The organism is uncultured Algibacter sp., assembly GCF_947487605.1.
Classification (GTDB): Bacteria; Bacteroidota; Bacteroidia; order Flavobacteriales; family Flavobacteriaceae; genus Algibacter_D.
Genome location: NZ_CANKXK010000005.1, coordinates 115,343 through 173,013 on the forward strand (window position 1 = coordinate 115,343; position 57,671 = coordinate 173,013).

Below are 57,671 nucleotides of genomic sequence, written 5' to 3' on the forward strand. Positions count from 1 at the left end.
TCATTCATATCATCTATACTTGGCAACCAATTACTGGTGTATTTCCCTTGACCTTGTGTCCATATTTGTAGCTTCTCGATACAATTCTGATCACTATCAGAATCACTCGAAGTGACAAAATCGTTGTCCCAGTCAATAAAATACATGGCTTTGGTTGGAGTTGTTTTATAAACTACATCGAGTTTGTGGATAGTGTTGGATTTAAACGGATGTTTTACAATCAATTGTTTTCCATTGTATAAACTATCGGAATACCCACCATCTAAAATATATTTTATGCTTTGAAAATTATTGGCATCTAAAAAAATGGAATCTATGTCTTTTAGAATTTCAAATTCATAAATTACATGTCCCTCAATGTCTTTACTAGCAGTATCAATACTTAATATATCAACTTTAGCAGTCTTAAAATTTACATATTCTGCCTGCTGTGAAACTCCAAGAAAATGTATTAAAAAAAAGAAAATGAGGCATATTCTAATCATATAACTAATATAACAAACTTTAGGGCAAAATGTCAAACTCATTTCATTTGCTTTTGGTGCATAAATTCACTATTTTGCACCAAAACATAAGATTATGGGAGCCGTTAGAAAATCAATCACCTTTACAGAAGAGCAAGACAAATGGATTAAGTTTCAAATAATTAAAGGTGATTTCACCAATGATAGTGAATATATTAGAGCCTTAGTTAGAAAAGACCAAGCCGAAAACGCTAGAATTCTTGAACTAAAAAAAGCCATTGAAGACGGTTTAAATAGTGGTATTAGTAATAAAACTGTTACAGATATTATAACTGATGTTGAAGCCACAATGAAAGCCAATGGCGAATTATAAACTTTCTGGAAAAGCAGAAGCCGACCTAATAGGCATTTATACCTATAGTATTAGAAATTTTGGACTTAAACAATCTCGAACTTACCTTAAAGACCTCGAATCTTTTTTTAATGAATTAGCAACAAGACCAGAATTAGAACGAGATGCCTCTCTTTTTGCTCATGGTTTAAAATTTTACAATTACCAATCTCATGTTATTTTTTACCAGTTTATTGACACTAATCATATTTTAATAGTGAGAGTATTGGGCAAGCATATGGATTTTATTCAGCATTTATAAGTATGCTATGCATATCGAACACATGTGAGACATCTCATTATCAAAAGCTTTCTTATGTGACCTCTCACATACGTTCAAGGTGACCAAAAAAAAGAAGCCATTTAAAATTAATTAAATGACTTCTCTCAATTCTCCCTAAAAATTGATTAATAGCGCGTTCGTATGTTTTATCTAGGTAACAATTATTTTTATTTCCCAAGCCATTTGCATTTCTTTTATCGCTGTCAAACCTTCTTTGGAACATTCTGCCAAAACAGTCGCTAGTACTTTAATCTTAGTATAACCTGCTCTTGCTTTTTGAGTTATTTTAGCAATCACCAATTTATCTATGTTATTTGGCATAATTTTAATTTATATTGACCAAAACTTATCAACAATCATTAGCAATATGGGTGCGATTATAGCCGCAAATATAGCCGACAAACTTTTTGTATCGAATGGCCATGTATTCTGACCTGCTATTGAATTTTCTAATGCCCTCAACTCATTCAGTTTTGTGAAATTACTTGAGCTTGGGTCTATCTCTATATCATTTAATTTATTTCTAATTTTATTTTGCACAATTGCAAGTTGGTTTTCAATATCATAACTCATAAAACCATGAACATTTAAAAGAGGCCAATAAATATATATGATTATTGCTATTGCAAACGATGCATACCACAAAACAATTGGCAACTCCCATGACCAATCTCCTATTAGTTTAGCAACAACGCCTAAGAAAAATGGAATGATTGCTAAAACGGAAGTTTTAAGATGAATACTCCCTATTTTATGGATAGATCTTTTTTGGTCAATATTCATTAAATTCTTTTTTGGATTGGTTGTGAGTTGATTCAAAAACATAGCAAAATACATCATGCTATATATAGCTGCACCTGCAAATAACATATAAAGGAATTCAAAACCGGCAAAGAGAAACTTCGCTTCTTGTGTTTCAAATGGTGTTCCTACAATATAATCTCCCGCCGAAGCGATAATTCCTGCCAAAAAACCAGCAACTAAAACGCGCTTGTTATTGAACATTTTTGCATTATAACTATAAAATTTATCTTCGGCTTTCCTTTTATTTAAAGAAGATACTTTTATAAAATAATCAAGTTTGTCATTAATGACATTGTAAATCCATATTAAACAAGACCATGAAATTATCATTTGAATGGTAAATGCCAAGAACGATAGCAGATAAATTTTGTCCTCATTTAATCTGTACCAAGAAAACTGAATGATGGCAAAAAAAGTGATACATATAACAAATACACTTATATAATATGGCAAAGGTAATTTTTCAACAAGTATCAACTGAAAGGGTTTTTTTAACCTTAAATTATCTACCAAACGCACACTTCTTTTGGTATTATCCTTTATATTCTTTTTTCTTACTTTATCTTGCCATTCTAAACAATATCTGCATTTTGCAGCTTTTTTAGGGATGTCGCTAAGGCAATATTTACATTCAACTGTTTCCATATTACAATATTAAACGATATGACTTAAGGACATTTTTATAACGTTTTTATTAATCAGCATTTGGTTGTTCAAGTTTAAGTCTAAGCTAAATGGTTTATGCAAAAAGTGCCCCAACTTTTTATGTTCAATAATTACAATATTCTCGCATATCTTAAAGTTGCTCAACATTTGTTTTTTGCACCTATTTTTCGAGATTAAAAGCCAATCTAATCTTCCAAATTGCAACACAATTCTTTTTGCATTCAAGATGTCACTAATCTGCTTTTCTAATTTTAGATTCAAAATTTCTTTTATCTCAAAAATACACCTGTAATTATAGATGTATTTAAAGAATGTCTTATGGTTATTTAAAACCAACCCGAAGTATTGTGGTTTGTTATGTAGGTTGATTTGAAAATTGAATTTTCTTTTGAAAGTTAACAGCTTTAAAAGGTAAGATGGTTTATTTATCAAAATATTCATAATCCTCATTGCTTTACTTTCACTTAGTTTGATAAATCGTTTGATAAAAAATTTTGGAAATACATTGGCAAACGAATCGCAAGGCGAATACAGAAACAGCTTTGTTACTTTTTTAGCTTCTTTTGGTATCTGACCAAAACCCATAGCCATTATATCTGATGATATATCAATACTCTTCAACCTTGATTGCATCAACTTTTCTTCAACTTTTGTGTTCATGTTACATAAAAATGAAACAATAGCCAAAGCACCAGCACTATGTCCTGCTAGATGAATTTCAGAAATATAGCTTTGATCAATTCTATTAATAAATTCCTTTAAATTATCAACCATATTTCCAATAGTCCACTCTCCCTTTGACCCTTGCTCAGGTAAATCCAAAATATAGATTGACTTGTAGTTATTAGAAAATGATTTGGAGAAATCAATGTAGTTCTCTTTGTATGCGCCTAATCCAGGTAAAAAGATTAAAACTTTATTAATTGATTTTACACCTAATATCTCCAAATAAGAAATAGTGTTATTCATCTGTAAAAGTTAGCGTAATTTTTCTCTGCAAGCAGGACATCTTAATGTGCCTCCAAACAAACCCGTTCTTTTTGCACAATTTTTACAATAACACAATCCACAATTTGTACAAGTACCAACTCTTGTTCTATTGTCACAATTATGACATGTTCCTTTATGACTCATAATCTTTAGGTTTTTATTTAATTTTCCAACATACTGACATATTTACTATTGCAATTAGGGCATTTGCTTAAACTATAAACTCTTCTCCTTCTCTACATTTTTTACAACTTGCATATTCACAATTGCGATATTGAGGTATTGGAGATTTTCTGCTACCAAGACAGCCTGGGCCACTTCACTAATAATATGCCACTCATATATTATATCTTCATTAGTTTTTTAATACATACTCTACCTGCTTCATCTGCTATTTTAACAAAATATACACCTCCCAAAAAATTTGAAATATCAATTTCATTAATGCCGTTAACTAATTCTCCTTTTTTAACTTTTTTACCCTGTAAATCAAAAATTGAGTAGAATGCATTAATATCAACTGACATAGACAAAATATCTTTAATTGGATTTGGAAATATGTTAACATAATCCATTTTTATAAAATTATCCTTTGATAGTGAATTTGTGTTAAAGGCGTATGGTATACTCCATTTACCCTCATTTCCACCACAAAGTCCTCTAATCCATAATTTATAGTCAAATTTATCGTCATGTAATGAGGTTGTTGAACCATAATTAATATTTGATAAGGTTGAACCTGAATCAATAGGAGTGAAATTTGAATCAGGATGCGAATTAGCATACATTATCTTCCATTCATACCCATTGTCGACATCACTTACAGTGCTCCAGTTGAAGTCAGCTGATGAGGAGGTAATATTATTTATATTATGAATTAGTGGTGGATGACAAAAAGAATTATTAAATATCAATTTCCACGAAAATAATTTGTTGAAATCATAAAAATAGCTACCATCATCACATATTTTTAATTTCCAATCTCCATTAGCATTAACACCATAAAAATCTCTCAAGTTTCCTTCAGGGAGATAATTACCAGAATAAGGTGCAACCGCAGAAGGCTCATATAAGTGGGCAGACGCATCTTCTGTAAAATGAGTAGACAAATAAAATCTAGAATTAATAGAATTAATCTTTGAAGCTAATAGAACGGAGGTGCCATCGGGAGCAACTAAAGTAATTTCTAACCCCTCTAAACCACGCCTTTCTAATTTATTGATAACTAATTCTTCAAAAAAAATGCTGGCGCCATCTAAAACACCTACATTATTAACATTAACAACGTATTCATTCGTATTATTGCAGCTATTGAAAGAAATAAGTCCTGTTACTCCTTCAAAAACTATTAAAGAATCTGATTGAGTAGTAAAACTAATGAAATCAGTACAGGTAGTGGATAAACCAGCTACATTATAGGAAACAACTTTAACATAGTATTTAGTATTATAATCAAGAGTTGGAGAATAAGAGGTAGAATTTCCAATATCCAAATTGCTTACTAATTCTTCTCCATCTGGTGTTAAACCAATTGAAATCAGAAATCCTGAGGATTCATTGTTAGAAACATTCCATTTGATGTGAGGAGTAATACTAACATCTTCTTCGTTATCGATAGGGTTCTCAATCATTAAACTACAGCTAGGAATATCTGAAACTGATTGAGAAGTTATCTTGGAATTTTTTAAACAAAATCCTTTTGATATTGTATTTGCATAATTATTGAACGAATATCGATACTTAAAATTCAATAATTGATTTTCACTAAAATTATTAATATTCAACTTTAAAGAAAACTTTCCTAAATTCTCACAATTCAAATAATCGTCAAAGTTGACAAACATAAAATCTAAAAACTCTAATGAATTCCAAGATAAATTATCTGCATCCCAATATTCAATACTCAACCATATAACCCTTGAGGTAATATCACCCGAAATTATTATCATTCTCTCATTTGAATTATATGCATTTCTTAAATCAATAGGTGGGGATTCAGCATAAATTATATCCCATGTCGTAGAATATTCGAATGTAAAAGACATATCAATATCAGGACTGTTCAATAAATTGTTTGGATTAAAATTTCCCGAAATAGTCCAATTTGGATTGGGCCAATTTGCAGATCTGTCTAACACTTGAGAAAATGAATTTGTAAGAATTAAAGCAAAACCAAAAAAAAGCCATGAAGTATATTCTTTCATTATGAGTTGACTAGTAAAAAAATTAATAATTCGTACACACCCTACAGTTTGATAACTTTCTTCAAAAATTTATAATATTATTGAATAGATGCTTAGTTTTCTTAAAAATACTTTCAAGATGTTAACTTTGAACACTCAATTTTGAGTATTCTCACCACCCTTTTTAACCATTTGGATAAGCTGCTAATTATTGAGATGAAATACAGGGGTTTTGTGGGTTTCGAAAGGATATTTCAAGAAAATTCAATTATTTAAGAAAATTGGCGATTATAAATAGGCAGGTTGCTACGTCTCTTTGCTATTTCAACAGGCTCAATGCAACGCCTCGCAATGACGGTCTAGACAATATTAGCCTTAGCAGCAAAACGAATCAACTCCGCAGAATTTTTACAATTTGTTTTTTCAAGAATAGAACGCCTATAAGTGTCTACTGTATGCCTACTTATAAATAGTTTTTCGGCAATGGCTTTACTGTTCAAACCTTCTGCAATGCCACGAATAATATCTAATTCTCTTTTGCTCAAATTAAAATGATCTGTTACTTTAAAACGCTGTATGGTTTCTTTTAACTCGTCTATACTAACAGGTTTTAGTAAATAATCAAACACATTTTTTTTAATAGCAGGAATGGCATAATGGTCGTAAGCCGTAAAAAAGATAATTTTTGTTGGGCTACCTTGCTTTTTAAGTTCATCTGCCATTTCCAAACCAGAAATATCGGGCATTTCAATATCTAAGAAAGCAATGTCAGGTTGGTGTTTTAAAATGTATTCCAAACCTTTTTTGGCATTGGTTGTTTGTTTTACAATATGTATTTCGGGGAAATTAGCCAATAATAGTTTCATCCGGTTAAGGGACCGAGATTCATTATCTATCATTATTATTTTAATCTCCTTATCTTTCAAAATGTGTATTGTTTTATAGTATTCTAATAACTTTAAAAATCTATTCGCTTCTTATACTCAATATTGAGTATTTAATTACCCAAAAGCAAGTATTTTACCCAGATTTTGTGATTAAAACTTCAACTCTCAATCCAGACACCCCTTTAGACACGTCGTTTAAATCTTGCAGCTTATGGATTATTTTTCTATTGTATAGTGTACCATACAATTCAAAAATGCGTTCCATAATCAATAAACCATTACCTGTGGAATTTACCTTTTTTTTCTTTGCAGGCCGCAAACCCGCTCCATTATCTTCAACAAGAAGTACTAGGCCTTGTTCTTCTTTTTTAATTTCAATTTTAAGCAGACCGTTATTTGGGTTTAATGCCAGCCCATGTTTAATAGCGTTCTCCACATAGGTAAACAACACATGTTTAGGGACTTTAAAGTTTAAATCGACATTGTCATCCACTTTCAATTCATACTTAAAACTATTGTTAAATCTAATTTGTTGGAGCTTAATAAAGTTTTCGGTATAGTTTAGTTCATCTTTTAATATAGTGGTTATTTTATCGGAACTCTGAAGCGTTTGCCGCATAAAATCGGAAAATCGACAAATAAAGGTATCTGCCTCAATTTTATTATCTGCCAAAGTCATCTCGCTAATGGTATTAATGGCATTAAATACAAAATGGGGATCTACCTGATTTTTTATGGTCTTTATTTGTAATTCGGCAATTTCCTTTTCTATGGCCCGCTTTTTTTCCAGCCTTAACTTCTGGCCCTTTAGCACCAGCCATATTAACCCCAAAACCAATAAATAGATGCCAAAATACATTACATAACGCAAGGGATACCATGGATTATTCTGATAAGAGAAAATTAGATTCTGATTTTCCTGTTGAATATAGAATGAACCTTGACTCCCTTTTTTAATATATCCTCTACTTAAAAATTCTTCACCCTCATCTGCGATTTTAAAATCTGTAGCATGTTTAAAATCTGGACTGTAAATTGTGGCGTTTTTATAATCAGAATGTTGCAAAAACCATTCTTTGTTGCCATCATTGTTTAAGTCGCAATAATACAAACCGAAACCGCTTTTATTAATCTGAAATCTTTGGGTTTCATTTAAATTAAAATCGAATAGCATTACTGTCCCTGTATTGTATTCCGGCAGCAAAATCTTATTATCTAGGGTTTTGCAGAACATATTATAAAAGCCTTCAGGTAATTCCTTTTCTTTTAGGATGACACCTTGATTATTTAAAACCATCAATTTCGATGGTTCTACATTACTCTGCCTTGACTTAAAAAAAGCAATCAAATTTTTATTGTTTATTCCAGGCATTACAGATACTGCCCCTAATGCCTTAAACTCAATAGGATTGAACATAAAACTCATGTCATCGTCTAATACCTTTAACCAGGTACTATAGTCCGATCGTTTTGAATATATGCTATCAATAGTATTTGCTGCAGCACTAGTATTGATCAATATTTCATTTTTACTATCACCATCTATATCTAAAACATGAGAAAATGACGCTGGATTAGTTAAGTGAGGTGATTTATAAATCTTGTCATTTTCAAAATCATACATATATATACTTCTTGGATTAGCTGCAAATCCTGCTGAGATACTAAAAATTATTTCTTTCCAATCGGAATGAATCTCATAAAAAGAATTTGTCCTGATTGAGCCAAAACCATAGTCATCTTTTTCCGGAATTTGAATGGTATCTACATAAAGTCGTTGTCTATTAATCCCATGGTTTTTAAGAGGTTCAAATATTCCAAGAAAAATAGAATCTTGAGACACTGTAAGTGTATAAATTTCGGAATATCCATTTTGGTCGATGTCCTGAAACCATATTCTTTGGTATTTATTTGGAAACTTTGTGTCGTAATTAAATTGGTCTATCTGATCTCCATTGGAATTAAAAATCACATAACTTGCATTTCCGAATTTATTTAATTGTGTTTCAATTTTTTCGGAGTAGCCATCATCATCCAAATCATGGTAGTATACAATATTGCCAATATTAACACGCTCTGTACTTACCTTTTTAACTTCATATTTATTAAAGGTATTAGGCAAACAAAACACGATATCCAATGTAATGCATAAAGCAATAACAAAAGGATTTAGCATTATGCTAATAAGCTTGCCTTTCAAATTGGAGAGGGTTGGTTAGTTGTGTTTGATTTAAGTAGGAAATATATAAAATTTTAACATTTTAAGTACAATTTAATTTTTGATTTTTTAAAGGACGAACTAAGGATTACATATAAATCTTTTAAATTCGCTTCCATGAATACCAACCTGCAAACTCCAATTGATTATCTAAAGGGTGTTGGCCCTAATCGTGCCGACTTACTACGTAAGGAGTTGGGTATTCACACCTATCAGGATTTGCTTAATCTTTTTCCAAATCGCTATTTAGACCGCACCAAATATTACAAAATAAACCAATTACAGCGCAGCAGTGCTGAGGTTCAAATAATTGGAAAAATAATTAGTTTAAAGGAGGTCTCTCAAAAACGTGGCAAACGATTAGTTGCCTCATTTCAAGATGAAACAGGCATTATGGAATTGGTTTGGTTTCGAGGTCAGAAATGGATACGCGAAGGGACAAAAGTAAATACGCCTTACGTTGTTTTCGGAAAAACGAATTGGTTTAATGGTAAATTTAATATGCCACATCCCGAAATGGAATTGCTTTCTGAACATAAAAAAAGTGTTCGATCTGCGATGCAACCCATTTACCCTTCAACCGAAAAACTAAGTAACAAGGGCATTACCAATAGAGTTATTAATAAAATAATGCAGCAATTGTTTCTTGAAACCAAAGGACGGTTTGTTGAAACATTATCAAATGATATTCTCAACGAGTTAAAATTAATAAGTAAAAGTGAAGCCATCTTTAATATTCATTTTCCTAAAAGCCAAGAATTACTTGCAAAAGCTCAATATCGCTTAAAATTTGAAGAGTTTTTTTATATCCAACTGCAATTAATTCTTAAAAACCTTATTAATAAAACAAAAATTAAAGGATTTCCTTTTAAACATGTTGGAGCTTATTTCAATACTTTTTTCAATGAACATTTACCATTTGAATTAACAAATGCGCAAAAACGTGTTTTGAAAGAAATTAGAGCCGATTTAGGTAGTAACGCCCAAATGAATCGCCTTTTGCAGGGTGATGTAGGTTCAGGCAAAACTATAGTGGCTTTCATGTCAATTTTAATTGCTATTGATAATGACTTTCAAGCTTGCCTAATGGCTCCAACTGAAATTTTAGCAACCCAGCACTATAATGGCTTGTTAGAGTGGTGTGAACAAGCTAATATCTCAATAAAACTATTAACTGGTTCCACTAAAACATCCAAAAGAAAAGAGATTCATGAAACACTCGAAAATGGTGAATTGAAAATTCTTATTGGGACACATGCCTTACTTGAAGATAAAGTGAAATTTAAAAACTTAGGACTTGCTGTTATTGACGAGCAACATCGATTTGGAGTTGCACAAAGAAGCAAGCTTTGGAAAAAAGGCAGCCCTTCTGAGGAGGTTGGAGGGGCTTCTTTAATACCTCCACACGTTTTAGTCATGTCTGCCACTCCTATTCCACGCACACTAGCTATGTCTGTTTATGGCGATTTAGATATTTCTATAATTGATGAGTTGCCGCCTGGGAGAAAACAAATTAAAACAGTACACCGCTACGATAAAAATAGACTAAACGTTTTCAAATTTATTAGAGATGAAATTACAAAAGGACGCCAAGTATATATAGTATATCCATTAATACAAGAAAGCGAAGCATTAGATTATAAGGACCTAATGGATGGTTATGAGAGTATTTCCAGAGATTTTCCTTTACCTGATTATCAAATTTCTATCGTACATGGTAAAATGAAACCAGCAGACAAAGATTTTGAAATGCAGCGTTTTATTAAAGGTGAAACGCAAATAATGGTCGCCACAACGGTTATAGAAGTTGGTGTGAATGTCCCTAATGCTTCAGTGATGATTATTGAAAGCGCAGAACGTTTTGGTTTATCGCAACTACACCAACTACGAGGACGCGTGGGTCGTGGAGCCGAACAGAGTTATTGCATCTTAATGACTAGTCATAAATTAACTAACGATAGTAAAACCCGATTAGAAACTATGGTTCGCACTAACGACGGTTTTGAAATAGCCGAAGTAGATTTAAAGCTACGTGGTCCTGGAGATATTATGGGAACACAACAAAGTGGTGTTTTAAACCTAAGAATTGCTGATATAATAAAAGATAAAGACATACTGCAAAACGCGCGTTTTTATGCTAAGAAAGTATTGAATAACGACCCTACATTAGCAAAAGAAGAAAACAAACCTATTCTACATACCTACAAATCCATGGGAAAGTACCAAAATATTTGGAATTATATAAGCTAAAAAAAGCCCAACCAAATTAATGATTGAGCTTTTAAAACTGTTTGTAGTTTGATTGATGATTCTTTTGTTTAATTTATATCTTCTCCTTTTTTAAGTTTTTCCATATTTGCTTGAACGCGTCCTTTAGCACCTTCGTTTGGTGCATTAGCCAATGCTTTTTCAACATGTTTAAGAGCCTCTTTATATTTACCTAAAGCAGAATACCCCCTAGCTAAACCATAATGAACTGGCCATGTATCCTTATTTTTTTTAGCATTCATTTCAAAAACCTCAAGTGCTTTATCCTTTTTTCCTTGACCGATTAATGTTCGTCCATATTGATGAATTTGAAAAACTGTTGCTAAATTAATTGCTTCATCCATGGTTGTAGAAGCTTCTTCTTCTTTTCCAAGTTTTGATAAAATTTGAGACTTAATCTGAAGATTATTAAACGTTTTTTGGCTAAAGAACTGCCCAGAAATAGCACCATTTATCCAACTTAAAGCTTCTTTTAAATCACCGCCATTATTTAACGCATAATTAGCTGCTTGCTCCCAATTTTGACGTTGAAAACCATTCTGCCCTGTAAAATCCTTTCTAATATTTGCCAAAACTATCTTGGGTACATCAACCTCAATTTTAAAAGGAAATTGTTTCTTTTCCCAATTTAATGAGGCTATTGTAGAATTAGCATCAACGCTATCAAAGCTATATGTGAGTAACTCCGTATGTGGAATTTCTTTAGTTGAAATATCTACACGCAAGGCATCATTACTTGGTTCATAAAAATAACTCCCCCAAGCTTTGTAATCTTTAGAAAAAATAAGCGTAGCTGTATTGTTTTCGTTAACCACAATATGAAAACCATATTTACCAGCTTTCAAAGGTTTACCTTCAACAGTTACATCATCCGTAAACTTAATAATGGTATTTTCATCTGCTCCTGCACGCCATGGAGATTCTTTCGCTGTCCCAAATCCTAGGTTATTCATACCGTAAGGCACTAAATTTCCCCAAATTTCTCTATCATTAACACTTGGTCTAGAATACTTTATATATATATCTGTAATCCCTACTCGTTGAGAGACAGTTGCTTGCTGACTACCCCGAGGTGTGTTTAATTGCGCATAGGTGTTAACACTAAATATAAATGTTAAACAAAAAAATAAATTGGTGAGTTTGTTGATTTTCATCTCTTGATTGTTTTTAGTTTGATTGTGAAGTTAGATACAATTAAGAATGGTAGTTGTTAGAATTTTGTTAAAGAGAATAGCAAAACTGTTAATTAACTATTCTTTAAGAAATTAGAATTTTCATTTTTCTTTACTAAAAAAAATCTCAAGTCTATTTTTAACCTGAGATTTTAAAACTTACACACTTTATGAGATAATGCCATTTTTAAAAACAAAAAAAGTGGCACTATCACAATAGCACCACCCTTAAATTAAAATATATTTAATTCTTTTATTATTCTTCTTTATATATTTTAGATAGTTTCTCTTTTTCCTTTTTTATACGTTCTTTTCCTTTCTTTATAGTTTCGTCTAGTTCGGCAAGTTTTTCTTCAGCTTTCGAGATTTTAGCTTCTTTTTCAGCAACTTCTTCATCGTCCAATTCACCTTTTTCTTTAGCCTTAGCTAAGCGCTGTTTGGCCGATTCAATTCGTTCGTGACTTCTCTTTACAAGAGCATCTTTCTTTTCTAATCTTTCTTCAGCTTCAGCCATTTTTTCTTTAGCCTCAGCTGCTCTTGCCTGACCAAATTCACGTCCAGTTAAATTGCCTTTATTTTTTCCGTAGGCATTTCCTTGTCCGTTATTCTCTTTAACTTCTTTGTGCTTTTTAATATGTTCTTGATTATCATCGTCATCATACGCTTCTTCTAGCTCTTTTATTTTTTCCTTTTCTTCTTTTTTTAGTTGCTTTCTCTCTTCCTTTGCTTCCTGTTTAGATTGCTTTATTTCTTCTCTTAAAGCCTCGCGCTCTTCAACAGTGGCATTCTTCATTTTTTCTTTCAATTCCTGAACCTCTTCTTTTTTCTGCTTACCAACTTCTTTTAATTCTTTATCTGCATGTTCTTTTACCTTCTTCTTTTCAACTTTTTCTTTTACCTTATTAGATTGACCTTGTGCAAAAACTGTTTGATTAGCTGCAAATACCAATAATGCAGCCATAACCATAATATATTTTATTTTTCTCATTTTAAATTAATTTAAATACTATCTAATTCTTTTAATGCAGCTTCTAATTCTTGAGAACTCTTCTCAACATCTGCCGCTAATTCTTTAACTTCAGTTTCTACAGCCTCTATTTCTTGTAAAGCTGCTTTAGTTTCTTTTTCCTCCTTTTTAGTATCTCTACATGAGATAAAACCAATTAAAAGAAGTACTAATAATAGTTTAACCATTGATTTCATAAATATGCATTTTATTATTTTAAGGAGAATAATATACAATTTATATGCCAATGTTTGAATGCTTCTAGCAATCTTTTATCTTTGCTAGCTTAAATAGAAAATGATTTATGAAGATTTCATATAACTGGTTAAAACAATTTATAAAAATTGATTGGACTCCAGAGCAAACAGGAGAATTACTAACAGACTTAGGTCTTGAAGTTGAGGGTATTGAAGCCTACCAATCTATAAAAGGAGGCTTAGAAGGTGTGGTTGTGGGTAAAGTATTAACCTGTATTAAACATCCAAATGCTGACAAACTTAAAATAACCACCGTAGATGTTGGTACCGACGAACCTTTACAAATCGTATGTGGTGCACCAAATGTTGATGCTGGCCAAAAAGTATCTGTTGCAACTATTGGAACAATATTATATACTGAAGAAGGAGAAGCTTGGAAAATTAAAAAAGGAAAAATTCGTGGTGAAGAGAGCCACGGAATGATTTGCGCAGAAGATGAATTGGGTCTTGGTAAATCGCATGATGGAATCATGGTTCTAGATGATAAAATAAAAATAGGTGCTCTGGCTGCAGATGTTTTTAAAATTGAGAACGATGCTGTATTTGAAATTGGACTTACGCCAAACAGAGCAGACGCTATGAGTCACTACGGTGTAGCAAGAGACTTAAAAGCTGGATTGATTCAAAAAGAAATAAATTTAGAACTTATTACGCCATCTGCCAGTGCATTTCATACAGATAATCGTACACTAAAAATTGATATCGATGTTAAAAATAAAGATTTAGCACCGCGATATTGTGGTGTTACAATTTCTGGAATTAAAGTCGAAGATTCTCCTAGCTGGTTGCAAAACAGACTAAGAGCTATTGGACTAAATCCAATAAACAATATTGTTGATTCGACAAATTATGTATTACATGAATTAGGACAACCTCTACATGCTTTTGATGCTGTTAAAATTTCTGGAAACAAAATTGAAGTCAAAACTTTAAAGACTGGTACAAAGTTTACAACGCTCGATGGTATTGAAAGAGAATTACATGAAGATGATTTAATGATTTGTGATGCAAAAAAACCTATGTGCATTGCAGGTGTTTTTGGAGGTATTGAATCTGGTGTTACAGAAAACACTACCTGTATTTTCTTAGAAAGTGCTTATTTTAATCCTGTTAGTATTCGTAAAACAGCTAAGCGTCATGGACTAAACACAGATGCCTCTTTTAGGTTTGAGCGTGGTATAGATCCTAATATTACAGAATATGCTTTAAAAAGAGCAGCCTTGTTAATTCAAGAACTAGCTGGTGGTGAAATAACAAGTGATTTATTGGATATTTACCCTAATAAAATTAAAGATTTCGAAGTTAGATTAAGCTTTGATAATGCAAAAAAACTCATCGGGGAAGAAATTCCAAAAGAAATAATAAAACGTATTCTTACTTCTTTGGATATAAAAGTTAATAACGTAACCGAAACTGGACTTGGCCTTACAGTACCTTCTTATCGTAACGATGTGCAACGTGAAGCCGACGTAATTGAAGAAATACTACGCGTTTATGGCTATAACAATATTAAGACATCAGAAAAGCTTAATGCCTCAATTTCTAATGCCTCAAGATTTGAAGATCATAAAATTCAAAACGTTGTTAGTAATCAATTAGCATCTCAAGGTTTTTTTGAGATACTTTCTAATTCTCTTACAACAGCAAATTATATAGCGTTAAGTGAGCAACTTAAAGACGATCATAACATTTCTATGCTCAACCCTCTTAGTGGAGATTTATCTGTATTAAGGCAGTCTTTGTTGTTTTCTGGATTAGAAGCAGTATCCTATAATATTAATAGAAAAAGACAAGACTTAAAGTTATTTGAGTATGGAAAAACCTATCATGGCTATGGAGACAAAAGAGATGAGATAAAACACCTAACACTATTTATAACTGGTAATAGGTATACTGAACAATGGCATACACAAAATGAGAAAAGTGATTTTTTCTATTTAAAAGGAATTATTGTTTCAATTTTAGAACGTTTAGGAATAAATCGCTATAATGAATCACCTAATAACAATGATTTATTTAGTGAAGGAATATCCTTTAGTTTAGGAAAAATTAAGTTACTGGAATTTGGGTTAATCTCTAAATTGGTATTAAAACATTTTGACATATCTCAAGAAGTTATTTATGCCGATTTTAATTGGGATAACATTTTAGAAATTGTTAAGCGCAATAAAATAACATTTAAATCGATTCCTAAATATCCCGAAGTACGTCGTGATTTCGCCTTATTATTAGATGATAACGTTAGTTTTGAAGCTATCCATAAAATTGCTAAGCAGAGCGAAAAACAATTATTGAAGTCTGTTAATCTATTTGATGTTTATCAAGGAAAGAATTTACCAAAGGGTAAAAAGAGTTATGCTGTTAGTTTTACATTGCAAGACGAAAACAAAACACTTACTGATAAGCAAATAGATAAAATTATGAGTAAACTACAAAGCAATTTTGAAAAACAACTTAATGCTGAATTGAGATAGATGTTTTGGTGAAGTATATATTGATTTTAGTTTTTATTTTTATTGGTTATTCTCGAGCCAACGGGCAAGAGCTTCCTGCCAATATAAATAGTGATAGCTCAAATACTTGGCAGCATTTGAAATATGATTTCAATACAACTTGGAAAAGTGTTAAATATTCTATTACTAGACCCTTAGATTGGAAAGGAAAAGATTATGCCAAACTTGGGACTATTGTGGTTGGAACTATGGCATTGTCTCTAACCGATGAAGGGTTTAATGATTTTGCAACAAGGCAAAATGATGATTTCCCAAAAGTCGTGCGGGATTTTGGCTGGTATTTTGGTAGTCCACAAAACTATTTCATGGCTAATGCGGGACTTTACGGATTTGGGCTTTTTACTAACAATCAAAAAGTAAGACGTACAAGTGTGTTAATAATATCATCATCAATTACAACAGGACTTATTCAAAGTTTAACTAAATCTACAATAGGAAGAGCACGCCCAACACAAAACTTGGGGGCACATGAATTTAATTTACTTTCATCACAAGGTGGCTTTCATTCATTCCCATCTGGTCATACTATTTTATCAGTCACAATGGCTCACTCAATTGCTAAACAATTTGATAATGTTTGGACTAAAACTGGTATATATACAGTTGGAGCTATCCCTCCTATTTCTAGGCTTATTGCTGGAGCACATTGGCTCACAGATGTTATATTTAGTGCCGCCCTAAGTATTATTGTTGTAGATAGTATTGACAACTTTTTATACAAAAAAGAAACCTACGGACTAAGAAAACCTAAGTCCACTAAAGTTTCTTGGAACCTTTCATTAAGTCCAAATAAAATTGGTGTTGTAGGGACTTTTTAAGGCTATCTTTTTACTAAAGCCACAATACGCAAAGGACCACCACTCCCTCCTTTTATTTTCATTGGCAATGCTATAATGGCGAAATCTTTAGTTGGTAACATTTCTAAATTTGTGAGGTTCTCAAAAGCTGGAATATTTTCTCCTAAAAGAATAACGTGGCTTTTAAAATCTGTTGATTGTCCATAATCAATACTTGGTGTGTCAAGGCCAATGGCATTAATTTTTCTGTTTTTAATTAGCCATGATGCAGCCTCTGGATCTAATCCTGGAAAGTGCAAATCTTTTATGGCTTCTGGACCACGCATTTCTGTGCCTAAATATTTTAGTTTGTTTGGATAATAACGAGAAAATCCTGTTTCTAGCAAAATAATACATCCTTCTGGTATTTGCATATTTTCGGATGCTTCCCAGTTTTTAAAATCGTCTATACTTACTAAATATTCAGGATTATTTAAAGCTTTTTTCGATATATCAATTTTTATAGCTTGTCCAATTAAATTCTCAATAGGTATTTTATCTACTGTTTGACCTTGCTTCGCAAAATGAATAGGCGCATCTATGTGTGTGCCTCCATGTTCGGCAGTAGTGAAATTATTTGCTGCATAAAAGAACCCCTTGTCTGTATTGCCATGTGCAACAGTATCAAGATGAAATTCTTTTGCTGTAACCCAATATATTGTTTCATCAGAAAAATCGTGAGTTAAATCAATTATTTGGCTATACTCTAAAATATTTAAATTTGAAGTTAAAGGAACTTCTTTTATAGCTACTTTTTCTTTACAAGATGTAATATGCAAGATACATATCGATAAAAATACTGCAGTTTTTTTCATAATTAATAAATTTTTAAAATATAAGCTAAAAAGAAGTTTTTCACTTCTTCTAATTTAATGATTTTATCCATTAGTAGTCAATATCAACTCAATAAAACTTTTAATAATCCTTAATATTTTGTATCTTTAAGATGAACCTAAAATCCTTTTAGTCATGACAGATTCTAATTATATTAAAGTTTTTACGGGTAATCTTGTAATAAGTGAGCACATAAAGCAAAGCTTAGAAGAAATAGGAATTAGTGCTGTAATAAAAGTACAAAACGAATCTAACCTCAATCCAATTTTTGGAGGTCATTTACTTAAAGAAGTTTATGTACACAAGGATGAACTCGACAGAGCTGTTAAAGTTGTGCAAGGTATTACTGCCGAGTTAGAGTCTTAGAGCAAAAAAAATCCCGATATCTCAGGATTTTTAATTTTATCTATACGCTAACAGCATACATCTTGTCTCGTAGCTCTTTAATTTTCTTATCCTGCATATATTCATCAAAAGTTGTATAACGATCTATTACACCATTTGGTGTTAACTCCACAACTCGGTTTGCTACAGTTTGTGCAAACTCATGATCGTGCGTTGTAAATAAAACAGTCCCTTTGAAATTTTTAAGTGAATTATTAAATGCTGTAATACTTTCTAAATCAAGATGGTTGGTTGGTTCATCTAGTTGAAGTACGTTCGCTCTCATCATCATCATTCGAGATAGCATACATCTTACTTTTTCTCCTCCAGACAAAACAGATGATTTTTTAAAAGCTTCTTCACCACTAAATATCATTTTACCTAAAAATCCTCGAATATTGACTTCTTCACGCTCTTCCTCTGTAGTTGCCCATTGGCGTAACCAATCTATTAAAGTAAGTTCATTATTAAAAAACTCACTATTATCTAATGGTAAATAAGACTGTGTTGTAGTTACTCCCCAAGCAAATTTACCTGAATCTGCTTTTTCCTTATTATTTAAAATTTGATAAAATGCTGTGGTAGCTCTTGAATCTCTGGAAAAAACAACAACTTTGTCTCCTTTAGCTAAATTTAAGTCTATATCTTTAAATAAAATTTCATCATCTGCTGAAGCTGTAAGTTTTTCTACATTCAATATTTGATCCCCTGCTTCTCTATCACGTTCAAAAATAATAGCAGGATAACGACGACTTGTTCTTCTAATATCTGCGATATTAAGTTTTTCAATCATCTTTTTTCTACTAGTTGCTTGTTTACTTTTTGCAACGTTAGCTGAAAATCGTCTAATAAATTCCTCTAATTCTTTTTTCTTTTCTTCTGCTTTCTTATTCTGTTGTGCATGTTGTCGTGCTGCTAACTGCGACGACTCGTACCAAAATGTATAATTACCCGAAAAGTGATTAATTTTTCCAAAATCAATATCAGAAATATGCGTACAAACAGCATCTAAAAAGTGTCTATCGTGAGAAACAACAATAACACAGTTATCATAATTAGCCAAGAAGTTCTCTAACCAAGCAATTGTTTCATAATCTAGGTCATTGGTAGGTTCATCCATTATAAGTACATCTGGATTTCCAAAAAGCGCTTGTGCTAATAAAACACGCACTTTTTGCTTACCATCTAAATCTGCCATAAGTGTATAATGAAACTCTTCCTTTATGCCTAAATTCGATAGCATTGCCGCCGCATCACTATCGGCATTCCAGCCATTCATTTCTTCAAACTCTACTTGTAGCTCTCCAATTTTTTCAGCGTTCTCATCAGAATAATCTGCATATAAAGCATCTATTTCTGTTTTAATTTTAAATAATGGCTTATTACCCATTAAAACGGTTTCTAATACAGTATGCTCATCATATAAATTATGATTTTGCTCTAAAACAGACATACGCTTTCCTGCTTCTAACGAAACATGCCCTGAAGTAGGATCTTGCTTTCCAGATAATATCTTTAAAAATGTAGATTTTCCAGAACCATTGGCACCAATAATTCCATAGCAGTTACCATTATTAAAGGCCGTATTTACCTCATCAAACAATACACGTTTTCCAAATTGAACTGATAGATTAGAAACTGATAGCATAACTTTTATTAAAATTTTTGCAAAAGTAGAAAAATCAATCTGTTAGACGAAATGTAACTTAGATATTTTTAAACTTTAATGAATTAATGAGAATCTAGCTATAATAACATTTAACAGCGTATTAACAGGTCTTTTTAAATACAAGGCATATTTTTGTTTAGAATTTAGGGTGTCTCGCCCTAAACTATGAAAAAGGGATTTATGAAATTATATATTGGTATACTATTAATTGCTGTTACTTTAATTGGTTGTAAAAAAGACAACAATTCTAGTCAAGATAATTATGCATATATAGGAGGGCAAATTATTAATCCGAAAAACAACTTTGTTGTTATAACTAAGTCTGAAACTACCTTAGATACTATTATTTTAGATGGTAATAATAGATTTTTATTTAAAATAAACGATTTAGAACAAGGTTTATACACGTTTCGACATGGTGATGAATTTCAAATGGTGCTCTTAGAAGTTAATGATAGCATAATTTTTAGATTAAATACATTAGATTTTGATGAGTCGCTTGTGTATACGGGTAAAGGAGATAAAAAGAATAACTACTTTATTAATGAGTTCTTGCAAAATGAAAAAAAGGAAAAGGAAATTTTTAAACTTTGCCAGCTAAATCCAGAAGATTATGAAAAAGAAATTAAATTACTAAAAGCGCAAAAACTTGAGTATTTAGACCGATTTAAAACCAAACATGAAACAACCTCTTTATTTGATAAAGTAGCACAAGCAAATATTAACTATAATTATTATTTCAATAAAGAAATTTATCCCTTTGTTCATTACGGAAAAAACAAAGCTGAAATTTTAGAATCCTTACCCGATGATTTTTATGCCTACCGACAAAATGTTAACTACAATGACGACTTTTTAAAAGATTATTTTAATTATCAATCTTTCTTGAAATCTAATTTTAATAATTTAGCCCTTAAAGAACATCTAGGACATGCTAAGAATGGGCATTTTAATGGAAAATCTGTTTGTTATACTTTAGATAAACTAAAGATTATTGATAGTCTAATAGATAATGTTTCTATTAAGAATGATTTGCTTTACCACTATACCATTAACTTTTTAACCAAAAATAAAAGTGAAGAATGTAGTGATGCTGTTTTAAAATCGTTTTTAGCAAAAAGCGATAGTAAAAAGAATAATGGTCAAATAAAACATTATGCGTCTTCAATATACAGATTAAAAAAAGGCAACAAATTACCTGAAATTTCTGTGATTGATTGTTACAATAAAGAGCAAAATATAAATGCAATTATAAATTCTACAACGGTATTATGTTTTTGGTCTCATTCTATATATGGTCATTTTAAAGACACACACAAAAAATTAAAGGAACTACAAGTTAAATATCCAGAAGTTACCTTTATTACTATTAACATTGATGATTATGACTTAGAAATGATAACAAAAACATTGAAGCGCAATCATTTGTCTTTTGATAATAAATATCAATTTAAAGACAACAAAAAAGCAAAAGAGTCTTTAGCAATATATCCAATGACTAAGGCTATTATTATAGACAAGCACAAAAAAATAGTTGATAGTAATACCAACATATTTTATTCAGATTTTGAACAACAACTGTTAGGGTTATTAAATAAATAATACCCTATATAAAAACAAAAAAGCCTTTGTTGAAATTCAACAAAGGCTTTTTTGTATGTATAAAATCTTAATTACCCTTTTTGTAATCTGCTAAAAACTTAGCTAACCCAATATCTGTTAATGGATGTTTAAGCAATCCTTCAATTGAACTAAGAGGGCCTGTCATAACATCGGCTCCTAATTTAGCACAATCTATAACATGCATGGTATGACGTACAGAAGCCGCTAGTATTTCTGTATCGAAGGCATAGTTATCATAAATATGTCTAATCTCTGCAATTAAGTTTAAACCATCGGTAGAAATATCATCAAGACGCCCAATAAATGGAGAAACGTAGGTTGCTCCTGCCTTAGCTGCTAATAAGGCTTGTCCTGCTGAAAAAACAAGTGTTACGTTTGTTTTTATTCCTTTTTCTGAAAAATATTTACAAGCCTTAACACCATCTTTTATCATTGGTAGTTTAACAACTATTTGGTCATGCAATTCGGCTAGAGCTTCTCCTTCTCTAATCATGCCCTCAAAATCTGTTGCAATAACCTCTGCACTAACATCGCCATCTACTATATTACAAATAGCAACGTAGTGTTTCAAAATATTATCATGACCCGTAATACCTTCTTTAGCCATTAAGGACGGATTGGTTGTTACACCATCTAAAACTCCAAGGTCTTGAGCTTCTTTTATCTGGTCTAGATTCGCTGTATCTATAAAAAATTTCATTCTAAAAATAGTTTAGGTTATTTTAATTAATAGGCGAATTTACAATAATAAGCTAGTTAGCTTAATAAATTCTATAAAAATATATTAACAACTTAAAATAAGTTAGTTAACTACAAGTCTGTACCTTTCTATTGTAGTGTCTTCACATAAACCATCACAATCATTTAGTCTATTTTCACACTCATCATAATAATCGTTTGCCTGTTCTACACTTAGGCGAATGGTAAAATTATAAACCCCAGATTCTTGAGCTCGTCCTTCAATTATTACGCTTCTATAATCTACAATAAATTCTAGTCCGCGAGGCAATTCGCCATCAATCGAAAAATAATAGTAATACCTATCATCGTGTGGTTCATTGTTAATATCGGCTCGAATTTCTTCAAAATAATAATTATTTACTTGTGCTGTACCAAGTCTATTATCTTCTAACTGTGGATGTCTATTAACTACACATTCCAAAATATCTTGACAACTTGAAAGAATAAAAAAGGAAAGTATTACTGCTGCTGATAAAGATCGTTTCATGATTTGATGAATTTAGAAACAGTAACATCAAATAACGTACCAATAAACAACTAGAGATTGTAGTGGTTCATCAAGAGTCTTTCGTAAACCTTATCTGGAAGTATTCTTTTAAGAACAATAGAAAATTTTTGCATAAACTCCCCAACTTTATAATGCCCTTTAGGTTTTTTGGTGTTTATAATTTTGAATATTTGTTGAGCCATCAAATTAGGGTTACTACCACTATCTACATGATTGTTCATTAATTTTAACGTATTTCCATAAGATTCTTTATAAGGAGAATCTTCTAAAAGAGGCGCATGATAACGTCCAGATGCGATATTGGTTGCGAAATCACCTGGAGCCACATTAACCATATCTATGTTAAAACCTTTTAACTCCATTCTAAAAGCTTCGGTTAAAAGCTCTAAAGCACCTTTACTAGCACTATAAATGCCTCGATATGGTAAGCCCATATAACCAGCTATAGAAGTGATATTAATAATTAAACCTGCTTTTTGATTACGCATATAAGGAAGTGCCGTTTTAATAGCATTAATTGGCCCAAAAAAGTTTGTCTCAAAATTTGCTTTGATCTCTATTTCTGGAGTTTCTTCAATAGGACCTGTTATGCCTGCTCCTGCATTATTTATTAAAACATCTAGTTTGCCTTCTTTTTCTATAATACTGGTAATTGCTTTTTCAATTGTACTAATATCTTTAACATCAAGCTCTATAATTGGGAAAACACTATCTTTATAATTTGCAGGATTTCTACTGGTGCCATATACGGTATAACCCTTTTTGGTTAGATATTCGCCTGTAGATTTACCAATCCCAGATGAACCACCAGTAATTAAAACAACTTTCGACATAATAATTGAAACTATAAAATCAAAACACCAAAATACAATTTAAAATAATTTGAACTATAATTAGCATCATAAATTAATGTGATTTCCACCTTCATGGAAATGTGCAATAAACTAAAAAATCTTGATTAGCTAAAGCTTTCAAGATTTAATTTTATTGTACAAAAAAAGGCAAGCTACCTACATCACACTGCTACAACCGTATACCTTTGCTGCGTTCCCGCCCTGGAGGATTCAACAGGAGCTAGTTGTGTAGGACTTGCCGGCTGCAAAGATACAACCTTTTAAAATTTTCACAATGATTTTTTATACTGATTTTAAATAAATATCTTGCTCAAAATTTAAGTTTAAAATGAACATATTTAAAGCTCTTATAATCATATTTTTAGCTGGACTCGTAATTTCATGTGGTTCTAACTCTGGTCAAAAAAAAAGTGATTTCTCTATTAAAACCAATGCTGAAAAAGGAAATATTTCTATTTCTGAAACTTTAAACATTTCACTAATAAACAAGAAGAATCATCTTGTTGATTCTGTTACTTATACTATTGAAGACAATACTATAGCTGAATCTAATAACTTGTCAAATTTTAAATTAGGAAAACATACTATTGAGGCTACGGTATATTTTAATAATGAAAAACAAGTGGCAACTAGTCAAATAACCATTTTAAATAATGAGGTTCCTAAAATATACACTTATAAAATTATAAATGAATATCCTCACGATATAACTTCATACACGCAAGGTATTGAGTTTTTTAATGATAATCTTTACGAAAGCACTGGACAATATAAAGAGTCTAAGCTTCGCCAAATAAACTATAAAACGGGAGAGGTTATAAAAAATATTGATTTGGCTGATGAATACTTTGGTGAAGGACTTACTATATTGAATGATAAAATATATCAACTTACTTGGAAAGAAGGTACAGGCTTTGTTTACGATGTAAATACATTTGATAAACTAAGCAGTTTTAGATATGGTAACAGTAAGGAAGGTTGGGGTCTATGCAACAACGAGAATATAATTTATAAAAGCGATGGGACTGAAAAAATATGGTTACTAAATCCTGAAACATTAATAGAAGAAGACAACATTCAGGTTTACACGAATAAAGGAAAGATAATTGGCATTAATGAAATGGAGTGGGTTAATGGAAGTATTTATGCTAATCGGTATCAAAAAGATGGTGTAGCCATTATTAATCCTAAAAACGGTGCTGTTATTGGAGTAATAGATTTTAAACCATTAAAGGCTAAAGTGACTCAGCATGACAATTTAGATGTACTAAATGGTATAGCTTATAATCCAACAACAAAAACTTTATTTGTTACTGGTAAGCGTTGGGATAAGCTTTTTGAAGTTGAAATTGTAGAGAAATAGATTTAATACCTAACTCGCGTCTTAGTACATGGACAGTTACTAATTGCACGTAAAAAGTTTAATCCAATAGTAACAACGTGCGTTCCTGAGTTATACGCAGATAATTCGTTAGTTGTTATTTGATAAGCATATCCAAAATAAACAATAGACTTATTAAACCCTACCATAGGTCCTATGTTAAGTGGCTTTAAAAATTGATCGTTTAGGAAACGGTAAGAAATACCAGCCCAAAAATAATCGTCGTTTCTACCAAATTTTCTCATTTTAAAATTTAAATCGGTACTCGAACGCTTATCGCTACTAAAGTATTGATAGAACATAGATGGTTCGAACTCAATACCATTCTTTTTAGTCTCACCAAAGGTAATACCAGAATATACTTGATAATTCATAAGTAAATTAGGTTCTGCTACTCTAATTTCACTAACTTTTTTTTCAAGAATATTATTGGCGTTTAAACTAAAGAAGAATGCTTTATATCTGTATAGTGCTCCAATATCAAAATTTGTATTCGAAGTTCTCCTATCATCTGTTACAAACGGATCAATAATTGGGTTTTCGTAAGATGTATTAAAATTATGTATGTCAATCTTAAAGTTATTTACATTGAGTGAAATACCTAATGACAGATATTGTTCTGAGCTAACATCTAAAATTAAATGATGTGCAAACGAAAATTTTGCACCTGATTGAATGGTGTTTCCGTTTCTATCGTTATAAAAAGAAAAACCTAAACCAGAACGGTCGCCTAATCTTATATCTGCATAAACCGATTGATTATCTGGAGCACCTTTTATACCCACCCATTGCGTTAATCCGTTCGCTCTAATTTTTAAATTATCCCCTATTCCAGCATACGTTGGAGAAACCACGAAATTATTATCTGCTAAGTATTGCGTAAATACAGGCAAATTTAACTCCTGACCATAGTTGTAGGAAGCAACTATAAGTAGCAGGTATATGATTGGTTTTCTTAGGTTCATAATTTTAATGTTTGAGGCATTCATTAATAATTTAGCGGTATAAGGTAAAATGTCCTACAAAATCTCGTCTATCTTTTTCATCGTTTAATTTCACAACATACCAATAATCTCCAGTAGGTAGTTCTCGTCCATTATATTTACCGTCCCACTTCTCTCCTACTCGTAGCGTTACTATTTTACGACCATATCTATCAAAAATATCGAAGGTTAAATCTCGATATTGATCGGTACAACCTGGGCCCCAACCATCTTGATTACCATCACCATTAGGTGTGAAATAATTAGTAATACATACATCTACATATTCAAAATACTTAGTAGCTATAGCTACACAACCATTAGAATCGGTAACGGTTACTGTGTAGTCTCCAGATTCATAAATTAAAAAGGTATTCGTGCTTCCATAAGATTCTCCGTTTAAGGTATATTCATAATCTCCCGTTCCTCCTGATGCCACAGCAACAATTTCATTTATAGCTCCATCTTCTAATACTAATTGTAAAGGCGTGTAATCTGCTATATCAAATGGTTGTGTTTGTTGAATACAACCATTGGTGTGTCTCACATCTATGTAATGCCCTATTCCTGCAGGAACATTTATAAAAACATTACTTGCTTGATAAGGTCCTCCGTTTAAAGAATAATCGAATTGTGAAAGGTCTGTATTACTAGCATCAACCGTTACGGTAACTAAACTATTAGAGATATTATTTGTACAACTATATTCTACTGTTACTTCAGGGTTAATTATTATAGATTCTGGGAATGTAATATTCCATTCAGATTCACAATCTAAAGCATCACGTACATAAACAATATGGTCGCCACCAATTAATCCTATAAAGTCAAACTGGGTTTGAGTTGCTGTTCCAGTAGTGTAAGTGCCATTTATATCATCTAAACTGACACTGTAAGGTAAATTACCTCCAGAAATATCGATACTAAATTCACCATTCATATCACCATCACAAACTTCAGGTAAAATAGAATTTGGAACTATAATGATTGATACTGGAATTGGGTCAATCAAAGTTTCAGTAAAGGTTACATAACAACCTAATTCGTCTTGAACGATTATATCATAAGTTCCTGGAGCAAGGTTATCAAATATTGGATCGTCAAAGAATTGGTCTAAACGAGGTGAAATTGCATATTTAATAATACCCGTTCCTCCTGTTGCAGTTATTTCAATAATACCATCATCACCTCCAGCACAGGTTACAGGAGTAACGGTGTGGGTTTCACTTAAAGGTGTTGAAGGTTCTGTTATTGTTACTTGTGACGAAACCTCCAAACAATCACCACTTTCTACTTGTACTTGATAGGTTCCAATAGGAAGATCTGTAAAAACTCCTGGACTATTTTGTGTTGCCCCAGTTAAATCATTTCCAGCACCATCTTGTAATGTGTAAATGTAATTACCTAGACCTCCTTCAGCTTCAGCTACAATAACACCCGTAGTATCTCCAGCACAGTTTATGCTTGCATTTGTTGTGTCTAAGGTAACCATTAAAGCTGGAAGCGGATCGATAGTTATTTCATTTGAAACTACAGCAACACAACCGTTAGCATCTCGCACATAATATTGATAAGTTCCTGCCGGCACAAAGAAAATAGCCTGCGTTGTAAACGATCCTAAAACCGTAGCAAAGTTTGGAATACTACTATATTCATAAATACCTGTACCTCCTGTTGCACTCAAGGTAAGCGTCGCATCGTTATTACAAGTTAGCGACGTGTCTTTAACTAAAGAGGCTATTATTTCGGTTGGTGCCGAAATTGTAATATCTGAGGTTGTAAATACACAGTTAAAACCATCTATTACTGTTACATTATAAGTTCCCGCACCTAAACCAGTAAATATATTTGATATCTGTGGTCCAGAAGAACTAATTGTTGGCGTTAATGTATTAAGTGTATAAGTGTAATTACTTCCTTGTCCGCCTGTAACATTACTAACAGTTATTGTTGCATTGGTATCCCCAAAACAAGTAAGCAAAGTTGGAGTTGCAGCAATTGTTGCATTAATTGGTGGTGGATTATTTAATGACACATTTGTACTAGAAACACAGCCTTGGCTATCTCTAACACTTACCGTGTAAATACCTGCAGTTAAATCTGTAAAGCTAGACGTAGTACTATAAGGTGTAATAATTGCACCACTTGTTATTTCTAATTGATATTCATAAGCTCCTGGCCAACCTCCTGTTGCACTCGCTGAAATTGATCCGTCGTTATTTCCACTTACACATGTAATTTCTGTATGTGTTTCTGAAATTGTTAACGGAGCAGTTGGAGCTGTAATGGTAAAGTTTTCACTTATTGTACAAAATGGAATATTTAATAAAGTTCCTGTTAATATATAAGTTCCTGAAGCTAAACCAGACACAGTTACTGGCCCTGCATTCGCAGTGCTTCCAGTTGTGACTGTAGTACCTGTTGCATCAACTATAGTATAATTGAATGCACCAGATTCATCTGAAGGTGTTGGAACTCTGTCTATAAAAGTGATATTAACACTACCATCTGCAGCATTAAAACAAGTAACATCGTTAAGCACATCTACATTAAATTCAAATGTATTTGGGTCATTAACATAATGAGTTGTTTGCAGACTACATCCAGTATCTAAATTAATAACAGTAATAATATAATTACCTATTGGTAACCCTGTAAAGATACCTGTAGTATTCGTTTGGCTATAAACACCTCCTATTACTGAACCTGCTATATCTTCAACTGTATATTGTATATTAGTAGGCACTCCATAAATACTGTTAACAGTTACTGAAATATCTTCATCTGTTGTACATGTAATTGGGTTATCTACATTAACATCTATAGTATCTATATCTGCGTAAGGTGCAATTGTTGCAGAAGTGTTTCCTAAACAACTATTATTATCATAAACATTAATTGTGTAAGTGCCTCCTAAAAAGTCTGATTCTGTATAAACATTACTAGATCCAAACTGAACCGTTACACCACCTCTAATAAATTCGTAGTTTAAATAAGTACCAGAACCACCACTTACAACACTTACAGTAATAGTTGCATAGTTTGGTGTATTATTAGTTGAAGCACAAGCATATTCTACAACGGTAGGCGTTGGAACTGCTATAGGTGTTGCTTCAAATACTTGAATATTTTGTGTGCTAAAACAATTTCTACCAGATGTTACTCGTACTGTATAAATCCCTGTTGCTAAGCCTGTAAACACATTAGATGTTTGAGGCGCAACCACTATAGGTGCTATAATTTCATATGTGTACGGCGGATTATCATTTGATGCTAATAAATTAACTGTAATCGTACCATCGCTTCCTCCGTTACAAGTTACATTGGTTACATCTGCAGAAAAAGTAACTGGTGTAGCTGCATCTAGTGTAATATTTGCATCACTTGTACATAAGGTAGTCGTATCTGTAATTCTCAATGTATATACTCCTGAAGCTAATCCAGAAAAGATATTTGATGCTTGAGGGGCAACTACTATTGGTGCAGTAATTTCATAAGTATACACTCCTGAACCACCAAAACCTGTAACCGTAATTTCACCATCGTTGTTGGGACATGTTGGTAAAGCTGTTACTACTGGCGTTAAATTTAATGGTGGATAGATAACAATTGTATCTGTTGAAGTACATCCATTTCCATCTTGTATGGTAACGGTATACGTACCGTCTGATGATACTATAAATGTAGGACTAGATTGGAAATTCACACCATCAACACTATAACTAACAGGTGCTATTTCCGAACCACTTGGAGTCGCTGTAAATGTATATGAACTACCATTAGAATTACATTGGTTATCTGCGAAGGTTGGTAAAGTAACTGATGGTAAAGGGTCTGATAAAATAACAACATCAATAGGTGTGCTAATAGCACATCCATTGGTATCTCTTACATATACATCCCAATTTGTATTAACACTTATGTTTAAAACACCCAGATTATTAGATGTCCAATCACCAGCATTTGGTGTTACTCCATCTTCAACAAAGGCATATTCGTAAGGCGGTGTTCCACCACTTCCATTTACAACTACCTGAGCATCTTGATTACAATTTGCGTTGGTGTTTACAACCTCAGCAAGTAATAATTCTGTTGGTTGTGTAATTTGGAAATTAACAAGTGACGTACACTGAGTTGACGTAATATCGGTTTCAGTAACTAATAAATAATAATCTCCAGGTGCTATACCAGTAACGCTATCGCTATAATTAGCTCCTGTTAATCCAGTAGTACTTCCTGTAATACCTGTTGATGTATTTGTTAGGTTATTGAATACTTCCCAAGATAAGGCATTCCCATTATAGCTAGAGATTGTGAAATCAAAACTACCATCATCTAAACCAGGTACTTCATAACAGGTTACATTGGTAGGTGTGCCAGTAACTGAAATCGTAGATGGACTAGATACAGCTGAAACTTGTTCAGAATATGAACAACCCGTATTTATATCTAGAACCTCAAAAACATAACTCACATCAAATTGCAATCCTGCAAACTGATGATTTCTTTCATTTGGTGAAACGTCAGATGTTGGTAACCCATTAGGTGCTACACCATCAGTTGGATTAAAAGTAGTTGTACCATCATAGATTCTAACTCTAAATGGTCCTGTACCATTAACAATACTAATATTATAATCTACGCCCGTTAAACAACTTCCTGAAGCGTTTGTTACAATATCAAGTTCACTTACATCTGAAGCAACTAAATATGGTCCATAATTATATTCACAACCATTGGCATCAATAATTCTTAAATAATAATTTCCGAAATTTAAATCGTTAAATGTAACATTAGTACTACTAGTTGGTCCAACTGGGTTTGTAGATGAAGTTGTTGCTACATTACCAGAACTATCAAGTAAAGTATAGGTGTAATCTGGTGTTCCGCCAGTAACATTTAATATTTGAATAGCACCTAAAACATTTCCAGCACCACTACAGGTTATTGGAGTAATTATTTCACTACCTAATGTTATTGACGCAGGTTCATTAACTGTAGCTACATCGGTAAATTCACATGAATTACTATCTCTAACAGTATAATTATAATTTCCAGAAGCCAAACCATTATACACCGTTTGAGATGTAAAAGCAGATCCGTTAAAACTAATTTGATAAGGAGGTAAGCCTAAAGTTTCATCTACATCAATAACCGCTACACCAGTACTATCACCATTACAGAACACATCTGTTGTAATAGCTGTTGCAGAAGGATTAGTAATTGCTTGAATAGTTACCACATTGGTTAAAGTTGTACAACCTAATGCATCAGTAATTCGATATTGATAGTCTCCAACTTGTCCATTATTATAAGTATATGGCGGATTTCCAACAGTATTAAAAGTACCACCATTGAATGAAACTTCATATGTATATGGTGTCGTTCCACCAGAAACGGTAATTGCAACTTCTGCATCTGGAGTAGTCGTACAATCCAATGTTTTTGTTAACGCAGCTGTTGCTGTTAATTGGTTTGCAATAGTTTGGGTTGGGATATTATAAACACATCCATAAGTGTCTCTTACAATAATATCGTAAGTACCTGGTGTTAAATTATTAAATGTATTATTTGCTGAAAATGGTCCACCATTAAGGCTATATTCATAAGGTGGCTGTCCTCCTGTTGCATCTACAATTAAGGTAGCGCCATTAGTTGAATCAAAACAATAATCTGATGCAACGCTAATTGTGGCTGTAGGCAATGTAGGTGCGTTTATTGTTAATGCTGTTGTTTCTGTACAACCATTTGCATCGGTCACTCTTACTATGTATGAACCAGCCAAAACATTAGTTATTATACCATTATTTGGAATATTTGCTATTAACGCAAGAGCAGTATCTAATAATTCGAAAGTATATGCTGATGTCCCTCCATTTGCTGTTGCTGTTATTGTTGCACCATCAATACATGTTGCTGGAGATATAGACGTACTAACTCCTAATATTCCTGGTGCGTTTATAACTTCAGTGAACGAGAAGTTACAAGTATTAACTGCATCTTCATAACGTACTTGAATATTATAAGTTCCAGCGGCTAACCCACTAACCGTTACAGGAGAAGTTAATTGTGTAATCCACGTTGTTCCATTATCCATTGAATATTGGAAACCATTAGTAGTATCAAAATTTTGGGCTGCTATAGTAATAGTTCCATCATCAGCGTTTTCACAAGTTAAATCTGAAGTACTTACTACATCTGCAATAAAGGCATTTCCTGGGTCAACAATGAAAGGAAAATCTACCTGTTGAATACATGTAATAGGTAACTGATAAACACTAATATCATCAATAAGCGCATCATTACCGTAATACTGAACACTACCTGAACGTATAACAAAAGTTAAATCGGTATTGTTTCCAGGGTTAAGGGTAACTTGATTAAAATTCCATTGTTCGTTTTTAGGGATTATTCCCGTAAATTGTTCTGCTATTACAGTTCCTGAACCATCAACTAATTGAATTCTAAAATCTGGATCATCTCTATCAGAATTTACCGTACGCATTAAATTAGCTAGGTATAAATCAACTATAATATCTTGATTTGGAATGACATCTAAAATAGGTTTACTATAAAGAACACCATAAGGTCCTGCGGCAGATCCAATATTAACTAATAAGAATCTTCCATCTGGATCTGCTCCATTAGTTGTGTGGTCGTCAAAATGATACCAAGCTCCTGTATTATTTGCAGAAGGGTCGTCTGATCTCCAAAAGAAACTAGCCACAGAATATTGGTTATCTTCTACAGAGCGCGTACCACAAGGATAAGGAGCAGTAACACGTTGATCGTTAAAACAATATGCACTAGCAATACCAGAAGTGGTTGTTGGAGGTCCGCTACCAAAATCTTCATTTAATAGATTACTAAACGTTGGTACCGTTTGCAATTGATATTGAACACTAATAGTATGTGACCCCTCTGGAACATCCAAAAACACTCGAGGATTTGAGGTATTTGGATTCTCTACACCATCAATTAAATAAGTAAATGTATAAGAATTTGATGTTTGATTTGTTACCGTAACCGTTGTTGATGCTGTACCATCGCAATTAAAATTAGGATCGTCAATACTTATGGTTGGAGGTACTGGTTCTGGATCTAGAACAATACCAGGTATTGGATAAATACATCCAAAGGAATCTCTAATATATAAGGTATATGTTCCTGGATCTACATAAGCTTCATTAGTTGAAACCCAAGTAGTTTGATTATCAAAGCTATACTCATAAGGAGGTACACCACCTTGTGGATTAGTAATACGAACTCTACCTTCACCAGAAGGACCACAACCAGCTAATTCTGATACGCCTCCAGATGCTGTTAGTGCGTGATCTGGTTGCGTGATTGTTATATCTTGAAATACTGAAAAACATTCAACCCCTCCTAAAGAATACTTAATTCCTACGGAATAAGTTCCAGCACTAAGGTTCGAGAACGTTGGATTAGAAGTATATGTTACACCATTATCAATAGTATACTCAATAGTATATCCATTGGCACTTGTAACATTAAATTGAATTTCTCCAGAATTATCATTATAACATAAAATATCGTTACCAGAAACTGTAAATACAGGCTCAGGAATGCTATCTACTGTTATTGACGTGCTAGCAGAACAATTATAAAAATCTCTTACCGTAATATCGTATACGCCTGGAGAATTAACAACATAGGTTGGTATGTCTTGAGAAACTGTTGTACTATTTATGTAATACGTATATGGAGGTGTTCCCCCTACTGGATAAATAGTAATTTCTCCATCTGTACAAGTTAGAGGCACTGTAATAGCTGCCGTAACTGTAAGTGTTGGTGGATCAATAATTTGAATATCTTCCGTGTACGTACAACCGTCATCTGTAGTAACATTAACCGTATATAAACCAGGGTTTAATGAAGAAAATGTATAATCGCTTGCCAAAATTGGACCAACGCTATTTACTAAAACACCACTTTCGTAAATACTAAAATAGTATTGAGGAAGCGCATCGTTAGCTGCCAAACTTATACTTCCAAAATCACCATTACAATTAGGTTGAGTAACATTAGTTGTTACCGTAAAATCGCGTTCTCTAACTAATATGCTAGGGGTTTGAAATATACAAGGGTTAGTAGTAACACCAACTTGTCTTATATAAACTTGATAATACCCCGGTGTATTTATAACAAACGTATTAGAAGGTTGAAATGGGCCGTTAGGGTCTAAACTATATTCATAACCAGATGGCACACCACCAACTGTAACACTTCCTGGTGTTGTACAAAGAATATCCTCGGCTGTAATAGTTGGTGTTAATAAATTTTGGTATACATTAAAATAGAATATACTAAAACATCCACCTGGATAATTAATAACAACTCTAAATTCACCTGCCGTATCTGCAATATAATCTGCTCCTGTTCCTACTTGATTCCAAGTACAGGTATCATCTTCATTAGCACAATCGTCAACCGCTACGGGTGGACAACTCGTGTCATCTAATTGTTCCCAAATAATTGAAACAGAATCGCTAATATTTGTATTAATAGTACGCGTTTCATTACCCCCACATAAGAAGATATACGGTAATACCTTACCGTCATTTGGACATATAGGTAATAAATCTGCATAAGGAATTACGGGGTTTGTTAATGAACTTCCGTAAGTAATTACATTGAATTGCTCATTAATTGAAATACAAGTTGCTACAGTTGTGTTTTGAACATAGTATGTTCCAGTTGTTGTCGCTGTATACGTTTGACCTGTTGATATAACTGGAGTTCCTGATGGGCTTGTTGACCATGAATAACTATCATAACCATCTGCTGCAGTTAAATCTACACTAGAACCACATAAAACTTCAGTTTGCTCGAAATCACAATTAGAAATATCAACAATAAAATTGGTAGAAGTTGGAATGCCCAAACATACTGTTGTCGCAAAACTTCCTTCTTCTACTATTTCTGTAGGATTAATAACGCCTCTATAAGTTGCAAAAGCCTGATTTCTAATTTCGTTAGAACAAGCTTGACTTAAATCGTAACAATTTGGCACTACTTGAATTGCTAAGCGAATTACAAACTCTGGATCTCCTGCTTCTACAGAACCATCTGGTATATTAAAAATAAGTGTTCTTGTTGCTGGATCGTAAGATTGCAATGTCGCACCTCCAGCATTCGTTAAATCTATATCTGTAGCTGGATCAAATATTATATTGTCTGGTAGAATATCTTTTATGGTAAACTGAGTAACATTATCGTTACCAACACTTTGATAAGTTATCTCATAAAATAATTGTTGTCCCAAAACCACATCGTCTCCATCAATTAAATCTCCCGCTGTATTTTTTACAACTTTGGTAAGGTCTATATCTGGAGAAATAACATCGACAGCAAAGGTGCTAAAAAATGCAAAAATCGGGTCTGCTTGACCACGAGCTACTTGCAATCTAAAATCGGCTGAAGTATCATTATTTCGTATAAACTCTGGTTCTGCATTTTGAATTTCGAGAAAACCCGTATCGTACCCGAGTGTATTAATACTAAATGGATTTCTTGGATGAGAAACCCCATTTTCGTTTTCTATAACGGAGCCAAAAAACTTATTGGCAGTACGTAAAGGTGTCGTAACCTCTTTACCATTTATCTCTAATTTGGTAGCTCGTTTTGTTCTGTCTCCATCTAAAGCTCCATAAGCAAACTGCAAATCTATATTACCTGCTGGAGGTGTAGTAAATCCAGTTACTGGAATTGTTTCTTGATGACCATCGAAAATATGACTAAAACCATCAAATGAAGTAAACGATTTGGTATGCAAATTTGGATCTTCATAAATTACTAAAAGTGTCCAACCTGCAGCTAGACCTGTTGAAAAATTTGATCCTTGACCAGCAATAATATTCGCTACGGTATAAGTTCCTTCAACATCAGTTAAACCTGTTAATAAATCTGTTACTTCTGCATAACAGGCATAAGGAGTGTTTCCTGGTTCTCCTGTTTCTGCAATAATTGGACTTACAATAGCATCATAAATAATTTCTCCAGTAATATCGGTATAGGTAGTTGTACCTGGTACTTTAAACTTAATTTGATTAATATTATCTCTGTTACCATTTTGTAAAATAGCACCCCAATACAAACCCGCATATGCTACCCTGTAACATGTAGTAGGACTCCCATCTGCTTGTGCATGCAACATTAAATCGGCACTACTAGAACTAAAAGTAGATGCATCACTATCAATATCAATGTATTGCATTGATATATCTTGATTATCTCTTGTTAAATCGTTAAAAGGTTGGTTATCTTGACCAAGAATAGCATTACCTACAACCAGCATACTTCCCCTTACCTCCATTTGCTTTCGCACCGTGAATGGCTTATAGGTTTGGGCAGCACTACTAATTGATAGTAACAATAAAAATAATACAACAAGTGTTGAATTATAAAAAGTAGGTTTTTTCATGGCAACTCTATTTATCATTTCTTTTATATGGGGCGAAAAAGAAATAGTACCTCTAATTTTGTTTCATTAAATTTTATTTTATCATACGTAAATTACCACTTAATAGACAATTCATCGTTATTTAATGATTTTAATCGGCATAAATATCGTAATAATTTTTGTAACAAAGAAGTAAAATGATAATTTTTGAACTGTTTATCGATGTTTTTAGTCTATTAATCCAACATATTTCATTATAATGTAATATTAAGATTACAAATAAATTGAATATTAAGCAATATTAATAAAAGTAGCAGGCACTAATTATAGAATACCTTTCAATAAGATGACGTATTTTTGTGAAATTAAATGACTTTAGTCCCGTTTTGAAGAAAAATAAAAGGACTCATATCGATATTAGGTTCTATCAACAAAACATCCATCTAACTAACATTTTAATAACTATTGAAATTAATAAAGACCTGTATTAATATTAGTTCTCAATTTTCACCATAGACATATTCACATTATATGGTTCACTTCCCTTAGAGTTAAGTGATTGATTTGCAGCATCAATAGAGTTAAACTTTTGATAATATATATAATATTTACTCGTATTAATATCAAAGAAGAAATCAATATTAGATTGTCCTGCAGCTACCGCTTTTCTTAAAAATTCGTCTCGCTTTTCAATGCTAGAATGTACGGCCACAACAATGTAATAACCATTCTCAACATTATTTACATCTTTTAATATTTGAATATTACTTAGTACCTCACCAGAGTCAAAGTTTTCAGGTTTAAGTGGTTCACTACTTATTGGCGTATATTCTTTTATTTGCTTTAAGGCAGCTCTATCTTTTTGATATCTAACTTGGTCATTATCAAACGCAGCACGTTTAATTCTACGTTTTCTTTCAATCTCAGTAGCCACCTTAATAGTTTCTAAATTTGCTAACAAACTAGATCTTGTTTTAATAGCCTGAGCTTGTTCCGATTTTAATTCTTGTATTTTATTTGCATAATATTGGTTAGTAACATCCCGTTTGTCACGAACAGTTTTTAACCTCTCGTTATATAATGTCTCTAATTCTTTAATATTTAGGTCTCTAGATTTTATAACATTATCCAAGTTCAACTGGATTGCTGCCATAGCTGCATTTTCTGCAGAGATACTCTTGAATGCTTTTGGAGCACTATAGATACCTTGTTCACTTAAATCGTTTTCTTCTTTTAAATCGTCAAGATCCTTTTGCTTACTTGCAATTTTTTGTTGCAACTGGGTTAACAAGTCTTGTTGCTCTAATTTAGAATTATTGGTTAACACAGTAATACCATTCATCTCTCTAGTTTCCCTATCTCTAGGAGCTGGAACCATGACACCATCTAGGTTAATCATACCAATAATTTCCTCTGCAACTATTTCTGGCTGAACTTCTTTATCTTTTTGTGCTTGAGCTTCTTGCTCTGCTTTTAATCTAGCTTCTTCTGCTAGTCTAGCTCTTTCATTTTCTAATGCCTTTACTCTTGCTTGTTCAGCAAATTTTTCCTTAACCACTTGCTCTGCTTTAAGTCTAGCAGCTTCTTCTTGTTCTCTCTTAGCTTTAGCCTCAGCAGCTGCTTTCTGTTTAGCTACTCTTGCTAATCGTACTTTTTCTTCTTGTTCTGCTTTAATTCGTGCAGCTTCATCTGCCTTTTGTTTAGCAATGGCATCATGTTTAGCTTTTGCTTCTGCTTCAGCTTTAAGTTTTTCTTCTTCTTTGCGCTTCTTTGCAAGTACTTCAATTGCCGCTAAACGTTGTTCTTCAATTAATTCTTCTTCTGTTTTTTCTTTAGGTTTTTCTGGTTCAACCTTAGTCACTTTGTTCGCTACGGAAATAGTATCTGCTTTTGGCAAACTTTCAACCACCTCTTTAGTCACTCTTGAAACACGTTTTTTGCGTGGTAGGTTCTTGTATTTATTAGGTGTACTTTTAGCAAGAACACGGTTAGATTTTTTAGAAGGCATAATTAACGCTTCCTCTTCGTCATCATCACCATAATTATATCTGTAATTCTTCTTGAATTTATATGCCAAAGTTAATTCATGTGAGCTTCCAAAATTAGCAAAATCACCTAGAGCTTTTTCATAATTATATTCCAAAGCAATTTGTTGGGTTATATTTAGACCAACTCCTGCCGAGGCGCCATAAAGTGTGTTATATCCAGCTTGAGCCCAGATACCCTTTGGAACGGTTAACATAACGATACCAGAAATTACGGTTTCGCCTTTTTTAAATTCTGATCTTATTAATGTTGAAAACTTACTCTGATTGAAAAAACCTCGTGTGTTCATATAACCTGTATACATTATATGCCCCTGCACACTTTGTTGCGGATTATCTTCAATCATTGCTGAAGTTGTAAAATTATATGTTGCCAAATTGTTTATGGATAATCCAAAATCGAAAAAATCTGTTCCATAATTAATACCTGGGTTTATGGTAATTATAGAATTAGAAGGAATATTATTTAGTGAAGGATCTTGAAAATTACTAACTACGCGTCCTTCATTTATACCACTCTTGTAAAAACCTAAATTCATACCAAAGGTCAGGTTACTTTCTCTATTCAAACTAACATTATATGCAAAGTTTAATATGCCACCAAATGTTGACAACACTCCATAATCTTGTTGAAATAACCCAATTCCAGCACCAATATTTTCTCTAAACCTACCTGAGTAGCTAAACAAATATGTTTGCGGTGCATCGTCAAATTGTACCCATTGCCTTTTATTAGTAAAACTTATGTATCTATTTTGTTCTCTAACAAAGCTAAATGCAGGGTTAATGGCATATCTATTAAATTTTAAAGAGTTTCTAACAGGAAGCTCAAAAGCAACAACGCCATCCTCTTGAGAATGGAATTGCTGTAATGTACAGACAAAAAATGCTATATATAATAGATGCTTGCACATTTTATTTTATGATCGTAATCGATCCTTTTTTTTCTGATTTATTTTCAGGTTTAATTATGTAATAAAACACAGGGTTAACCGATTTAAAATCGAGTTGGTTTACTGGCCAATTATTTTGATAGTCATTTGTTTGCAGTACCACTTTTCCTTGCGAATTTAAAATGATAACTTCTGTATTTGTACCGCTAACATATTCTTGCGGAATAATCCAAGTATCATTTATAGTATCTCCATTAGGGCTTATTAAATTAGGTATTTTTGCTACCGATGGGAAAGCTTCCAGTATATTGAAAAAATGTACGCTCGATGCTATACATGTAGACGTTTGCGAAATTACTACTTTGTAACTCCCTGTTTCTGAAGCTTCATAATTATCATTTATAGCTCCCGAAATAAGCACATCATTTCTGTACCATTGATATTCTGGATTAATAGCATCTGTTGTTACTGTTACATCTAATGTTTCTCCTTCATCTAAAAAATTATTTTCACCAACATCTATACTACTTGCAAATCCTTCTGCATTAAGTGTAATTGTTGATGTCTCCATACAATTACCTATATCTATCTCTACTTTATATACTCCAGATTCATTCGTTTCATACATTTGGTTGGTTGCTCCTGCAATTTCAACATCATCTTTAAACCATTTATAACTATTACCTGAAATAGCACTAAGCGTGGTTGGGCCATCTCCAGAACAATAAGGGTTACCAAGGCTCGAACTAATTTCTATTGTTGATCCAGAACCAGATTGACTAACGGTTACTCGGTTAGAAAAAGAGTTTGATGTACAAGAACCATAATCTGTTTCTACAAAATAAGTTCCTTGTTCACTTACTTCTAAACTTTCGCTAGACGATACGAATTCGAATGTGCTTGTATTTGAATCAATTACCTTAAACCAATTGAATGTTAGCGATGGATATTGCAATGGTGAATTATTTGAAGGTGCACCAGGATTATCGATAGTAAGCGTATAACTTTCTCCTGCACAAAAAACAGCCGATGGAATTAAATTATTTATTGTAAATGGTTCGTCTTGAACTTTATAATATGCTGGAAAAGCATCGGAAGCACTACTATTGGCCGCTGGAGATGTACTTTTTATTCTTAATTTATAGGCTTCGCCATCTATAGACGTTGGAAATGAAAAAGTTAAAGTAGCAGGTGATGTTGTAACACTACCTGCTGCAGATGTAAAAATTGTATTTGCACTAGAAAAATCACCAGTTGCATCAGATAATTCTATTATAAATTGATTTGATGGTGTTAAATTACCTTCTGGAGAAAATGTAAAAGTTACATTGTAAGTATTAAAAGAAGGACTAGCACAGGCTTGACTAAAACCAAGGTTAGGCTTGCTCATTACTATCTGTGCGCTACAAATATTAACTAAAAGTAAAAAAATAGTAATATTAATAAATGTAATGTTCTTCATCATACTATTATTTTTACCAAGTAATGATTTATAAAAACTGAAACGATTCTTATAAAATAAATACTAGAAATTGTAAAACTTGCATCTATTTAAAAAAGCTACTATATTTTTATTTGTCATTTCCTTCTATATCGTTAGTTGCAATTATTTTATTAATTTTTAATCTATAGTCAGGGCTTCTTGTGTTATTAGCATCAATAAATGTTTGTGAATCTATTCCTTTAGAATACACATTAAAAAAAGCACTGTTACCATACCAATTCTCTAAATCTTCATTGTTAGAATTATATTCAACAAAAATATTTCCATTACAATTATTGAAATACATTTCGGAAAATTTAATTCTCTCGAGATTTGTTTGATTCACGGTAATTTTTTCATCAAATAAAACTGCAGGATTAAATCCAGATATAACTGTTTTATTCATATCTAATGCTGCATTCTCACCAACAAAAACAGCTTCTTTTACAAGTCCCATTTTTATATCGTTATTTAAATTGTCACTAGAATTAAGTAGTGTTAAATTATCGGCATCAACGTAGGTTCCTTTTTTATTAAAGTCTACATTCTGCTTATTATCATAAGAAAGAACTTGAATACATCTTGAACCATTAACACTTGATATATATGGCGAACGAACCGCTAAAGAGTTATATAACTTTGATTGCGTACCGTTATTAAATTTAAAATCGTTTCCGTTCGATTTATAGGATACTGCATTATTTAAATTTACTTCACCTCCAATAATTTCAAACGAATTAGCAGCCGCGTAACTAACCATAATATTTTCTAAAACAGTTTCATTACCTACACAGGCTAGAAGTAAACCACTAAAATATTCTGTTTTTCCCACCCTTTTTCCTGCATATTCAATTCTTACATATCGCAAAATACCTGAGTTACTCGCAGCATTTTGCCCTCCATAATTTACATTGCCGTAAGAAGATGGATCAAGATTGGTATAGTAATTAGAAACAGATCCATTACCAAATTTATTCATAGGTGCATCCCCAAGAATAATTAAACCTCCCCAATCACCAGCTCTTTTTACACTTCTGTTAGATGTAAAAACAATTGGGTCTGTTTCAAGTCCATCTGCTATTAATGTAGCACCTTTAGAAATAGTTAACGATGCTTTTGACTTATAATCGCCAATTATTACTGTGCCAGGTTCTATAGTAAGCGTTGTACTATCTGCTACAAAAACATTTCCTAACAATTGATATCTATATTTTTTGAACAACTTTGTATCCTTTGTAATATTCCCTGTTAATATTTGAGTAACCTCACCGTAGTCTTTTTGATTCGGATTAAATTCTGTCCAATTGTTCAGCCAATTAGAAGCACCAATAATGCCCTTTTCTTGCTGACCAAATATATTTCCCGCGGTAAGAAGAAATATGAATGCTATTTTAATAACGTCGTTTTTCATGATTGAAAATTTATAATATATCGTTTTCCAAGTACTATTTAATTTATATACAATTATACATTAATATTCTACGAAATACCAATTTTATCGATGAAATACATATTCTAAATAAATTTTTATGAAAATTTTGTCGATAAACTGCCCATTGACATAGTAAGAACAATGATTTATTAAAAAATTAATGAGTAAAAAGTCTCTTAAGATTCTATAGTTATACGATGCAAGTTAATAATCAAGCATGCATAAAAATAATTATGCCAAAAACGAATCTCGACACTTTTATAAAATTTATACTTTAACGAAATTCACTATACTCATGTAATGCTTTAAGCGTTTCTTCATAGTAAAGTATCGCAGAAACTAGATTATCCGTATCTGAATAAGGTAGGATACGCTTTTGAAATTCTTCATTAGACTCAAGAAAATTGTCCGTAGCTTCAAATTGATTTTCTAAGGCTTTTCTGTTTTCGCTATCGTTTGGAATACCTAAAGTAGACATTGTTATACCAGGTTTGGTTGCAAAAGCAATATATGGTAACAATCCTACAAGACTTTCAATACGTTCTACATAAAGACCTAATAGCTCACCTTTCTGCATACGATCTAAATCTTCTTTATTATGATATTTTTTAATAGCTACATCTCCAGAAATAATACTTTTAGGTTCTTTTTTCTTTTGAGCAAAACTGGTACCACCAAGTAGGACAAAGCAGAAGCTTAGCAAGATTAATTTTGTTTTCATTATTAATAGATTTAAGGGTTTACTCAGCAAATTTATGCAATTAATCGTTAAAAACAACCGTTTTATCGATTTTTTTATAAAAATTTAGAATTTATTGTTCTATAATACTACAAAATGCAAGTCGTTTAATTGAGAATATTAATGATAATCTTTAAGTTACCTAGTAAGGTGTTCATTAAAAAAGTAGCTAAAACTAGCCATTTTGTCAATGGCTTTGGAAGGTACTACTATTGGTTTTGTATTAAACAAAAAAAACCGCCCAATGAATTTGGACGGTATTTAATTTAAGATTTGGTTTTACTAATGTTTAATGATAATTCGTTTATTAGTTTGGTTTACCCCAGCATCATCAGAAATAATTAACATATATAAGCCATCTGAAAATTGATTTAGCTTTATGCTATTATTTGTTTTATCTAAGTCCTGTTTTATTAACAACTGACCATTAAAACTATATAAACTTGCACTTCCTTTAAAAGTTGATTGGTTAACTAACTTAACATTCAATATATTTGAAGCTGGGTTTGGGTAAATACTAATAGCTCTTTCTAATAAATCAACAGACGCATCACTAAGGGTTGTTTGTGGCAAAGTTCCTGAGCCACTTTCTACACAGAAATCAATAGATGATAGGTTAACACTTAATTGCGTTGCCGAGTTACCGTCGTAACCATCTACTAAACTCACAGTAACAGATTGAACCACTTCATTTATATTAACCGACACTGAACTGTTTCCGCTAAAAACACCATAAATTACTTGAAAACCAGCACCATTAATATACGTTACAGTAACTTGTTCTATATATCTATTTGTTGGCTTCCCTCCTGTTCTTTGAGTTATTCCAGATATTGTAAACGAGACACTTTGTCCATTAATTGTTGCTGAACTACTATTAGATTGCGAATTAATACTTGTTAAAGTTGTAATATCAAAATTCGTATCATTGCCAATACACGGTAGCGACTCACAAACATCGCCAACACCATTTCCATCCGCATCTTCTTGACCTTCGTTTGAAATAGAAGGACAATTATCTAAATCATCACAAACACCATCGCCATCTGTATCTATAGACGTTCCAGAAGCATCTATGTTATTAGGGCATGGAGAATCTATTTGAGAATCTAAGCAATCACTAATGCCATCATTATCTGTATCTAAATTATCGTCTTTTCCTGGGCATAAATCGTCTTCATCGCAAACACCATCATCATCAGAATCTACGCATGGTACTGTTTCTACACAGAAATTAACTGAACTCAAACTAATACTCATGTTTCCAGATTGTACAGTACCATCTAAAATATCTTTTAATTCTATAGTAACAGATTTTACCGCTCCATCTATACTTACGTTTACTGAACTTGTTGTAGCACCACTATACACACCATAGGTATGTGTGTTATTGCCGCCATCTACATAGGTTACTGTTACTTCTTCTATATACTTTCCCTTTGGGTTTCCATTTGATTTTTGATTAATACTTGAAATTGTAAAGGTAACGTCTTGACCATCTGTTGGTATTGTAACAGACGTCTTGCTCGATTCACTTCCTGAATGCGACAAGGTTGAAGTACCAAAATTACCAGAAGTTGCAAGACAGACAGAGTCATCACACGCATCAGGAGTACCATCACCATCAGCATCTGCGGTATCATCTCCATCACACACATCAAAACAATCTGCAACACCATCATTATCAGTATCAAGAGAAACTCCATTAGCATCTACATTGTTTGGACAGGGTGAGTTTATTTCATTATCAATGCAATCATTTAAACCATCGTTATCGCTGTCTAACAAATTGTTACATGTATCACAGAAATCTGGAATACCATCACCATCGGCATCGGCATTATCTTCACCACCTGGACAAATATCTAAATCACCACAAACGCCATCACCATCAGCATCATTATTAGGATCGTTAGGACAAGTATCGCAACCATCTGGGATAGAATCGTTATCAGCATCTACTGTATCATCTGAATCTGAGCAAATATCTGAATCGTCACAAACACCATCACTATCCGAATCTAAACAAGTGGTTACAGATTGTAACATCGAATTCGTTGCTCCTAAATTGTCGGTAACTGTTAGATTCACTGTAAAATCGCCATCGGAAGTATAATTATGTATTGGATTTTGGTTCGTTGATGTATTTCCATCTCCAAAATTCCATGACCATGAAACAATAGTTCCGTCGCTATCTGAAGATGTATCAGTAAAACTTACAGTTCTATCTGATACATTTGAAGTATAACTTGCAACTGGATTATTATTCGTTGGAATATTTCCGCCTCCTTCAATGGTTCCAGAGATGAAAAACTTACCAATACTTGCATAATCAGAATAATTAGCTGAAGATTCACCTTCTACACTAACATAATATGTTCCAGCTACTAAGTTTGTAGAAATTAGAGCATAGGTATCATCTACCAGACTATAAGTATTTATTGCATTACCTGAACTATTGTAGAGTGTCGCTTTAATATCTAGGTTTGCGCCTCTATTATTTTCATAATTATGTGCTTCCCATGATGGTCTAATAGTTAAATCGATTTGCCCACCTGAAGTATAAAAAGAAAACATATCGACATCTGTACTTGATTCTATAATGCCTTTATTAACTATTAGGTTATTAAAAGGGTCGTTTTCAGGGTTAGTAACATTAACCGTTCCATCAGATTCTATAACTATTGCTGTAGCATTACTAACTTCGTTACCATGATCATCTGCACTATATCCTAATCTATTTGCAATTTCAGAAAGATCATCTTGAAGGTTATTTGCATCTGTATATTCACCTTTACTCCATTGCGTAACATGTCTATAATACGAAACACCCATTATTGGCGCCCATTCTACAAAGCCTGTACCATGACCACCATAGTAAGTTGTGCCATTAGTGTCACCGTCATGAGATAAAGACAAATTGTGGCCTAATTCGTGGCTTGAAGCCTCCGCAATATTATGTGCATTACCAGACCCTAAATTATTATAAAATACTAAAGCAGGTTGGTATTCTTCAAAATTACTCCTACCCCACACATTAACATAAGCTACACCGCCGCCGCCGTCATAAATATCGTCACCTTCTGCATCTGTAATATTTGTAATTAATATATGCCCTACATTAGGACCATAACTTGGTGGAGCTTCAGTTGTAATATCAACATCAAATGGTGCATAATCTTCTGCCACGCGATGCCATATAGCTGCCATATCTTTAATCTCTTGATTACTAAAACTTTCAGAATTCCCATCAGAATCATAAGGCAACATATAAAAAGTTTCTTTTTTATCACTATTCCATCTAGAGCCAGTAACATTAAAACCTTCAAAATTTAAGTGCACAACGTTAGATGCTCCAGGTTTACTGTGTAATGTGAATATATCTGTTGCTGTAACGGATGCTGTTTCAGGAGATGATATATCAATCGATCCTGATTCGGTAGGTTCTATATGAAAAGTATCTTCGTAAAATACACCGCCCTCATCATCTATTTTTATACTATTAAAATCTTCTTCCGGCATACTTAATCCATCTAGCCATTTTTCAGCTTTAGCCTTGGCTTGAGCTGGCAACCCATCAAAGGCAGAACGTAATTGATGTCCTTGTGGAAGTTCCTTTACTTTTTGACTGTTTGATCGATTTTGTGCATTAATTTGGAAAGAACACAGGAATAATCCCATAATCAAGCCTAGTAGGCGTAGTAGTTTCATAATTTGGGGTTTATGTTAATAGATTTTGAGAGAGGGGCTCAGAAATATTAAAGTAAATGTATAGGGTAAACTACTATGCTTTAAAAAATAATCGATAAGTAACAGGATAATCCTATTGAAGTGTGGATTTGATGGTTAAAAATAGTTGGTTTTATTACTTCCCAATACAAAAATTAGCAAAAATATTACCTAGTAAATCATCATTTGTAATCTCACCAGTAATCTCACCGAAGTGATACAATGCCTGACGAATATCTATCGCAAGTAAATCCCCAGACAAACCAGAATCTAACCCTTGTTGGACTTTATTAATTTCTTCGAAAGCTTTTAATAGCGAATCGTAATGGCGAGAATTAGTAACAATGGTATCGTTATTTCTTAATGCTCCAGTGTTTACAAAACTGAGTAGTTTTTCTTGAAGCGCATCGACACCTATTTTATGTTTTGCTGATAATGCAATGAAGTGAGACCTTTCGACTGCGCTCAAGGTGACATCTAATTTAGATTTATCATCATCAGAAAGTTTATCAATTTTATTGGCAATTATTAGAAGCGGTTTTTGCGGATACTTATTTTTTATTTTTTCTATTTCAATCTTAATGCTATGAGATTTCTCATTATCATTCGAAATGACATCTGCTTCAAAAAGATAAATCACTACTTGTGCTTGATCTATCTTTTCAAATGTTTTTTTGATACCAATACTTTCAACAACATCTTTGGTATCTCTTATTCCTGCTGTATCTATAAAACGAAACCCCATCCCTCCTATTGAAATTTCATCTTCAATAGTATCTCTTGTTGTTCCCGCAATATGAGAAACTATGGCGCGTTCTTCATTTAATAAAGCATTCAAAAGAGTAGACTTACCCACATTAGGTTCGCCAACAATAGCCACAGGAATTCCGTTTTTAATAACATTTCCAACAGCAAAAGAATCTATTAAGCATTTTAATACAAATCTAATGCGCTCCACCAATTCTTTAAATTGAGTTCTATCAGCAAATTCGACATCTTCTTCAGCAAAATCAAGTTCCAATTCTATTAGAGAAGCAAAGTTTAAAAGTTCTTCGCGCAGTTTAGCGATTTCAGATGAAAACCCACCACGCATTTGCTGCATCGCAATTTGGTGTGATGCTTCATTATCGCTGGATATTAAATCGGCTACCGCCTCGGCCTGCGACAAATCTAACTTACCATTTAAAAAGGCACGCAATGTAAACTCTCCAGCTGTAGCCATTCTGCAACCTTTCCGAAGAAATAATTGGATAATTTCTTGTTGAATATAGTTCGAACCATGACAAGATATTTCTACAACATTTTCGCCTGTATATGAATTAGGATTTTTAAAAATAGAAACTAAAACTTCATCTAAGGTTTTATTATCATCTATAATATGCCCTAGATGAATAGTATGCGTTGCTTGGTCATTCAATTTTTTTCCAGAAATAGATTTAAACTGAGATTCTGCAAGCTTAATAGCATCTTTACCTGATAATCTAATAATTGCAATCGCTCCAGCACCTGAAGGTGTTGCTAAAGCTACTATAGTTTCTTTATTCAACATATGGCAAAAATAATTATATTTGATTTAAAATACCCCAGCAATGAAACAACTTATCATTTTTATTTTTTTAGCGGTAGTATTAGCATGTCAAGCTCCAAAAAGGACAGATAGTTATGTAATTCAAGCTAGTGCTCCTGGAGTCTATAATGGCATGCGAGCTTATTTAAAAGTCCCTAACGAACGCGGACAAATGGTAAATAAAGACACAGCCATTGTTTTAGATGAAAAGTTTTCCTTTGAAGGTGTACAAACAGAACCAGTATTAGAATATCTATTTATAAATGGCTCTGAAGGTTTTTTACCGTTGATTGTTGAAAATGGCGATATTGCTATTACAATTAAAAAAGATAGTCTTGGTTCATCAGAAATAACTGGAACCAGTAATAACGAGATTTACAAAGCTTATAATCTTAAACAAATAAAACTAACTAATAAAATAAAGAAACTAAGCGACGATTATAGAAATGCCAACATAAATAATAGTTCTGATAAACAAACTATTTACGAATCGATTAATAATATACGAACAGAAGCAAACGATTTACTGCTAACTTTCGCAAAAGAACATAAAGATTCTGATATTTCTGTTATTTTACTAAATGAAGCTATTAAAACTAAAAGTGCTGAATTAGAACCTATAGAAAGTACTTTTGCGGGTCTATCTGAAGAATTAAAAACATCAACTTACGGGCAAAAAATTAATAATTTTATTGAAACACAAAAACGCATAAAAGAACTTGAAAAAGCTACACAAATAGGTAGTGTTGCTCCAAATTTTAGTGCTAAAACACCAGAGGGTGCAACGCTCGCTTTAAATGATATAAAAGGAAAAGTGACTCTAATTGATTTTTGGGCTTCTTGGTGTGGCCCTTGTAGAAGAGAAAACCCTAATGTTGTGAAAGTTTACAACGAATATCATGATAAAGGCTTAGAAATAATTAGTGTCTCTCTTGACAGAAACGGACAAAAAGATAGATGGCTTAAAGCTATAAAGGATGACAAAATGAATTGGCATCATATTTCTAACTTACAATTTTGGCAAGATCCCATTGCTAAAATGTATGGAGTTAGAGGTATTCCAGCTACTTTTTTATTAGATGCAGAAGGAAAAATTGTTGCTAAAAATTTAAGAGGACCTGCTTTAAAAAATAAAGTTTCTGAGTTACTCGATTAAATAAATACCATCAGGTTTTATTTCTATTAATCGCTTTTTGTATAAAGTTCCAAGTGCTTTTTTAAAGTTCTTCTTACTCATTTGAAGCATCTCTTTAATCGTTTCTGGACTAGATTTATCGGTTAGCTCTAAATACCCACTATTGTCATTTAACTCTTCCATAATGCGGTCTGCATTGGGTTCAATATTTCTATAACCAATTTGACCAAGGGAAATATCTAGTTTATTTCCAGGGCGTATTTTTTTAACTATACCTTTTAATTTATCGCCAACACTTAAATGAGTGAAAATATTATCCTTGTAAATTAATCCTTTATATTTCTTATTAACAATAACATTCATCCCTATATCTGAAGGATGCGAAACAATTAAATCGACTTCATCAAATTGTTCAATGCTCAACTCTTTATTATCTAAAAACCTATTTGTTTTGCTCGATGCCACTAGCCTATCGGTTTTTTCATCAAGATAACAATGCACTAAATACCAACCACCAGGTTTCATTTTAAATGCTTGCTCTTTAAATGGACAAAACAATTCTTTTACCAATCCCCAATCTAAAAAAGCGCCATAATCTGTTACTTGATTACAACGTAACAAAGCAAAATCATTTAACTCTATATAGGGTTTATCGGTTGTTGCTACAGGACGTTCTTCATTATCCAAATACACGAATACTTCAATTTTATCCCAAATCTTGAATGATTCTGGAACGTACCTATTTGGTAATAACACTTCATTATCATCTTCGTCTATCAAATAAACCCCTTGTTCTGCTTCTCGCAGAATTTCCAAGGTATTATATTGTCCTAATTTTATCATGCGGCAAAGGTAATATATTATAATGTTTCGTATTTAAATTTAATGCAAAGAAAAAGCGTCGCAATTGCGACGCTTTAAAAACATTCAAACCAAACAACTACTAATAAACAGATTCTTTACCAAAATGCTTTGTTAGCAAATAATAAACAACTGCTCTATATTTATTTCTATTAGATTGACCATATTGCTCCATTACTGCAGCAATTCCAGCATCTAGATTTGCGCCATCGCTTAATCCTAATTTTTTAATTAGAAAGTTATTTTTAACTGTTGCTAATTCAGATTCATCTGAACCTGAAACTGTAGAAGAATCAGCATTATAGATTGATGGACCACAACCAATTGTTACTTTAGTTAATAAATCCATGTCTGTATTTACACCACATTTGTCTTTTAAATCGGCAGCATACTTTGCAATAAGTTCATCTCTTTTACTCATGATAAGATATTTTTTTTTAAGGGTTAATATTCTATTTTTAAAGATAACTGTTTTTTAGACACATAAAACTAATCTAGGTCACATATCATTTTATGCTATATAATTGAAGTAGTCTAAAAGTACTTCGTCATTAATAGTTCTAGGCGTGAAAATTTCTAATAATCTTGCATGCTTAGATTTCTTGTAAAAAGATGATAATTGTGAAGTTAACTCCTCATTGCTTGATGCTTTAAAATAATCAAGTCCATACATTTCGCATAAATGCTTCGCTGTTAAATCATGTTTTGTTTCAAAAAAACGATCAAAATTTTCGGTGTTCTTATTTCCAGGTAGAATTCTAAAAATTCCCCCACCTCCATTATTTATTAAGATAATTCTGAAGTTAGCTGGGATATGTTTGTTCCAAAGGGCATTACTATCGTAAAAAAAACTTAGGTCTCCCGTAATAAAAACCGTTTGTTTATTATTTACTGCTGCACACCCTATTGCTGTCGACATACTGCCATCGATTCCACTTGTTCCTCTATTACAAAAAACTTGAATAGTTTTATTTAATTTAAATAATTGTAGATAGCGAATAGCTGAACTATTTCCTGCTTGCAGAATACTACTAGCTGGTAATGACTTTATTAAAACATCAAAAACACTAAAATCACAAAATGGAATCTCCTTTAAATATTGTGCATGCCTTTTTAATCGATTTTCCTTTACTGCTGTCCAATCTTCTTTGTAATCGCTTTTCGCAAAATGCGTAATTCTAGGTAAGAACATTTCGAAAAAGGTATTCGGATTTAATTTTATATGATTGGTTAAACAAAAAAAGGTATCGTTCGCCATTTTTTCATCTATATGCCAATGCGCTTTTGGTTGCCGTTTGCGCAATAATGCTTTTATTTTTTTCGAAATTATCAAGCCACCAAAAGTCAATAATATATCTGGCTGTAATTGTTTTTCTTCTTCTTCTTCAGTTAACGGTGCAATAATTTGATCTATACTTGGGAAAAAACTAGGATGGTTTATGTTAGATGTCGTTTCTGTAAATACAATAACGCTATCGTCTTCATCTAATTCATCTAACCACTTTTGTTCTATACTGTTTGGTGCATTAGAACCGATTAGTATCATTTTTTTATTCGCAGATGTCCAAGACTCTAAATATTCTTTTATTGTGTAATCATCTAAAGACTTAACTTTATTTTGAATATTAATTGGCTTTGGAGATACACTTAAATTTTCAACAGTTTCATACAAAGGCTCATCTAAAGGAATATTAATATGTACTGGCCCTTTGGAGTGAATACTATAATTAATAGCTGCATTTATTTCTTCTTCATTAAAACTTTGAATATCTTTTTGCAAACCAAGCATTCGCTCTAGCTTATTTTCTAAATTCTTCATGATTGGCAGTTCTTCTGCTGCTGGCACATTCTTTTCATCTTTTAAATCAAGCTTCAAATTAGCTGAATATAAAATATGTTTTTCGAATACATGCTTCTGATTAATCGTTTGTCCATCACCAATACCAATTAAATGTTTAGGTCTATCTGCAGATAGCACCACGAGTGGTATATTACTATAAAACGCTTCGGCTACGGCTGGATAATAATTCAACAAAGCACTTCCAGAAGTACAAACAACAGCCGTTGGCTCTTGCAATTGCTGTGCTATTCCTAAGGCAAAAAAAGCGGCACAACGTTCATCAACAATACTGTAGCAATTGAAGAAGCTATCGTTAGTAAATCCAATAGTTAATGGGGCATTTCGACTCCCTGGAGAAATTATAATATGCTTAATGTTTTTTGCTTTGCAGAGCTGCACAACTGTTTGTGCTAGTGGGATTTTTGGGTGTATCATGTAAGCTTTAATGAATACGTAAAAATAAGAAATAGGAGATAAACTACCTTGCTACAATACGCTTTTAATTACCAAAGATTTCGATACTGTTTCTATCCATTCCTTTTCAGGATTTGAAGTTTCTGTAATACCACCACCAACGTATATTAATGCTTTTTGACCTTTTAATTGCATGCATCGCAAATTCACATAGAGTTGTGTGCTTTTTCGAGTAATTGTGTATGCTCTATTTTCGATATTGCGTTTGCTTAATCTTGGAGCTATATTGGTGTCTAAATTTAGCTCACCTAAAAAGCCTGTATAAAACTCACGACTATAATTTTCATACTTTAAAATAAAATCTTTTGTTTTTGGTTTTGGTAACCCACAAACTGCAGGTGTAGGGTGCAAAGACGAAATTACTTTACTTAAATTATTATCAGCCTTTAAACGAGCCGATATCATGGTTTTTAAATGCAATAAATTGCCTGCTCTTACGGTTTGAGTTTTAGAAATTTTTAAATCCTCAGCAAATGGCTTTAGGTTGTCAATTATAAAATCGGTTACAAATTGCTGCTCTTGTTTTTCCTTATCTTCCCAATTAACATCTAACTTACCTTTATAATCTTGGGTTCCTGCTAATGCCATAATAGAAAATCGCTTACCTTCAATTTTTATCAATGTTTCAGGCGTTGCTCCAAGCCACAACCCTACTTTTGGATGATACCAGCAATACACAAATGCAGCTTTATAAGTGTTTAAAAGATTTTTAAAAATTTCTATAGGATCACTTTTTTTCAGATTTACAGATTCCTTTCTAGAAAGCACAACTTTTTGAAAAGCACTATTTTTAATTGCTTCAATGCCTTTTTTAACAAGATCTATATGTTGCTGCTTTTGTGAATAAGTTGAATCCTCTTTAGCATGAAATGCTTCAAATATACTCGAGCCAATAGAAGTCATACTAATAGATTCAGACCTCTCTAAAGGGGTTAAAACGGTATCTTCTCTATCATCAAATGGTGAAAAAATAAAACCACTTTCATCAAAATTAGTTGTTTTATAGAGCACATCATTAGTTTGTAATAGTCCACAAACTTTATCTTTATTAGGCTTTCTATAGGCAACAAAAGGGAGGTTTTTATTGTATTGGTCTTGAATACGACCAAAAAACTGTGCGTCCGTCATTATTTCTTTCTAGGAAGTGAAATAGTAGTTAGCTTACAAATTGAAATAAGATTATCATTATCATCTGTTATCTTTATTTCAAATAATTGGGTTGTTCTTCCTTTATGCACAAACTTTGCAGTAGCATAGACATATCCTTCTCTAACACTTTTTAAATGGTTTGCACTAATTTCGATTCCGCGTACAAAAAAGTTTTCAGTATCTAATAAAAGTTCAGCGGCAAAACTACCAGTAGTTTCAGCTAAAGCAACAGTAGCGCCTCCATGAAGAACACCATCAGGTTGATACACACGTTTGTTAACAGGCATTTTACCAACAACAAAATCATCTCCAAACTCAATCATTTTTATTTCCAAAGTTTCCATTAAGGTGTTCTTTGTTATGGCGTTGGCACGTACTAATATCTCTTCTTTAGATAACTGCATTAAAAACGGGTTTACTGTATGCCGTAAAAATACAAAATGCATGATAACAGGTAAAACAATTAGCACAAGTAATTTATCTTTGTTATGTTCTATTAACATTTATTATATGGTAATTTCAACTTTAGAAAACGATTTTGTGAAATTATCTCCCTTAGGATTGAATAATTACACATATCTCATAGAAATTTCACAATAAGAAAAATTGGTTCAATATTCTACAATAAAAATTGACACAGAAAATGATTTAAGAGGTTATGTCCAAAAAGCAATTTATGGCTTAATAAAAAAACAACAATTCCTTTTATAGTCTACGACAAAAGATGAAGTGCTTATGCTGGAAACACACACTATATGAACATTAATTGGACAAATAAAGTATTAGAAATTGGTTCCACATGGATAGGCAGAAAATTTCATGGAACGGGGTTAAATAAGCAAATGAAATTTTTAAATGCTGCAATATGCCTTTAAAAGAATTGCTTTTCGATAAAGTCGCTTTTCGTGCCGACGAGCGAAATATGCGTTCTAGGAAAGCGATTAAAAAACTGGGGCTACATTAGAAGGTATTTTAAGAAAAGAAAACCCTTATGCTTAATGGTTTTAAACGCAGTACAGTTTGCTATGGAATACTATTGAAAGAATGGCCTATTATAAAACATGAAACATTCAACTGTTTTAAATAACTAAACAAATTGGCTCAAATCAATATCATTAATAGCGCCGTGAGAAGCATGTACAACCACTACCCCATTTTTTATGACCAGAAGTTGTGGTGATTGGTGAAGCACTTGGAACTTATATCCAACTTCATTCGAAACATCCCTATTGCTCAATAAATCTAAATAATATAAATCCAATTCCTTCTCGTTAAATTGGTAAGCGTCCGTAAATTGTTTTATCACCATACTACTAATACCACAACGTGTAGAATGCTTAAAAATAATCTGAGTTTTAATTTCAGATTTTTTCTCAATATAATTTAATTGCCCCAAATCGTTTAATGGAATCCAAGGCAATACTTTTTTTTCTCTAGGTTCTGCAGAACCCCCAAATATTTTATTTAATAATCTCATATTTATATTTTTTTTGCGTTACCCCAAAGGTCGGGCTTGAGTTTATACTAAGCGCAGTCGAAGGGTTACAAGTCCACACGCTAATAAGTCGAAACACATTTTAAAGCTTACACGACCGACAAAAAGTCACTAAAAACAAGGGGTGAGCAGACAATTTGTCCTCTATTATCAGTTGGTAAGGTAATTGACTTATTCATATTGTAAAGAAAAAGAATTAAAAATAGATTCCTTTCTTCAAGGGAATAAAAAAACAACTTATATATGAACTTAAATAATTATACAATAAAATCGCAAGAAGCCATACAACAAGCGCAGCAAATTGCGCAAGGTTTTGGCCATCAGCAAATAGAAAACGAACACATTTTTAAAGGTATTTTCGAAGTTGATGAAAACGTATTACCATTTCTTCTTAAAAAACTGAATGTAAACATTTCTATATTAAAACAAGCTCTAGATAAACAATTGGAAAGTTTCTCAAAAGTAAGTGGTGGGCAAATCATGCTATCACAAGAAGCAGGAAAAAGTCTAAATGAGGCTTCTATTATTGCTAAAAAAATGAAGGACGACTTTGTATCTATAGGGCATTTAATTTTGGCTGTCTTAAAATCGAAAAGCAAGATTGCGCAAATGCTAAAAGACCAAGGTGTCACCGAAAAAGGTTTAAAAACAGCTATTGATGAACTTAGAAAGGGTAAAAATGTAACCTCTCAAAATCAAGAGGACACATACAACTCGCTAAGTAAATATGCTAAAAACTTAAACCAGTTAGCTAAAGATGGTAAACTAGATCCTGTTATTGGTCGTGATGAAGAAATACGTCGTATACTTCAAATTTTAACACGAAGAACAAAAAACAACCCAATTCTTGTGGGTGAACCAGGAACTGGTAAGACAGCCATTGCAGAAGGACTAGCGCATAGAATTATAGATGGCGATATTCCAGAAAACCTAAAAGACAAGCAAATATTTGCATTAGACATGGGTGCGTTAATAGCTGGGGCTAAATATAAAGGCGAATTTGAAGAACGCTTAAAAGCTGTTATCAAAGAAGTAACTACCAGTGATGGTGATATTGTCTTATTTATAGATGAGATACACACTTTAGTAGGTGCTGGAGGTGGACAAGGCGCTATGGACGCAGCAAACATCTTAAAACCTGCTCTTGCACGAGGGGAACTACGTGCTATTGGAGCAACCACTTTGGATGAATATCAAAAATACTTTGAAAAAGACAAAGCTTTAGAACGTCGTTTTCAAAAAGTAATGGTTAATGAGCCAGATACCGAAAGCGCTATTTCTATCCTAAGAGGAATAAAAGAAAAGTATGAAACACACCATAAAGTGCGCATTAAAGATGAAGCAATAATTGGAGCTGTAGAGCTTTCTACTAGATATATAACAAATCGATTTTTACCAGATAAGGCTATCGACTTAATGGATGAAGCCGCTTCAAAATTGCGCATGGAAATTAATTCTAAGCCTGAAGAGTTAGACGTTCTAGATAGAAAGGTTATGCAGCTAGAAATTGAAATTGAAGCTATTAAACGCGAAAAAGATGAAGTAAAACTTAAATCACTTCGTTCTGATTTAGCAAATATAAAAGAACAACGTAATGAGATAAATGCGAAGTGGAAAAGTGAAAAAGAAGTTGTCGATAATATTCAGAATACAAAACAAGCCATTGAAAACTATAAGCTGGAAGCAGAAAAAGCAGAACGCGAAGGCGATTATGGTAAAGTAGCTGAATTACGTTATGGCAAAATAAAAGAAGCTCAGGAACAGCTTGAAGCCTTTCAAAAACAATTACAAGCCCAATCTGAAAATTCTTTGATAAAAGAAGAAGTAACTTATGATGATATTGCCGAAGTAGTTGCAAAATGGACAGGAATACCTGTTACAAAAATGATTCAAAGTGAACGCGAAAAGCTCTTAAAACTAGAAAATGAGCTACATAAAAGAGTCGTGGGTCAAGAAGAAGCTATAATTGCAGTAAGTGATGCTGTAAGACGCAGTCGAGCTGGTTTACAAAATCCAGAAAAACCAATAGGCACCTTCTTGTTTCTAGGAACTACAGGTGTTGGAAAAACAGAGTTAGCAAAGGCATTAGCCGAATACCTGTTTGATGATGAAGGCGCTTTGACTCGAATAGATATGAGCGAATATCAAGAGCGACACGCTGTAAGTAGATTGGTTGGGGCGCCTCCAGGATATGTAGGCTATGATGAAGGTGGACAGTTAACTGAAGCTGTTAGACGTAAGCCATATTCTGTAGTGCTTTTAGATGAAATTGAAAAAGCACATCCAGACACATTTAATATTCTTTTACAAGTATTAGACGAAGGACATTTAACAGATAATAAGGGGCGTGTAGCAGATTTTAAAAACACCATTATAATTATGACTTCAAATATTGGAAGTCATTTAATACAACAGCGATTTGAGGCTACTAAAGACTTAGATTCTGCTATTGAATCTGCAAAAGTTGATGTCCTTGGCTTATTAAAACAAA

Annotated in this window: 39 protein-coding genes and 1 other RNA gene (2 of these 40 running past the window's edge); 10 read left to right on the plus strand and 30 right to left on the minus strand. The window is 32.7% G+C overall.

Features of this window, described 5'->3' with window-relative positions:
* Nucleotides 1–527, minus strand: the 5' end (the start) of a protein-coding gene (locus Q0739_RS07360; RefSeq protein ID WP_298238070.1) for a M1 family metallopeptidase. 1,510 nt of this gene lie to the left of the window's left edge; only the first 527 of its 2,037 coding nucleotides appear in the window; it begins with the start codon at nucleotides 525–527; its stop codon lies off the left edge, out of view.
* Nucleotides 528–579: 52 nt separating this feature from the next.
* Here Q0739_RS07360 and Q0739_RS07365 point away from each other — a divergent pair, with 52 nt between their 5' ends.
* Nucleotides 580–837, plus strand: a complete 258-nt coding sequence (locus Q0739_RS07365; RefSeq protein ID WP_298238071.1) for a type II toxin-antitoxin system ParD family antitoxin — start codon at nucleotides 580–582, stop codon at nucleotides 835–837.
* The gene (locus tag Q0739_RS07370; RefSeq protein ID WP_298238072.1) at nucleotides 824–1,117 is read left to right on the plus strand and encodes a type II toxin-antitoxin system RelE/ParE family toxin; all 294 of its coding nucleotides are present in this window, start codon (nucleotides 824–826) and stop codon (nucleotides 1,115–1,117) included. The genes Q0739_RS07365 and Q0739_RS07370 overlap by 14 nt, the downstream gene beginning before the upstream one ends.
* A 171-nt stretch (nucleotides 1,118–1,288) precedes the next feature.
* On the opposite strand, the gene Q0739_RS07375 is transcribed toward Q0739_RS07370, so the two are convergent.
* The 6 genes from Q0739_RS07375 to Q0739_RS07400 all read right to left on the minus strand — a co-directional run bounded on the left by Q0739_RS07375 (nucleotide 1,289) and on the right by Q0739_RS07400 (nucleotide 8,868).
* Entirely contained in the window at nucleotides 1,289–1,459 is a 171-nt protein-coding gene (locus Q0739_RS07375; protein ID WP_298238073.1) for a hypothetical protein, read from the minus strand.
* Nucleotides 1,460–1,468: 9 nt separating this feature from the next.
* Nucleotides 1,469–2,587: a hypothetical protein gene (locus tag Q0739_RS07380; RefSeq protein WP_298238074.1), complete on the minus strand. Its 1,119-nt coding sequence runs from the start codon at nucleotides 2,585–2,587 to the stop codon at nucleotides 1,469–1,471.
* 9 nt (nucleotides 2,588–2,596) lie between these two features.
* Nucleotides 2,597–3,577 carry an alpha/beta hydrolase gene (locus Q0739_RS07385; RefSeq protein ID WP_298238075.1) on the minus strand — a complete coding sequence of 327 codons (981 nt, stop codon included), beginning with the start codon at nucleotides 3,575–3,577 and terminating at the stop codon, nucleotides 2,597–2,599.
* Between the two features lie 365 nt (nucleotides 3,578–3,942).
* Nucleotides 3,943–5,802, minus strand: a complete 1,860-nt coding sequence (locus Q0739_RS07390) for a T9SS type A sorting domain-containing protein (RefSeq protein WP_298238076.1) — start codon at nucleotides 5,800–5,802, stop codon at nucleotides 3,943–3,945.
* 338 nt (nucleotides 5,803–6,140) lie between these two features.
* Nucleotides 6,141–6,680, minus strand: a complete 540-nt coding sequence (locus tag Q0739_RS07395; RefSeq protein WP_298238215.1) for a response regulator transcription factor — start codon at nucleotides 6,678–6,680, stop codon at nucleotides 6,141–6,143.
* 121 nt (nucleotides 6,681–6,801) lie between these two features.
* Nucleotides 6,802–8,868: a histidine kinase gene (locus Q0739_RS07400; protein WP_298238077.1), complete on the minus strand. Its 2,067-nt coding sequence runs from the start codon at nucleotides 8,866–8,868 to the stop codon at nucleotides 6,802–6,804.
* 135 nt (nucleotides 8,869–9,003) lie between these two features.
* On the opposite strand from Q0739_RS07400, the gene recG reads away from it, so the two are divergent.
* On the plus strand, nucleotides 9,004–11,136 hold the full coding sequence (gene recG / locus Q0739_RS07405; protein ID WP_298238078.1) for an ATP-dependent DNA helicase RecG: 2,133 nt from the start codon (nucleotides 9,004–9,006) through the stop codon (nucleotides 11,134–11,136).
* A gap of 68 nt (nucleotides 11,137–11,204) precedes the next feature.
* Here recG and Q0739_RS07410 read toward each other — a convergent pair whose 3' ends face one another.
* From Q0739_RS07410 to Q0739_RS07420, 3 genes are all read right to left on the minus strand, one after another.
* Nucleotides 11,205–12,308 (minus strand): DUF2911 domain-containing protein, encoded by a 1,104-nt coding sequence (locus tag Q0739_RS07410; RefSeq protein ID WP_298238079.1) that lies wholly within the window; start codon nucleotides 12,306–12,308, stop codon nucleotides 11,205–11,207.
* A gap of 274 nt (nucleotides 12,309–12,582) precedes the next feature.
* Complete coding sequence (locus Q0739_RS07415) at nucleotides 12,583–13,314, minus strand: hypothetical protein (RefSeq protein ID WP_298238080.1); 732 nt, start codon at nucleotides 13,312–13,314, stop codon at nucleotides 12,583–12,585.
* An 11-nt stretch (nucleotides 13,315–13,325) separates the two neighbouring features.
* Nucleotides 13,326–13,529 (minus strand): hypothetical protein, encoded by a 204-nt coding sequence (locus tag Q0739_RS07420; protein WP_298238081.1) that lies wholly within the window; start codon nucleotides 13,527–13,529, stop codon nucleotides 13,326–13,328.
* 107 nt (nucleotides 13,530–13,636) lie between these two features.
* On the opposite strand from Q0739_RS07420, the gene pheT reads away from it, so the two are divergent.
* Together pheT and Q0739_RS07430 are read left to right on the plus strand one after the other, a co-directional pair.
* Nucleotides 13,637–16,063: a phenylalanine--tRNA ligase subunit beta gene (pheT, locus tag Q0739_RS07425; protein ID WP_298238082.1), complete on the plus strand. Its 2,427-nt coding sequence runs from the start codon at nucleotides 13,637–13,639 to the stop codon at nucleotides 16,061–16,063.
* A gap of 8 nt (nucleotides 16,064–16,071) precedes the next feature.
* A complete protein-coding gene (locus Q0739_RS07430; protein ID WP_298238083.1) occupies nucleotides 16,072–16,920 on the plus strand; it encodes a phosphatase PAP2 family protein in 849 nt (282 codons plus the stop codon).
* Nucleotides 16,921–16,922: 2 nt separating this feature from the next.
* On the opposite strand, the gene Q0739_RS07435 is transcribed toward Q0739_RS07430, so the two are convergent.
* The gene (locus Q0739_RS07435; protein ID WP_298238084.1) at nucleotides 16,923–17,753 is read right to left on the minus strand and encodes a cyclase family protein; all 831 of its coding nucleotides are present in this window, start codon (nucleotides 17,751–17,753) and stop codon (nucleotides 16,923–16,925) included.
* A 154-nt stretch (nucleotides 17,754–17,907) separates the two neighbouring features.
* Between Q0739_RS07435 and Q0739_RS07440 the strand changes: the two genes are divergently transcribed.
* Nucleotides 17,908–18,138 (plus strand): DUF2007 domain-containing protein, encoded by a 231-nt coding sequence (locus Q0739_RS07440; RefSeq protein ID WP_298238085.1) that lies wholly within the window; start codon nucleotides 17,908–17,910, stop codon nucleotides 18,136–18,138.
* Nucleotides 18,139–18,178: 40 nt separating this feature from the next.
* Here Q0739_RS07440 and Q0739_RS07445 read toward each other — a convergent pair whose 3' ends face one another.
* Complete coding sequence (locus tag Q0739_RS07445) at nucleotides 18,179–19,804, minus strand: ATP-binding cassette domain-containing protein (RefSeq protein ID WP_298238086.1); 1,626 nt, start codon at nucleotides 19,802–19,804, stop codon at nucleotides 18,179–18,181.
* Between the two features lie 201 nt (nucleotides 19,805–20,005).
* Between Q0739_RS07445 and Q0739_RS07450 the strand changes: the two genes are divergently transcribed.
* Nucleotides 20,006–21,427 carry a hypothetical protein gene (locus tag Q0739_RS07450; protein ID WP_298238087.1) on the plus strand — a complete coding sequence of 474 codons (1,422 nt, stop codon included), beginning with the start codon at nucleotides 20,006–20,008 and terminating at the stop codon, nucleotides 21,425–21,427.
* Between the two features lie 67 nt (nucleotides 21,428–21,494).
* Here the strand turns inward: Q0739_RS07450 and fsa are convergent, their stop codons facing one another.
* The 4 genes from fsa to ffs all read right to left on the minus strand — a co-directional run bounded on the left by fsa (nucleotide 21,495) and on the right by ffs (nucleotide 23,792).
* Nucleotides 21,495–22,148, minus strand: a complete 654-nt coding sequence (fsa, locus tag Q0739_RS07455) for a fructose-6-phosphate aldolase (RefSeq protein ID WP_298238088.1) — start codon at nucleotides 22,146–22,148, stop codon at nucleotides 21,495–21,497.
* A gap of 102 nt (nucleotides 22,149–22,250) precedes the next feature.
* Complete coding sequence (locus tag Q0739_RS07460; RefSeq protein ID WP_298238089.1) at nucleotides 22,251–22,676, minus strand: hypothetical protein; 426 nt, start codon at nucleotides 22,674–22,676, stop codon at nucleotides 22,251–22,253.
* 50 nt (nucleotides 22,677–22,726) lie between these two features.
* Nucleotides 22,727–23,530, minus strand: coding sequence for an SDR family oxidoreductase (locus Q0739_RS07465; protein ID WP_298238090.1), 804 nt, complete (start codon nucleotides 23,528–23,530; stop codon nucleotides 22,727–22,729).
* A gap of 163 nt (nucleotides 23,531–23,693) precedes the next feature.
* Nucleotides 23,694–23,792, minus strand: an RNA gene (gene ffs, locus Q0739_RS07470) — signal recognition particle sRNA small type.
* An 87-nt stretch (nucleotides 23,793–23,879) separates the two neighbouring features.
* Between ffs and Q0739_RS07475 the strand changes: the two genes are divergently transcribed.
* Nucleotides 23,880–24,914, plus strand: coding sequence for a glutaminyl-peptide cyclotransferase (locus Q0739_RS07475; protein ID WP_298238091.1), 1,035 nt, complete (start codon nucleotides 23,880–23,882; stop codon nucleotides 24,912–24,914).
* A 2-nt stretch (nucleotides 24,915–24,916) separates the two neighbouring features.
* On the opposite strand, the gene Q0739_RS07480 is transcribed toward Q0739_RS07475, so the two are convergent.
* The 8 genes from Q0739_RS07480 to mnmE form a co-directional block, all read right to left on the minus strand.
* Nucleotides 24,917–25,897 carry a type IX secretion system membrane protein PorP/SprF gene (locus tag Q0739_RS07480; protein WP_298238092.1) on the minus strand — a complete coding sequence of 327 codons (981 nt, stop codon included), beginning with the start codon at nucleotides 25,895–25,897 and terminating at the stop codon, nucleotides 24,917–24,919.
* Nucleotides 25,898–25,928: 31 nt separating this feature from the next.
* Nucleotides 25,929–36,359, minus strand: coding sequence for a T9SS type B sorting domain-containing protein (locus Q0739_RS07485; RefSeq protein ID WP_298238093.1), 10,431 nt, complete (start codon nucleotides 36,357–36,359; stop codon nucleotides 25,929–25,931).
* A 472-nt stretch (nucleotides 36,360–36,831) separates the two neighbouring features.
* Nucleotides 36,832–39,297 (minus strand): PorP/SprF family type IX secretion system membrane protein, encoded by a 2,466-nt coding sequence (locus tag Q0739_RS07490; protein WP_298238094.1) that lies wholly within the window; start codon nucleotides 39,295–39,297, stop codon nucleotides 36,832–36,834.
* A 1-nt stretch (nucleotide 39,298) separates the two neighbouring features.
* Nucleotides 39,299–40,741, minus strand: coding sequence for a gliding motility-associated C-terminal domain-containing protein (locus Q0739_RS07495; protein WP_298238095.1), 1,443 nt, complete (start codon nucleotides 40,739–40,741; stop codon nucleotides 39,299–39,301).
* 106 nt (nucleotides 40,742–40,847) lie between these two features.
* Nucleotides 40,848–42,170 (minus strand): hypothetical protein, encoded by a 1,323-nt coding sequence (locus tag Q0739_RS07500; RefSeq protein WP_298238096.1) that lies wholly within the window; start codon nucleotides 42,168–42,170, stop codon nucleotides 40,848–40,850.
* A gap of 295 nt (nucleotides 42,171–42,465) precedes the next feature.
* On the minus strand, nucleotides 42,466–42,912 hold the full coding sequence (locus Q0739_RS07505) for a hypothetical protein (RefSeq protein ID WP_298238097.1): 447 nt from the start codon (nucleotides 42,910–42,912) through the stop codon (nucleotides 42,466–42,468).
* A 300-nt stretch (nucleotides 42,913–43,212) separates the two neighbouring features.
* A complete protein-coding gene (locus Q0739_RS07510; RefSeq protein WP_298238098.1) occupies nucleotides 43,213–46,641 on the minus strand; it encodes a PKD domain-containing protein in 3,429 nt (1,142 codons plus the stop codon).
* Between the two features lie 154 nt (nucleotides 46,642–46,795).
* Complete coding sequence (gene mnmE / locus Q0739_RS07515) at nucleotides 46,796–48,208, minus strand: tRNA uridine-5-carboxymethylaminomethyl(34) synthesis GTPase MnmE (protein WP_298238099.1); 1,413 nt, start codon at nucleotides 48,206–48,208, stop codon at nucleotides 46,796–46,798.
* 40 nt (nucleotides 48,209–48,248) lie between these two features.
* On the opposite strand from mnmE, the gene Q0739_RS07520 reads away from it, so the two are divergent.
* Nucleotides 48,249–49,382 (plus strand): TlpA disulfide reductase family protein, encoded by a 1,134-nt coding sequence (locus tag Q0739_RS07520; protein WP_298238100.1) that lies wholly within the window; start codon nucleotides 48,249–48,251, stop codon nucleotides 49,380–49,382.
* Here Q0739_RS07520 and Q0739_RS07525 read toward each other — a convergent pair.
* The 6 genes from Q0739_RS07525 to ytxJ form a co-directional block, all read right to left on the minus strand.
* Entirely contained in the window at nucleotides 49,371–50,204 is an 834-nt protein-coding gene (locus Q0739_RS07525; RefSeq protein WP_298238101.1) for a S1-like domain-containing RNA-binding protein, read from the minus strand. The genes Q0739_RS07520 and Q0739_RS07525 overlap by 12 nt on opposite strands.
* Before the next feature lie 100 nt (nucleotides 50,205–50,304).
* On the minus strand, nucleotides 50,305–50,643 hold the full coding sequence (locus Q0739_RS07530) for a DUF2853 family protein (RefSeq protein ID WP_298238102.1): 339 nt from the start codon (nucleotides 50,641–50,643) through the stop codon (nucleotides 50,305–50,307).
* Between the two features lie 90 nt (nucleotides 50,644–50,733).
* Nucleotides 50,734–52,497, minus strand: coding sequence for a 2-succinyl-5-enolpyruvyl-6-hydroxy-3-cyclohexene-1-carboxylic-acid synthase (gene menD / locus Q0739_RS07535; protein WP_298238103.1), 1,764 nt, complete (start codon nucleotides 52,495–52,497; stop codon nucleotides 50,734–50,736).
* 51 nt (nucleotides 52,498–52,548) lie between these two features.
* The gene (locus Q0739_RS07540) at nucleotides 52,549–53,664 is read right to left on the minus strand and encodes a chorismate-binding protein (protein WP_298238104.1); all 1,116 of its coding nucleotides are present in this window, start codon (nucleotides 53,662–53,664) and stop codon (nucleotides 52,549–52,551) included.
* Complete coding sequence (locus tag Q0739_RS07545) at nucleotides 53,664–54,089, minus strand: hotdog fold thioesterase (RefSeq protein ID WP_298238216.1); 426 nt, start codon at nucleotides 54,087–54,089, stop codon at nucleotides 53,664–53,666. The genes Q0739_RS07540 and Q0739_RS07545 overlap by 1 nt, the downstream gene beginning before the upstream one ends.
* 683 nt (nucleotides 54,090–54,772) lie before the next feature.
* Nucleotides 54,773–55,162 carry a bacillithiol system redox-active protein YtxJ gene (ytxJ, locus tag Q0739_RS07550; protein ID WP_298238105.1) on the minus strand — a complete coding sequence of 130 codons (390 nt, stop codon included), beginning with the start codon at nucleotides 55,160–55,162 and terminating at the stop codon, nucleotides 54,773–54,775.
* Nucleotides 55,163–55,423: 261 nt separating this feature from the next.
* Here ytxJ and clpB point away from each other — a divergent pair, with 261 nt between their 5' ends.
* Nucleotides 55,424–57,671, plus strand: the 5' portion of a protein-coding gene (gene clpB / locus Q0739_RS07555) for an ATP-dependent chaperone ClpB (RefSeq protein WP_298238106.1). The gene runs 359 nt beyond the window's last position; only the first 2,248 of its 2,607 coding nucleotides appear in the window; it begins with the start codon at nucleotides 55,424–55,426; its stop codon lies beyond the right edge, outside the window.

Excerpts from the sequence above, each read along its gene's own strand:
- recG (WP_298238078.1), top strand. The coding sequence starts at position 9,004 with ATGAATACCAACCTGCAAACTCCAATTGATTATCTAAAGGGTGTTGGC.
- Q0739_RS07510 (WP_298238098.1), bottom strand. The coding sequence starts at position 46,641 with ATGAAACTACTACGCCTACTAGGCTTGATTATGGGATTATTCCTGTGT.
- Q0739_RS07420 (WP_298238081.1), bottom strand. The coding sequence starts at position 13,529 with ATGAAATCAATGGTTAAACTATTATTAGTACTTCTTTTAATTGGTTTT.
- Q0739_RS07390 (WP_298238076.1), bottom strand. The coding sequence starts at position 5,802 with ATGAAAGAATATACTTCATGGCTTTTTTTTGGTTTTGCTTTAATTCTT.
- Q0739_RS07415 (WP_298238080.1), bottom strand. The coding sequence starts at position 13,314 with ATGAGAAAAATAAAATATATTATGGTTATGGCTGCATTATTGGTATTT.
- Q0739_RS07465 (WP_298238090.1), bottom strand. The coding sequence starts at position 23,530 with ATGTCGAAAGTTGTTTTAATTACTGGTGGTTCATCTGGGATTGGTAAA.
- Q0739_RS07480 (WP_298238092.1), bottom strand. The coding sequence starts at position 25,897 with ATGAACCTAAGAAAACCAATCATATACCTGCTACTTATAGTTGCTTCC.
- Q0739_RS07375 (WP_298238073.1), bottom strand. The coding sequence starts at position 1,459 with ATGCCAAATAACATAGATAAATTGGTGATTGCTAAAATAACTCAAAAA.
- Q0739_RS07500 (WP_298238096.1), bottom strand. The coding sequence starts at position 42,170 with ATGAAAAACGACGTTATTAAAATAGCATTCATATTTCTTCTTACCGCG.
- pheT (WP_298238082.1), top strand. The coding sequence starts at position 13,637 with ATGAAGATTTCATATAACTGGTTAAAACAATTTATAAAAATTGATTGG.
- Q0739_RS07380 (WP_298238074.1), bottom strand. The coding sequence starts at position 2,587 with ATGGAAACAGTTGAATGTAAATATTGCCTTAGCGACATCCCTAAAAAA.
- Q0739_RS07505 (WP_298238097.1), bottom strand. The coding sequence starts at position 42,912 with ATGAAAACAAAATTAATCTTGCTAAGCTTCTGCTTTGTCCTACTTGGT.
- Q0739_RS07435 (WP_298238084.1), bottom strand. The coding sequence starts at position 17,753 with ATGAAAAAAACTGCAGTATTTTTATCGATATGTATCTTGCATATTACA.
- ytxJ (WP_298238105.1), bottom strand. The coding sequence starts at position 55,162 with ATGAGATTATTAAATAAAATATTTGGGGGTTCTGCAGAACCTAGAGAA.
- Q0739_RS07525 (WP_298238101.1), bottom strand. The coding sequence starts at position 50,204 with ATGATAAAATTAGGACAATATAATACCTTGGAAATTCTGCGAGAAGCA.
- Q0739_RS07410 (WP_298238079.1), bottom strand. The coding sequence starts at position 12,308 with ATGAAAATCAACAAACTCACCAATTTATTTTTTTGTTTAACATTTATA.
- mnmE (WP_298238099.1), bottom strand. The coding sequence starts at position 48,208 with ATGTTGAATAAAGAAACTATAGTAGCTTTAGCAACACCTTCAGGTGCT.
- Q0739_RS07445 (WP_298238086.1), bottom strand. The coding sequence starts at position 19,804 with ATGCTATCAGTTTCTAATCTATCAGTTCAATTTGGAAAACGTGTATTG.
- Q0739_RS07530 (WP_298238102.1), bottom strand. The coding sequence starts at position 50,643 with ATGAGTAAAAGAGATGAACTTATTGCAAAGTATGCTGCCGATTTAAAA.
- Q0739_RS07385 (WP_298238075.1), bottom strand. The coding sequence starts at position 3,577 with ATGAATAACACTATTTCTTATTTGGAGATATTAGGTGTAAAATCAATT.
- Q0739_RS07495 (WP_298238095.1), bottom strand. The coding sequence starts at position 40,741 with ATGATGAAGAACATTACATTTATTAATATTACTATTTTTTTACTTTTA.
- Q0739_RS07370 (WP_298238072.1), top strand. The coding sequence starts at position 824 with ATGGCGAATTATAAACTTTCTGGAAAAGCAGAAGCCGACCTAATAGGC.
- Q0739_RS07475 (WP_298238091.1), top strand. The coding sequence starts at position 23,880 with ATGAACATATTTAAAGCTCTTATAATCATATTTTTAGCTGGACTCGTA.
- Q0739_RS07490 (WP_298238094.1), bottom strand. The coding sequence starts at position 39,297 with ATGTGCAAGCATCTATTATATATAGCATTTTTTGTCTGTACATTACAG.
- Q0739_RS07395 (WP_298238215.1), bottom strand. The coding sequence starts at position 6,680 with ATGATAGATAATGAATCTCGGTCCCTTAACCGGATGAAACTATTATTG.
- Q0739_RS07365 (WP_298238071.1), top strand. The coding sequence starts at position 580 with ATGGGAGCCGTTAGAAAATCAATCACCTTTACAGAAGAGCAAGACAAA.
- Q0739_RS07460 (WP_298238089.1), bottom strand. The coding sequence starts at position 22,676 with ATGAAACGATCTTTATCAGCAGCAGTAATACTTTCCTTTTTTATTCTT.
- Q0739_RS07520 (WP_298238100.1), top strand. The coding sequence starts at position 48,249 with ATGAAACAACTTATCATTTTTATTTTTTTAGCGGTAGTATTAGCATGT.
- Q0739_RS07540 (WP_298238104.1), bottom strand. The coding sequence starts at position 53,664 with ATGACGGACGCACAGTTTTTTGGTCGTATTCAAGACCAATACAATAAA.
- Q0739_RS07440 (WP_298238085.1), top strand. The coding sequence starts at position 17,908 with ATGACAGATTCTAATTATATTAAAGTTTTTACGGGTAATCTTGTAATA.
- fsa (WP_298238088.1), bottom strand. The coding sequence starts at position 22,148 with ATGAAATTTTTTATAGATACAGCGAATCTAGACCAGATAAAAGAAGCT.
- Q0739_RS07485 (WP_298238093.1), bottom strand. The coding sequence starts at position 36,359 with ATGAAAAAACCTACTTTTTATAATTCAACACTTGTTGTATTATTTTTA.
- menD (WP_298238103.1), bottom strand. The coding sequence starts at position 52,497 with ATGATACACCCAAAAATCCCACTAGCACAAACAGTTGTGCAGCTCTGC.
- Q0739_RS07545 (WP_298238216.1), bottom strand. The coding sequence starts at position 54,089 with ATGCAGTTATCTAAAGAAGAGATATTAGTACGTGCCAACGCCATAACA.
- Q0739_RS07450 (WP_298238087.1), top strand. The coding sequence starts at position 20,006 with ATGAAATTATATATTGGTATACTATTAATTGCTGTTACTTTAATTGGT.